The sequence below is a fragment of the Streptomyces sp. RFCAC02 genome, assembly GCF_004193175.1.
GTDB lineage: Bacteria > Actinomycetota > Actinomycetes > Streptomycetales > Streptomycetaceae > Streptomyces.
Genome location: NZ_SAUH01000001.1, coordinates 2,145,807 through 2,202,875, shown reverse-complemented (window position 1 = coordinate 2,202,875; position 57,069 = coordinate 2,145,807). Strand labels below are relative to the sequence as shown.

The following is a 57,069-nucleotide window of genomic DNA, read 5'->3' as shown; positions in this document are numbered from 1 at the left end:
CCTGTGTGGCGGCGCTCGCCCTGACCGTGACGGCCTGCGGCGGCGGTGGCGGGGACTCCTCGGGCGGCGGCGACGGCGTGGTCCGTGCCTCCTGGGGCGACCCCCAGCACTCGCTGGAGCCCGCCAACACCAACGAGGTGCAGGGCGGCAAGGTCCTGGACATGATCTTCCGCGGCCTGAAGCGCTACGACCCCGATACGGGCGAGGCGAAGAACGCCATGGCCGAGTCGATCGACACCGACGACCAGCAGACGTTCACGATCAAGATCAAGGACGGCTGGAAGTTCAGCGACGGCACGCCCGTCACCGCGCAGTCGTACGTGGACGCGTGGAACTACGGCGCGCACATCGACAACGCCCAGGTCAGCAGCTACTTCTTCCAGTACATCGACGGCTACGACGAGGTCCACCCGAGCGACGAGGACGCCCAGGCGACCGCCGACACGCTCAGCGGCCTCGAAGTCGTGGACGACCACACGTTCCGCGTGCGGCTGAGCCAGCCGTTCTCGCTGTGGCCCGAGACGCTGGGGTACGCCGCCTACTCGCCGCTGCCGCAGTCGTTCTTCGACGACCACGACGCCTGGCTCGACAAACCCATCGGGAACGGGCCGTACGCCATCGACTCGTACCAGCGCAGCCAGAGCATGAAGCTCGTCAAGAACAAGCACTACGGCGGCAGCGACAAGCCGAAGAACGAGGGCGTCGAACTCCGCGTCTACACCGACAACAACACGGCGTACACGGACCTCCAGGCCGGCAACCTCGACCTCGTGGACGACATCCCGGCCTCCCAGCTCGGCAACGCGGAGAAGGACCTCGGCGACCGCTACATCAACCAGCCGGCCGGCATCATCCAGACCGTCTCCTTCCCCATGTACGACGAGAACTGGCAGGGCGAGAACGGCCGCCTGCTGCGCCAGGGCCTGTCGATGGCGATCAACCGCGAGGAGATCACCTCGCGCCTCTACCACGACACCCGCACCCCGGCGACGGACTTCACCTCGCCGGTCCTCGGCGAGTCCGGCGGCTACGAGAAGGGCCTGTGCGGCGAGACCTGCGAGTACGACCCGGACCGCGCCAAGGAGCTGATCGAACAGGCCGGCGGCCTGCCCGGCGGGAAGGTGACCATCACCTCGAACGTCGACACCGGCTCGCACCGCCAGTGGATGGACGCGGTCTGCAACAGCATCAACAACGCCCTCGACGCGTCCAACGCCTGCACGGTGAACCCCGTCGCGACCTTCGCCGACTTCCGCAACCGCGTCCAGGACCACCGGATGACGGGCATGTTCCGCACGGGCTGGCAGATGGACTACCCCCTCATCCAGAACTTCCTCCAGCCGCTCTACTACACGAACGGCTCGTCCAACGACTCCGGCTACAGCTCGCAGGAGTTCGACGACCTCGTGGACAGCGCGAACAGCGCGTCGTCCGAGGAGGAGGCCGTCGACCAGTTCCAGGACGCGGAACGCATCATCGCGGAGGACCTGCCCGCCATCCCCCTGTGGTACCAGAACGGCACCGCCGGCCACTCCGAGCGCGTCCACAACGTGAAGCTGAACGCCTTCTCCGTGCCCGTCTTCACCGACATCACGGTGGACTGACCACGTGGGGCGCTACATCATCCGCCGCCTGCTCCAGATGATCCCGGTCTTCATCGGCGCGACACTGATCATCTTCCTGATGGTCTACGCGCTGGGCGACCCGATCACGGCGCTGTTCGGCGACCGCCAGCCCGACCCCGCCACGGCGCGGGCGCTGCGGGCCGAGTTCAACCTCGACAAGCCGCTGTGGCAGCAGTACCTGCTGTACATGGGGAAGATCTTCACGGGTGACTTCGGCACGGCGTTCAACGGACAGCCCGTCACCGACCTGATGCGCCACGCGTTCCCCATCAGCCTGCGGCTCGCGATCATCGCGCTCGTCCTGGAGATGGTCATCGGCATCGCGCTCGGCGTCATCACGGGCCTGCGCCGCGGCCGTTCGATCGACACGACGGTCCTCGTCCTCACGCTGGTCGTCATCGCGGTGCCGACGTTCGTCCTGGGCACGACCGCGCAGTACTTCTTCGGCGTGCAGCTCGGCTGGGTCGATCCGGCGGTGAGCCCGGAGGCGCCGTTCGGTGAACTCCTGCTGCCCGGCCTCATCCTGTGCCTCGTGTCGCTGGCGTACGTCACGCGCCTGACCCGGACGTCCGTCGGCGAGAACGTCCGCAGCGACTACATCCGCACCGCCGTCGCCAAGGGCCTCCCGCGCCGCCGCATCACCGTGCGGCACCTCCTGCGGAACTCCCTCATCCCCGTCGTCACCTACCTGGGCGCCGACCTCGGCGCTCTCATGGCCGGCGCCATCGTCACCGAGCGCATCTTCAACATCCAGGGCGTCGGCTACCAGCTCTTCCAGGGCATCCTGCGCCAGAACTCGCCCACCGTCGTGGGCTTCGTCGTCGTCCTGGTGCTCATCTTCCTGCTCGCCAACCTGCTGGTCGACCTCCTGTACGCCGTGCTCGACCCGAGGATCCGCTATGCCTGAGCCGCCGCGCCACCCCCTGGGCGCCCAGGAGGACGCCGTCGCCACGGGCCTGACCGCCGGGACCGCCGGAGACGGCGCCGCCACGCCGGAACCCGGCGCCCCCCACGGCCTGTGGCAGGACGCCTGGCGCGACCTGCGCCGCAACCCGATCTTCCTGATCTCCGCCCTGCTGATCCTGTTCCTCGTCCTGATCTCCCTGTGGCCGAGCCTCATCGCCTCGGGGGACCCGAACCACTGCGAGCTGATGCGGTCCCTGGAAGGCCCGTCGGCGGGCCACCCGTTCGGCTTCGACACCCAGGGCTGCGACGTCTACACGCGCACGGTGTACGGCGCCCGCGCGTCGATCGCCGTCGGTGTCTGCGCGACGCTCGGGGTGGCGCTCCTCGGCGCCGTCGTGGGCGGGCTCGCCGGCTTCTTCGGCGGCGCCTGGGACGCCGTGCTGTCCCGCCTCGGCGACGTCTTCTTCGGCATCCCGATGATCCTCGGCGCCATCGTGTTCCTGTCGATGGTCACCCTGACCGGGGTGTGGCCGGTCGTCCTCATCATCGCGGTGCTCGGCTGGCCGCAGATCGCCCGCATCGCGCGCGGCTCGGTCATCACGGCCAAGCAGAACGACTACGTGCAGGCCGCCCGTGCCCTGGGCGCCGGGAACACACGGATGCTGCTGCGCCACATCCTGCCGAACGCCGTCGCCCCGGTCATCGTGATGGCGACGATCATGCTGGGCACGTTCATCGCCCTGGAGGCCACGCTCAGCTACCTGGGGGTGGGCCTGCGGCCGCCGACCGTCTCGTGGGGCGTGGACATCTCGGCGGCGTCGGACGGGATGCAGTTCCGCAACGCGCCGCACATCCTGCTCTACCCGGCGGCCGCCCTCAGCATCACCGTGCTCGCCTTCATCATGCTCGGCGACGCGGTCCGTGACGCCCTCGACCCGAAGCTCCGCTGACCGACCGACCGAACGAACGAACGACCGGGAGGACCGCCCATGCTGCTCGACGTACGGGACCTGCGCGTGGAGTTCCGCACGAGGGAGGGCATCGTGCGGGCCGTCAACGGCGTGACCTACTCGGTGGCCGAGGGCGAGACGCTGGCCGTGCTCGGGGAGTCCGGATCGGGCAAGTCGGTCACCGCGCAGGCCGTGATGGGCATCCTGGACTCGCCGCCGGCCCGGGTCACCGGCGGGCAGGTCCTCTTCCAGGGCCGCGATCTGCTGACCGTGGGCGCCGAGGAGCGGCGGCGGGTGCGCGGCGAGCGGATGGCGATGATCTTCCAGGACGCCCTGTCGTCGCTGAACCCGGTGCTGCCGGTCGGCTACCAGCTCGGGGAGATGTTCCGCGTGCACCGCAAGGCGTCCCGCAAGGAGGCGCGGGAGCGGGCCGTGGAGCTGATGGACCGGGTGCGCATCCCGGCCGCGCGGGCGCGCGTCGGGGACTATCCGCACCAGTTCTCCGGCGGCATGCGGCAGCGCATCATGATCGCGATGGCGCTCGCCCTCGAACCCGACCTGATCATCGCGGACGAGCCGACGACCGCGCTGGACGTGACCGTGCAGGCGCAGGTGATGGACCTGCTCGCCGACCTACAGCGCGAGTACCGGATGGGACTGATCCTGATCACCCACGACCTGGGGGTGGTCGCCGATGTCGCGGACAAGATCGCCGTCATGTACGCGGGCCGGATCGTCGAGAACGCACCGGTCGCCGACCTGTACAAGCGCCCGGCGCACCCGTACACGCGCGGGCTGCTGGAGTCCATCCCGCGCCTCGACCACAAGGGGCACGAGCTGCGGGCGATCAGCGGGCTCCCGCCGAACCTCCTGGCCATCCCGCCGGGCTGCCCGTTCCACCCGCGCTGCCCCCAGGTCCGGGACATGTGCCGGATCGACCCCCCGCCCCCGCTGTACGAGGTGACGTACGCGTCCCGTGACGCCGAGGCGCGGCGCGCGGCCGAACGCGTGCCGCAGGACCCGGAGATCACCGCGCGGAACAGCGCCTGCCACTTCTGGAAGGAGACGGTCGGTGAGTGACACCCCGGCCCACGAGCCGCTGCTCCAGGTCCGCGGCCTGGTCAAGCACTTCCCGCTGACGCAGGGCGTCCTGGTGCGGCGCCGCATCGGCGCGGTGCAGGCGGTGGACGACGTGTCGTTCGACCTGGTGCGGGGCGAGACGCTGGGCGTGGTGGGGGAGTCGGGCTGCGGGAAGTCGACCGTGGCGAAACTCCTGATGCACCTGGAGCAGCCGACCGCCGGGAAGATCATCTACAAGGGCGAGGACATCGCCGGTCTTTCCGGGCGGGCGCTGAAAGCGGTGCGGCGCAATATCCAGATGGTCTTCCAGGACCCCTACACGTCGCTCAATCCGCGGATGACGGTGGGCGACATCGTGGGCGAACCGTTCGAGATCCACCCGGAGGCGGCGCCGAAGGGCGACCGTCGGCGCCGCGTGCGGGAACTCCTGGACGTGGTGGGGCTGAATCCGGAGTACATCAATCGCTATCCGCACCAGTTCTCCGGTGGTCAGCGGCAGCGCATCGGGATCGCGCGCGGTCTCGCGCTGCGCCCGGAAGTGATCATCGCGGACGAGCCGGTTTCGGCGCTCGATGTCTCGGTGCAGGCACAGGTGATCAACCTGATGGAGCGGCTGCAGGACGAATTCGGTCTTTCCTACCTGTTCATCGCGCACGACCTGTCGGTGGTGCGGCATATCTCGGACCGTGTCGCGGTCATGTATCTCGGGAAAATCGTCGAAATCGGCACGGACGCGGAGATCTACGAGCACGCGACGCATCCGTACACCCAGGCGCTGCTGTCGGCGGTGCCCGTGCCGGACCCGGAGGCGCGGGAGCGGCGGGAGCGGATCATTCTCGCGGGCGACGTCCCCTCGCCGGCCGATCCGCCGTCGGGCTGCCGTTTCCGCACGCGCTGCTGGAAGGCGCAGGACCTGTGCGCCGAGGTGGAACCGCCCCTCGCGGTACCGGTTCCGTTCGCGAAGGCATCGGGTCCCGAGGCGCACGAGTCGGCGTGCCATTTCGCCGAGGAACTGCCGGCCGCGACGCGCGCCTGAGGGAAAAGCGCTGCACGGACACCGGGGTGGTGCCGCTCGAGAGCCGCACCACCCCGGTCACGGCACCCGCACGGCCGTGAGCGACAGTGTGGTGCGTTCGCATATCGGTACCGCGTCACGGGTGTTGCGGCTGTGTTAATCGTCCGGGTCCCGCTATGTGGTCATATTCCGGAGGGACTCGAACAGCGTCAAGCACGGTTTCGCGTCAATCCGCATACCCTTGGCTCACCAATTGGCTTTCATAGGTTTATACCATTGCTTTCTCTTGACGGGTAAGTGTGGGCCTTGCCACAGTCGCGATCTACACGCATCGCATGCATGCCGATCTGTCGGGGGCGCCGTGATGTCCAGCGCAATCCAGGTGGGGGCGGGGGTGCCCGATCCCGTCGAGGCCGGTGCCACGCCGCCCGCCGAACCGGGGCTCGTCGGGCGGTCGCCCGGCCAGTTGATGTGGCGCCGGTTCCGGCGTGACCGGACAGGTGTGATCTCCGCCTGTGTCGTGCTGTTCTTCTTCCTGATCGGCCTGCTCGCACCGGTGATGGCGAAGCTGTACGGGAAGGATCCGTACACCCGCTACGGACAGCTCGAACCGGGTCTGCTCAACGAGTACGGCTATCCGGTCAAGCCCAACGGCGGCATGGACGGCGAGTTCTGGTTCGGCCTCGAACCTGGCACCGGACGCGATGTCCTCACCGAACTCCTCTACGGGATCCGCACCTCGCTGTTCGTCGCCCTCGCGGTGACGGTGCTCGCCGTTCTCACCGGCATCGTCCTCGGTATCGCCGCCGGATACCTCGGCGGCCGGTGGGACTTCCTCATCAGCCGGCTCACCGACACGCTCATGGCGTTCCCCCAGCAGCTCTTCTTCGTCGCCTTCCTCCCCATCATCACCACCCTCTTCGTGGAGCCGCGGGAGGAGACCCCGGTGTGGGTCAAGGTGCTGAGCGTCATCACCGTGCTGTGGATCCTCGGCTGGATGACGCTGGGACGCATCCTGCGGGGCGTCGCCAGCTCGCTGCGGGAGCGGGAGTTCATCGAGGCGGCGAAGGTCAGCGGGGCCTCCCCGTGGCGCATCATCCGCAAGGAGATGCTGCCCAACACGGTCTCCCCGATCCTCGTGCAGGCGACCTACATGCTGCCCAACTTCGTCACCGCGGCGGCGGGCCTGTCCTACCTCGGCGTCGGCATCACCGAACCGACGCCCGACTGGGGCCGGATGTTCGCCACCGCTGCCGAGGTCTACCGCAGCGACATCACCTACATGTTCTTCCCCGGAGTCTCGCTGGTGATCTTCGTCGTCGCCTTCAACCTCCTGGGAGACGCGATCCGGGACGCCTTCGATCCCCGGACCGTGCGATGACCGGCACGACATCGGACTATGGACGGGCAGGTGCCAAGGAACCCATGAGCAAGAGAACACTGCACCGAGGGCGCACCACGGGGGTGTCCATCGCCCTCGCCGGCGCGCTGCTGCTCAGCGCCTGCAGCAGCGGGGGCGGCGGAGGCGGCGACGAGGGCGGCAGCGGAGGCGGGGGCGGCGACGAGGGTCCCGAACTCTCCGCGGCCATCAGCTTCGGCGACGCCGAGGCGTCCACCGGGCCGGCCGAGGAGGTCCCCGGCGGCACTCCTGGCGGCACCATCCACGTCCTCCAGGAGACCGCGCCCGACCACCTGGACCCCGCCCAGATCTACGTGTCGCACGAGTACAACATCGCCCGCCTGATCCACCGCGGGCTCACCACCATCCGGCTGGACAACGACGGGAACTACACCGTCCTCGGTGACCTCGCCACCGACTCGGGCCAGGTCTCCGACGGGGGCCGCACCTGGACGTACACCCTCAAGGACGACATCTACTTCAACGACGGCTCGGAGATCACCTCCGCCGACATCCGCCACACCTTCGAGCGGCTGTTCGCGCCCTTCATCACCCAGGGGCCGTCCTACATCCAGCAGTGGCTGGCGAACGCGGACGGCGCCGAGTACCGCGACCTCCTGCCCGAAGGCCCGTACAACGGCGACCACCTGCCCGACAGCGTGCTGGAGACGCCGGACGACAAGACCGTCGTCTTCCACTTCGAGGAGCCCCAGAACGACCTGCCCTACGCCCTCGCGGTGCCGGGCTACGCGGTCGTCTCGGAGGAGGGCGACACGAAGGAGCAGTACGACAAGGAGCCGCTGACCTCCGGCCCATACCAGATCGCCGAGTACCAGGACGACGTCTCGATGACGCTCGTGCGCAACGAGTACTGGGAGCCCGAGACGGACGCGGGGCGCAACGCCTACCCGGACAGCTGGGAGATCACCTTCGGGCACACCCCGCAGGACTCCACCGAGCGCCTGATGGCCGACAACGGCGACAACCAGTACGCCATCTCCTTCAACAACGGCCTCGACTCGGGCAACGGGCCGACCGTCATGGAGGACCCGCAGTACGAGGACCGCATCGTGGACGGCTACCAGCCGTACGTCTGGTCCCTCGCCATCAACACCGAGACCGTCACGGACGTCCGCGTCCGCGAGGCCATCGCCCGCGCGCTGCCGCTCAACGGCATCCTCAACGCGTACGGCGGCTCCATAGGCGGCGAGTACGCGGCCAGCCTCATCAGCCCGCTGCTGCCCGGCCGCGACGAGAGCTTCGACCCCTTCGACAAGCTGGACAACCCGCAGGGCGACCCGGAGGCCGCCCGCGCCCTGCTGGAGGAGGCCGACGCCGTCGGCTACGAGCTCAACTACGTCGAGGGCACCCTCGCGCAGAACGCCGAGGCCGCCGTCGCCGTCGAGGCCGCCCTCGAATCGGCCGGCTTCAAGGTCAACCGCAGCGAGGTCCCGGCCGAGACGTACTACGACACGATCGGTGTCGTCGACAGCGGCTACGACATCTACCGCAGCAGCTGGGGCGCCGACTGGCTGTCGGGCTCGACCGTCATCCCGGTCCAGTACGACGGCCGCACGATCCAGGACGGCGCGTCCAACTACTCCCACCTGAACGACGAGCACGTCAACGCGGAGATCGACCGCATCCGGCGGATCGAGGACCCGGAAGAGGCGGCCACCGAGTGGTTCGCGCTGAGCGAGTACATCGTCGGCGACGTCATCGCCGCGGTGCCCGCCTTCTACTACCGGCAGATCACCCTGCACGGCTCGAAGATCGGCGGCGCGGTCTTCAACGACGACGTCGGCGCGGTCGACATGCAACGCCTCTACGTCATCCAGGACGAGAGCTAGCGGCCCACCGCGCCGGGCGCGGACGGGGGACGGCGGACCACCGCCGCACCGTCCGCGCCCGGCCGGCGCACCGCGCGGCTCCCCGACCTAAGGCTGCTATCCGATGCTCCGATTCCTGCTGCGGCGATCGCTGGGTGCCATCGCCATCCTGCTGATCATCAGCGCCGTCACGTTCTTCCTCTTCTACGCGATCCCGCGCAACCCCGCGCTCCTGTCCTGCGGCAAGGGCGTCTGCACCGATGACCAGCTCGCGATCGTCGAGCACAACCTGGGCATCGACAAGCCGATCCTGCAGCAGTACTGGGAGTACATGGTCGGGATCTTCGCCGGCCGCGAGTTCCCGGCGGGCAACTGCCCAGCGCCCTGTCTCGGCTTCTCCTTCCGCGACAACCGGCCGGTCCTCGACACCATCCTCGACCGCCTGCCGGTCACCGTGTCCCTCGCGATCGGCGGCGCGGTCGTCTTCCTCGTCCTCGGGCTCGCGTTCGGCATGCTCGCCGCCTGGCGCCGCGGCACGCTGGTGGACCGCACGATGAGCTCCGCGTCCCTGGTGCTCAGCTCGGCGCAGATCTACTTCCTCGGCCCGCTGGCCCTCGCGCTCCTCGTCTACAACAACCAGATCCTGCCGCAGCCGAAGTACACGGCGTTCACCGAGGATCCATGGGGCTGGAGCGCCGGACTGCTGCTGCCCTGGCTGGTCCTGGCGACGATCTTCACCGCCAACTACACGCGCATGGCCCGGGCCACGCTCATCGAGCAGCTCCAGGAGGACCATGTGCGCACCGCCAGGGCGAAGGGCATGAGCGGGCGCGTCGTCTTCTTCCGCCACGCCTGGCGCGGGTCGCTGATCCCGATCGTCACGATCTTCGGCGTCGACCTCGGCTCGCTCTTCGGCGGCGCGATGATCACCGAGTACACCTTCACGCTGCACGGCCTCGGCAAGCTCGCCGTGGACTCGGTCACCAAGTCCGACCTGCCGATGCTCATGGGCGTCATGCTGTTCGCCGCGCTCATGATCGTCGTCTTCAACATCATCATCGACGCCTGCTACGCGCTGATCGACCCGCGCGTGCGGCTGTCCTAGGACGGGGAGCTGACGCAGTGACCACCACCAGCGAGCCGGCGTCCGGGGCGGACGCGCCGTTCCTCTCCGTCCGCGACCTGCGGGTCCGCTTCCGCACCGAGGACGGCGTCGTGAAGGCCGTCGACGGACTCTCGTTCGACGTCGAACGCGGCCGCACCCTCGGCATCGTCGGGGAGTCGGGGTCCGGCAAGTCGGTCGCCAACCAGGCGATCCTCGGCCTGCACAACCCGGCCGCCGCGACCGTCACCGGCGAGATCCTCCTGGAGGGCGAGAACCTCGTCGGCGCCCGCGAACGCCGCCTGGAACGGCTGCGCGGCAACCGGATCGCCATGATCTTCCAGGACCCGCTGACCGCGCTGTCCCCGTACCACACCGTCGGGTTCCAGATCGCCGAGCCGTACCGCAAGCACCGGGGCGCGTCCCGGCGCGAGGCGCGGGAGCGGGCCGTCGAGATGCTGGCGAAGGTCGGCATCCCCCACCCGTCGCGCCGCGTGGACGACTACCCGCACCAGTTCTCCGGCGGCATGCGGCAGCGCGCCATGATCGCGATGGCCCTGTCCTGCGACCCCGACCTCCTGATCGCCGACGAGCCGACGACCGCCCTCGACGTGACCGTGCAGGCGCAGATCCTCGACCTGCTCGCGGAACTGCAGGACGAGTTCGGCTCGGCGATCATCATGATCACGCACGACCTCGGCGTCGTCTCCCGCGTCTCCGACGACGTGCTCGTCATGTACGCGGGCCGCGCCGTGGAACGCGGCTCAGTCCACGACGTGCTCAGCCGCCCCCAGCACCCGTACACCTGGGGCCTGCTCAGCTCGATGCCCCGGCTGCACGGGGACGTCGGCCAGGAGCTGGTGCCCATCGCCGGCACCCCGCCGAGCCTCCTGAACCCCCCGCCGGGCTGCCCGTTCCAGCCGCGCTGCCCGTACGACGACCTGGTGCCCGACGGCACGGACTGCTCGGCCGACCGCCCCGCCCTGCCCGCGGGCCGCGGTGCCGCCTGCCACCTGGCGCCCGAGCGGAAACACGCCCTGTTCACCGAGCGGATCAGGCCGCGCCTCGTCCCCGGCGGCGCCGCGCGCGCGGCGGACGAGACGGACCACGCGACACCCGGAGACGCGATATGACCACTCCCCTCCCGCTCGACAAGGCCACCGCGCCCCGTACGCCGCTGCTGACCGTCGAAGGGCTGACCAAGTACTTCCCCGTCAAGGGCGGCTTCCCGATCAAACGCACGGTCGGCGCCGTCCGGGCCGTCGACGGGCTCGACTTCACCGTCCACGAGGGCGAGAGCTTCGGCCTGGTCGGCGAGTCGGGCTGCGGCAAGTCCACGACGGGCCGGCTGCTCACCCGCCTGCTGGAGCCGTCCGGCGGCACCATCACGTACCGGGACCGCGACATCACCCACGCCTCCCGGCGCGCGCTGGCCCCGGTCCGCTCCGAGATCCAGATGATCTTCCAGGACCCCTACTCGTCGCTCAACCCGCGCCAGACCGTCGGCACGATCATCGGCGGCCCCATGCAGATCAACGGCATCGAGCCCCCGGGCGGACGCGAGGCCCGCGTGCGCGAACTGCTGGAGACCGTCGGGCTCAACCCCGAGCACTACAACCGCTTCCCGCACGAGTTCTCCGGCGGCCAGCGCCAGCGCATCGGAGTCGCCCGCGCCCTCGCGCTCGCCCCGCGCCTGATCGTGGCCGACGAACCGGTCTCGGCGCTCGACGTCTCCATCCAGGCCCAGGTCGTCAACCTGCTGCAGCGCGTACAGCGTGAACTCGGCATCGCGTTCCTGTTCATCGCCCACGACCTCGCCGTCGTCCGGCACTTCTCGCAGCGCGTCGCCGTCATGTACCTCGGCAAGATCGTCGAGATCGGGGACAGGACCGCCATCTACGACCGGCCGCGCCACCCGTACACGCACGCGCTGCTCTCGGCCGTTCCCGAGGTGACGGTCGAGGCGGCGGACGGCGCGGCCACCGTGCCGCCGCGCGAACGCATCAGGCTCCAGGGTGACGTGCCGTCGCCCACGGACCCCCCGTCCGGCTGCCGCTTCCGCACCCGCTGCTGGAAGGCACAGGACGTGTGCGCCACGGAGGAGCCGCCCCTCGTCCGCCTCCCCGGCAACGGCGATGGCCACCTGACGGCCTGCCACTTCCCCGAGGAAGGAACGGTCCTCGCGCGGCCGGAGCACTGACGGCGGCACCGGCGGAGCGCCCGATCACCGCACCCCGGCGGCACGCGCCGGGTGTGCGCCCCTTTTCTGCTTCCGTGCACCGAGTCGTGCGGCGCGGGGTGATCGTTATCATCCGTAGGAACGTGACGGGCCGCACTCACCCGGGCACGGATTGAAGCCTTCGCCTGCCTGCCCGGACGGACCCGGGCATCCGACTTCAAGGGGTGATCCTCGGTGGCGCTCTCCGTCTCCGCCGTGCTGCTGCTCGCGATCATTGTCACTCTGCTGGTCAGGAAGGCCGGTCTCAATCTCATGCACGCCTTCGTGTGCATGCTGCTCGGCTTCTACCTCGCCGGGTCCAACATCGCCCCCGCCATCAGCGACTTCGGGACCAGCGTGGCCGACATGATCAGCGGCCTGAGCTTCTGACCCGCCCCCACGCCCCTTCGTCCCCGGCACTTGCCTCCGGCGTAGGCTCCCCGCATGAGCACGGTCCCCGCCCGGGTGCTGCTGGTGCACGCCCACCCCGACGACGAGTCGATCACCAACGGTGTGACGATGGCCGCCTGCGCCGCCGCCGGCGCCCGCGTCACCCTCGTCACCTGCACCCGCGGCGAGGAGGGCGAGGTCATCCCCGCGTCCCTCGCCCACCTCGCCGCCGACCGTGACGACGCACTCGGCCCGTGGCGCGCCCGTGAACTGGCCGACGCGATGCGCGCCCTCGGGGTGCGCGACCACCGGTTCCTCGGCGGCCCCGGCCGCTGGCGCGACTCCGGCATGGCCGGGGCGCCGCAGAACGACCGCCCCGACGCCTTCGTCCGCGCCGACCCGGACGCGGCGGGCGCCGCGCTCGCCGACGTCATCGACGAGGTCCGCCCCCACGTCCTCATCACCTACGACCCGCACGGCGGCTACGGGCACCCCGACCACATCCAGGCCCACCGCACCGCCATGCGCGGCGCGGCCATCGCCGCCGGGCGCCACGGCCGCACGGTGCCCCGCGTCCTGTGGAACGCCGTGCCGCGCTCCGCCGCCGAGGCCCGGCTCGCCGCGCTGCGCGCCCGGGGGCCCGGGCGCTTCCCCGGTGTCGCGTCGCTCACGGACATCCCGGGCGTCGTGGACGACGACCGGATCGCCCTCACGGTGCTCGGCACACCGGAACAGGCCGCGGCCAAGCGCGCCGCGATGGCGGCCCACGCCACCCAGATCGACGTCGAGGAGCCCCCCGGCGCGCCGGAACGGGGGGCCGGGGGAGCGGGCGGCGTCTTCGCCCTGTCCAATGGACTCGCCCAGCCGCTGTGGGACGACGAGTCGTACGTCCTGGGCGCGGGCGTGCCGCTGCCCCCCGGGGCGGACGGCGTCTTCGCGGGTCTGTCACTGGAGGAGTTGTGAGAATCGCCGTCCATGTCGCGCTGGCCCTGCTCGGGGTGCTCGCGGGGATCGCGGGATCGCTCGTGCAGGGCGGCTGGCTCCCGTTCGGCCTGATCCTGGCGCTCGCCGGGACGGCGGGGCTGTTCTGGGGCGCCGCGCTGCTCACGCGCTCGCGGGCCGGCGCCGGGATCGCGGCGGCCGGCTGGGCGCTCGCCGTCCTGCTGCTGACGTCGACCAGGCCGCAGGGCGACTTCATCTTCGCCTCCGGCGCGAGCAGTTACGTCTTCCTGCTGGGCGGCATGGTCCTGGCCGTCCTGGCCGCGACCCTGGCCCCGGCGGACCGTCCGATGTTCGCCGTGACGACGGATCCGGCGCGCCGGCGCTGACGCTCGGCAACCCTCGTCGGCAGCACGACATTTGACGCACGGGGGAAGCGTTTTTGCGCGGGCGTGCCCGGCCCCCTTACGGTGGCGTCCCGGTGCGCCGCACCCGGGTGGTGCACGGATGTGCCAATCCTGTGCGAGCGGCGTACCACACGGCTGTCCCCAGTATCGTGGGGCCAGCCGCCCGGCCCCGGTGTGTCCCGGGCCGGCCGGTGAAGCCCAACCGGGAGATCCTGCCTTGAGTCGTGAATCTGACAATCCGTCCCCCCGTCCCGCGGGGTGGGGGGACCCCCAGCGCACTGAAGGAGACGATGGCGCCCGGCCGGCGGCTCCGCGGCCGGAGGACAAGAAGACCGAGACCACGCTGACCACGCGCGCCCGGATCTCCATCCCCGGGTCCAGGCCCATTCCCCCGATCGTGGTCCGCGAAACCGTCGAGGGCGCGGCCGACGCGGGGAAGGCCCCCGAGGCGCCGGAGGCCGCCCCTCGCCCCGCGACGCCCGCGCCCGGCGCGAACCGCCGCCCCGGTGCCGCCGCGTCCGGTGCGCGGAGCGCGTCCGGCGCGTCCGGCGGGAAGAAGACCAGTTCGTGGTTCGAGCCGCGCAAGCCGCCCGGCTCCCGGACCGACACGCCGCCGCAGGGCCACCCCGCCGTCACCGACACGCCGGCCGGCGGCCTGCCCGCCGCGTCGCCCGCGCCCGCCCCGGCCGCCGAGCCGCCGGCCAGGACCCGTACCGACACCGGCCGCGCGCCGTTCGCCGGCGGCCCCGAGCCGGACCACGGCCCCGGCACCGGACCCAACCCGCTGCTCGGCGACACCCCTCCGCTGCACACGGGTGCACCCCGGCGGACGCCCGGCGCCGAGCCAGGCGCCGACCAGTGGTTCGCCGGCCGCGCCGACACCCCGGCGGACGGCGTCCCGCAGATGCCGCAGCGCCCGGCGGGGCCGACCACGGGCCCGGCGCTCGGCGGCATGCCGCTCACCCCGTCCGGCCCGCGTCCCGAGGACGAGGACCCGTCCGGCACGACGATGGACCTCGGCGGCCCGTTCCCGCCCGCCCCGCCCGCCGAGCTGACGGACCTGGAGGCCACTGGTCGGATGACGCCGTTCACGGACGGCGCGACCGGCCCCCTCCCGCGCGTCGCCGCCGGGGCGGCCCCCCGGGCGGCGACCGGCCCGGCGAAGCCGCCGGTGGCCACCGGCCCCTCGGGCGCGCCCCCGGCGGCCGGTGACGAGCCCGCCGCCCGCCCCGCACCTGAGCCGCCCGCGGCGAAGGGCGGGACGAAGGGCAAGGCGAAGGGCGGCCGGTCCAAGGTGAAGCTGCTCGGCGTCGCCGTCGTCGGCATCGCCGTCATCGCCTACGGCGCCGGCCTGTTCCTGAGCCCGGCCGACGTCCCCCGGGGCACCACGGTCCTCGGCGTCGACATCGGCGGACTCAGCACCGAGGAGGCGCAGACCCGCCTCGAAGGACGCCTCCAGGCCGCCAACAGCGAGCCGCTCGTCCTCCAGTTCGGGGAGCAGCAGATCGAGCTGAAGCCCACCGTCGCGGGGCTCGCGGTCGACGCGGAGGCCACCGCGCACGCCGTCTCCGGCCAGGACTACAGCCCCGTCGCCGTCTACGGCTCGCTGTTCGGCAGCGAGCGCGTCGAGGACCCCGTGTTCGCGGTGGACCGGGAGAAGCTGACCGTGGCGCTCGCCGACCTCTCCGAGGGCGTCGGCAGCGGCCCGGTCGACGGCACCGTCACCTTCACCCCGGACGGGGCGATCGCCCAGCTCGGCGAGCCCGGCATGGGCCTGGACGTGGAAGCGGCCGCCGACGCGGTCGAGTCCGCCTTCAGGGAGCGCGCGGCCGGCGGCGGCGACTCGGTCGTCGAGGTGCCGCTGACCGAGCAGCAGCCCGACATCGACGAGGCCGATGTGCGCACCGCGATGGAGGAGTTCGCCGAACCGGCGATGTCCGGCATGGTCTCGGTCATCGCGGGCGGCCGGCGCGTCGACTTCAGCCCGGAGAACTCGCTGTGGCAGTTCCTCGGCATGGAGGCGCACGACGGCCGGCTCGTGGAGACGTTCGACCTGGACGTGCTGGCGCAGCTCTACGGCGGCACGTTCGACGGTGTCCTCGTCACGCGCGGCGACGGCAGCCAGACCCCGGTCACCCCGGAGGACGTGGCAGGCGCGCTGCGGATGGCGCTGCGCGAGACCGATCCGGCGGCCCGCGTCGTCGAGATCGACCTGAACGCCGGCTGACCCCGTACGAGAGCCCGTCCGGGTCCGGTCCGCTCAGGGCCGGACCCGGTAGTGGCAGTGGCTGTGGAGCGTGAGGCCGAGCCGGTCGTACAGCGCGATCGCCGGCGCGTTGTCCGTCTCGACGTGGAGGTACGCGGCGCTCGCCCCCTCGGCGAGCGCCGCGCGCGCGAGTTCGCCCATGAGGGCGACGGCCAGCCCGCGGCGCCGGTGGGCCGGGTCCACCACGAGCGCGCCGAAGCCGGCCCAGCGGCCGTCGACGGCACAACGCCCGAAGGCCACCGGATCGTTCCCGCCCGCGGGGTCGGGGACGCTCGCGAACAGCACGGCGGGGCCGCCCGGCACGCCGCGCAGCACCTGCCGCGCGGCCTCCGGGTTCTCCCGGACGCGGCGGTAGGGGCGCAGCCAGGCGTCGGGCAGTTCGCGCGCCACCACCACACGGGGGTCGTGCCCCTGTTCGGTCAGCGAGGCGAGCGGCGCGACCCGCGCCTGCACATGGCCCCCGGCGCTCCAGCCGAGCCGTTCGAGGCGGGCCGTGAGGCGTTCCCCGGCGCCCGTGCCGTCGGGGCCGCCGGTCGCGATCTGCACGGTGGCCGGCAGGCCGCGGGCCGCGTACCAGGCGGTGAGGCGGTCGAGATCGGGCTCGCCCTCGCCCACGGCGACGGCCGAGTTGGCGCGGCGCGTCCAGCCGCCGCAGGCGCGGGCCAGCCAGTCGCCGATCCGTTCGGAGCCGGTGCCGCACCAGCCGCGCGCGGCGACCGCGAGCAGGTCGCGCGCCGACGCCACCGGGGTCCCGCGCCGCACCGGCCGCGGCACGGCCGGCACGACCTTCCCGGCCACGAGGTCCGCCTCGGCGAGCGGGACGGTCCGCCCGTCCCGCCGTGTGACGGCGACCACGCCGTCCGCCCAGGAGGTGAGGATCCCGACGGTGTCGGTGAAGACGGCGGCCGGTTCACCCGGACCGGTCAGGGACCGGACGGAGACGCGTTTGCCCACGTCAGCGGGCGTGATGCGCACGACGAGCTGTCCGCCCATGGTGAACTCCCCTCGCTTCCCGGCCCCCTCTTTGCCCCGGGGCGGCCCAGACCGGAGATACTAAGTGCCAGCACCGAACGACGCCGCGCCCGCGCGTCCCGGCGGACCGCCGCCACCGTAATGAGGAGGACTGACCAGCGTGACCTACGTCATCGCGGAGCCTTGTGTCGATCTGAAGGACAAGGCATGCATCGAGGAATGCCCTGTTGACTGCATCTACGAAGGTCAGCGGGCCCTGTACATCCACCCCGATGAGTGCGTGGACTGCGGTGCGTGCGAGCCGGTCTGCCCGGTCGAGGCCATCTTCTACGAGGACGACACCCCGGACGAGTGGAAGGACTACTACAAGGCGAACGTCGAGTTCTTCGACGAGCTGGGCTCGCCGGGCGGCGCGAGCAAGCTGGGCCTGATCGAGCGCGACCACCCCTTCATCGCCGCGCTGCCGCCGCAGAGCCACGACGAGTGACACCGGGGGCCACCCCACCCGTCACCGGTCCCGCGCGGCAGCCGCCGCGCGGGACCCGTCCGTCCGGGGTCTGTCCGGGGGTCCCGTCGCGAGACGGGCGGGACCCGCCGGACCGGACCCGAGCCGCGCCACTCCCGGGGCGCGGCCGACCCCAGGAAAGTGAGCGACCCGTGACCCCCGTCTCCGCCCGGCTGCCGGTCTTCCCCTGGGACCGCCTCGAGCCGTACAAGGCCACCGCCGCCGCGCATCCCGGGGGCATCGTGGACCTGTCCGTCGGCACGCCCGTCGACCCGGTGCCCGAGGTGATCGGGCGCGCGCTGGCCGGCGCGAGCGACAGCCCCGGCTACCCCACGGTGTGGGGCACCGCGGCGCTGCGCCGCGCGATCCTCGGCTGGCTGGAGCGCCGCACCGGGGCCGCCGGCCTCGGCGAGCGCAACGTCCTGCCCGTCGTCGGCTCCAAGGAGCTGGTCGCGTCGCTGCCCGCGCAGCTCGGTCTCGGCCCCGGCGACCGCGTCGCGTACCCGGAGCCCGCCTACCCGACGTACGAGGTGGGCGCGCGTCTCGCGGGCGCCGAGCCCGTCCCGTACCGGGGCAAGGCCACCGAGCTCGATCCGGCCGGGCTGCGCCTGCTGTGGCTCAACTCCCCGGCGAACCCGACCGGCCGCGTCCTGTCGGCCGGCGAGCTGCGCGACACCGTCGCGTGGGCGCGGCAGCACGGCGTCCTCGTCTTCAGCGACGAGTGCTACCTGGAGCTGGGCTGGGAGGCCGAGCCCGTCTCGGTGCTGCACCCGGACGTCTGCGGCGGCGACACCACGGGTCTCGTCGCGGTGCACTCGCTGTCCAAGCGGTCCAACCTCGCGGGCTACCGCGCGGCGTTCTGCGCCGGTGACGCGGCGGTGCTCGGCGAGCTGCTGGCCGTCCGCAAGCACGCCGGGATGATGGTGCCCGCGCCCGTGCAGGCCGCCACCGCCGCGGCCCTCGGGGACGACACGCACGTGGCCGAGCAGCGCGCGCGGTACGCCGCCCGGCGCGCGGCGCTGCGCACGGCGCTGGTGGGGTGCGGCTTCCGCGTGGAGGACAGCGAGGCGTCGCTGTACCTGTGGGCCACCCGTGACGAGGACTGCTGGGACACGGTGGCATGGCTGAGCGAACGCGGTGTCCTGGTCGCTCCCGGGGAGTTCTACGGGGCGGCGGGGCAGCGTTTCGTCCGGGTCGCGTTCACCGCGACCGACGAGCGGGTCGAGGCAGCGGTCCGGCGCCTGGCCTGACGCGCGGGACGCGAAGGGGGACGACGGGGGCGCGCGCCAGGTGGCGCGCGCCCCCGTCGGTCACAGAAGGCTGTAGTCGTTGGCCGGCACGGAGTTCAGGGCGACGGCCAGCGAGTTGTCGGGTCCCGGGAGGGTGTCCTGGACGGTACCGCCGACCGACCGCACCGTCGGCTCCGTGCCCTGGGCGACGTGATCGAGGACGGGCAGCGCGACCGGCATCACGGTCAGCGCGGCCGCGCCGACCGTCTTGTCGAGGGGGCCGCTGCCGTGGGTGGTGGCCTGGTCGAGAGCCGTCTCGGCGCCCGCGAGCCCCGGGGCCGCCGGCTGCTCGGGCTCCGCGGCCGCTGCCTGGCCCACGGCGCCGGCGAGGGGCACGGCCCCCGCGGCGAGCAGCACGGCGGCCCCGGCCAGACGGCGCGGGAGGGTCCGACGGGGATTGCGCATGGCACGCTCCATGGATCGTGGGAGTGCGGGATCGCGCAGTGCCTATCGTCGGGGCGTGGCGGGAGGTTGCGGCCCGGCCGGGTAAAGGATTGGCAATGAGGCGTCGTCGACGGGCCGGTGCCGTGCGTCGCGGCGCCGCGACCGCCGCCCGCGCCGATGACGTGCGCGGGTACCGTGAGGCCATGGAACCGCCCCTGCTCGACCTCGGTGTGGACGCCGCGGCCCTCACCGCGCGCCTCGTGGACATCCCCTCCGTCAGCGGCTCGGAGAAGCCGCTCGCCGACGCCGTGGAGGCCGCCCTGCGCGCCCTGCCGTGGCTGCGTGTCGACCGCCTCGGGAACAACGTCGTCGCCCGCACCGCCCTCGGCCGTGCCGAACGCGTCGTCCTGGCCGGGCACCTAGACACCGTCCCCGTCGCGGACAACCTGCCCGCGCGCCTCGACGCGGACGGTCTCCTGTGGGGCTGCGGCACCTGCGACATGAAGTCGGGCGTCGCCGTCCAGCTCCGGCTCGCCGCCACCGTGCCCGAGCCGAACCGGGACCTCACCTTCGTGTTCTACGACAACGAGGAGGTCCAGGCGGACCGCAACGGGCTCGGCCACCTCGCGGCCGCGCACCCCGACTGGCTCGCCGGCGACTTCGCCGTCCTCCTGGAGCCGTCCGGCGGCGAGGTCGAGGGCGGCTGCCAGGGCACCCTGCGCGTCCTGCTGCGGCTCACCGGCCGGCGCGCCCACTCCGCCAGGTCGTGGACCGGCGAGAACGCGATCCACGCCGCCGCCCCCGTCCTGGCCCGCCTCGCCGCCTACGAGCCGCGCCGGCCCGTCATCGACGGCCTCGAATACCACGAGGGCCTGAACGCGGTCCGCATCGAGGCCGGTGTCGCCGGCAACGTCATCCCGGACTCCTGCGTCGTCACCGTCAACTACCGCTACGCGCCCGACCGCGGCGAGGACGAGGCCGTCGCCCACGTCCGCGAGGTCTTCGAGGGCTGCGGCGTGGCCGGGTTCACGGTGGACGACCACGCGCCGGGCGCCCTGCCGGGGCTCGGGCACCCCGCCGCCCGCGCGTTCATCGAGGCGGTCGGCGGCGCGCCGCGGCCCAAGTACGGCTGGACGGACGTCTCCCGGTTCAGCGCCCTCGGCGTCCCCGCGGTCAACTACGGTCCCGGCGACCCGAACCTCGCCCACAAGCGCGACGAGCACGTGGACACGGCCCTCGTCCTGCGCTGCGAGGAGCGGCTGCGGGCCTGGCTGACGGCCTGACCGATCCGCCGCCGGGGTAGGGGCACCGGTGAACGAGCAGGATGTGTTGTGCGGGAGTTCCGTGCACGAGATGAGGAGCAGCGCATGAGCGGCAGCGGTCAGGGCGCGGGGGCGGACGGCCGCCCCGAGGGTCTGCCCGGGGACGAGCGGACCGAGGCGGCGGCGGCCGGGGAGGCCGCCGCACACGAGCGGGCGGCGATGTCGTCGCGGCCGGGCGAGCAGCGCCTCGGCCCCGTCGTGCGCCGCCGCGGCCAGGTGGTCGCGGGCACGGCCGACCAGCGCCTGCTGGACTCGCGCGGGCCCTCCGACTGGGTGCACGGCGACCCGTGGCGGGTGCTGCGGATCCAGTCCGAGTTCGTCGAGGGCTTCGGCGCCCTGGCCGAACTCGGCCCGGCCGTCAGCGTCTTCGGATCGGCCAGGACGCCGCCCGACTCCCCGGAGTACGCGCTGGGGGTGCGCATCGGACGCGGTCTCGCCGAGGCCGGTTTCGCGGTCATCACCGGCGGCGGCCCCGGTGCCATGGAGGCCGCCAACCGGGGCGCGAGCGAGGCCGGCGGCGTCTCCGTCGGGCTCGGCATCGAACTGCCCTTCGAGCAGGGCCTCAACGAGTACGTCGACATCGGCATCAACTTCCGCTACTTCTTCGTCCGGAAGACGATGTTCGTCAAGTACGCGCAGGGCTTCCTCGTGCTCCCCGGCGGACTCGGCACGCTGGACGAGCTGTTCGAGGCCCTCACGCTGGTCCAGACGCGGAAGGTCACGCGCTTCCCGATCGTCCTGGTCGGCACCGAGTACTGGAGCGGCCTCGCCGGCTGGCTGCGCGACACGGTGATCGCGCAGGGCAAGGCGTCCGAGGTGGACCAGGCGCTGTTCTCCGTCACGGACGACGTGGACGAGGCGATCGCGCTCGTCACCAAGGAGTGAACGGGGGCGCGCCGCCGCGCGCCCTCACGCCAGCCCGCGCCGCGCGACGGCGGGCGGCCGGTGCCCCGCGATCGACGCCACCATGTCGAGGACCTGCTTCGTCTCCGCCACCTCGTGCACCCGGTACACACGGGCGCCGAGCCAGGCGGAGACGGCGGTGGTGGCGAGGGTGCCGAGCAGCCGCTCCTTCACCGGCACGTCGAGCGTCTCGCCGACGAAGTCCTTGTTGGACAGCGAGACGAGCACCGGCCAGCCCGTCGCCGTCATCTCGCCGAGGCGGCGCGTGGCCTCCAGCGAGTGCCGGGTGGACTTGCCGAAGTCGTGCCCGGGGTCGATCAGCACGCCGTCGCGCCGCACCCCGAGGGACACCGCACGCTCGGCCAGCCCCACGGTGACGCGCAGGATGTCCGCCATCACGTCCTCGTACGCGATGCGGTGCGGCCGGGTGCGCGGCGGGACGCCGCCCGCGTGCGTGCACACCAGGCCGGTGCCGTACTCGGCGGCGACCTCGGCCAGCCGCGGGTCGACACCGCCCCACGCGTCGTTCAGCAGGTCGGCGCCCGCCTCGCAGACGGCGCGGCCCACCTCGTGCCGCCAGGTGTCCACGCTGATCACCACGGACGGGTGGCGTTCGCGCACGGCGGCGACGAAACCGGCCGTGCGGCGGATCTCCTCGGCCGTGTCCACCTCGGCGCCTGGACCGGCCTTGACGCCGCCGATGTCCACGATGGCCGCGCCCTCGTCGACGACCCGCGCGACCCGGTCGAGGGCGGCGGCCTCGCCGAAGGTCGCCCCCCGGTCGTAGAACGAGTCGGGGGTGCGGTTGACGATGGCCATGATGACCGGCTCGTCCGCCGCGAACCGGCGTGTTCCGAGGCGCAGCATGTGGGTCGGTTCTCCGTTCGGCGTGCGGGTGGGACGCGGGTCCCCGTCGCCCCGAACCTACCCGTCGCCCGGCGCCCGCGGTCGGCGGTCCCCCGCGGGATACGTGGGACGATGCGCGTGCCGGCCGAAGGAGAAGAGGGGACAGGCGTGTTCTGGTTCTTGATCGCCACCATGGTCGTCGTGATCGCCGGGGTGACCCTCGCGGTGCTCAGCACCGGGGACGGGTACGGCGCCCCGGTCACGGGCGGGCTCGCCGAGGCGGTGCCCGACCGGCTGCACGACCCGCTGCCGGCCGACCGGCCGGTCGGCCCGGCGGACGTGGTGCGCGTCCGGCTGCCGGTCGCGGTGCGCGGTTACCGCATGGCCGAGGTGGACGAGGTGCTCGACCGGCTCGCGGCGGAACTGGCCGAGCGCGACGCGCGGATCGCCGATCTTGAGGACGCCCTCGCGGCTGCCGGGGAGGAGCCGGGGGACGGGCCGGCGGAGCGGGCGGACGGCCCGGAGCCCGATCCGGTGCGCGGGCCCGCCGGATTCGACGACGACGGCGGGGTGTGAGCGTCCCGGCCGTGAACCGGTCCGGAATCGCCGAACACGGTGTGAAATGAAGCACTCCGCCCGGCGCGCGGCGCCCTGCCGCGAAGGAATGCGAAACCGCCTCGCGCGGGAAACCGGGCCGGCTCGGGAAACCGCTCCGCCGTTTCCGCATTCCGTGATCCGGCGCTCCGCCGGCCGCTCCCCGTGCCCGCCGGTGCGTGCGGGGAGCGCCGCGCGACTCTCCCCGGCAATCCCGCGCGCGGGTCGGTGAGATGGCCGCCGGCGGCCCCGCGCACCGCTCCGAACAGCACTTCCGCGCGCCCGGCATTCCGCGCTCCGGTACCGGGTGAACGATTCGGCGTGAGCGCGGCGGGACTCTCGGTCACTTCCCTGCGGCCCCACTTCCCGGGCCGCTTCCCGGCGCGCCGCAACGACCGGACGTATCGCGGGCAATCCCCGAATTGAGTGGTTTTGCGCGTGCGCGTTGCCGAAGGGATACCGCCCGATGTTGGTCAGCGGCGTGTTCCATGCGGGATAATGACATGGAGCAATGTGTTCGACGCCGGTGCCCCATGGGTTACCCGCCCTCGGGACGCCGGTGGAGATGGGCTGGTTCAGGAAGGGGAACGAGCATGGCGGCCATGAAGCCGCGGACGGGCGATGGTCCGCTTGAGGTGACCAAGGAGGGGCGGGGCATCATCATGCGCGTTCCGCTCGAAGGCGGTGGCCGACTCGTCGTGGAGCTGACCCCGGACGAAGCGGTTGCCCTGGACGAGGCACTCAAGAAGGTCACGGGCTGAGCCACCGGCGTTCCATCGCGGTCCGATTTCGGCGCTGCCCCGGCCCAGGCCGGGGCAGCGCCGTCTTCGCGCCGGGAGGGGTGATCGCGTGCCCTCAGCGGCGCGTGGCGCACAGCAGGCCGTCGCCGACCGGGAGCAGCGCCGGAAGCAGTTCGTCGCTCTCCCGCACGGCGCGCAGCAGTTCGCGCAGCACGCGCACCTCGGTCGGCTGCGCGGCCGAGTCCACCGTCCGGCCGCCGGCGAAGACCCCGGCGAAGCACAGCAGGCCGCCGGGCCGCAGAAGCCGCAACGATTCTGCGAGGCACTCCAGCGACTCCAGCCGGTCGCCGTCGCAGAACACCAGGTCGTAGCCGCCGTCCGCCAGGCGCGGCAGGACGTCGAGCGCGTGCCCGGGGATGAAGCGCGCCCGGTTCGCGGCGAACCCGGCGAAGCGGAACGCCTGTCGCGCGAACTGCTGGCGCTCCGGCTCGATGTCCACCGTCGTCAGCACACCGTCGGCGCGCATGCCGTGCAGCAGGTACAGGCCGGAGACGCCGGTGCCGGTCCCGATCTCGGCCACCGAACGGGCGCCCGCCGCGGAGGCCAGCAGGCGCAGGGCGTCGCCGGTGCCGGGGGAGACGGCGCGCACCCCGGCCTCCCGCGCCCGTTCGCGGGCCCAGCGCAGCGCGGTTCCGCCGGCGCTGTCGTCGTCCGGTGTGCCGTACGCCTCGGCGAACGCCCAGCTCGTCAGCCGGTTGCCGGTAATGGCCGTCTCCTGTCCCCGTTCCTCACGGGCCTTGACTGTAGCGACTTCGGACGGGAACAGGACGCGCGGACCGCTCGTTGGATCATCGACGGCGCGCGCCCCCGGCCGGGGGCCGCGGACATGGACGGATTCTTATCCGGAGCTGACGGGGGAGGTGGCTATCGTGGGGACTCCACTGGACACCACCAGAGCCGACAGGGGAGGTGCGGCCACCGCGTCCACGGGCAGAGGAGTCTTCCGACGTCTTCTGCGGACGTCCGGCGGGCCGAATTCCGTGACAGACACCGCTGACGCCGACCGGGCGCACACCACCGCCGACCGCACCGACGGCACCACCACCGCCGTCGCCACGTTCGGCACGGGCGGCTCCGACGGCACCGGCTGGGCACCGCCGAGCTGGGAAGAGATCGTCAGCACCCACAGCACGCGGGTCTACCGCCTGGCCTACCGCCTCACCGGCAACCAGCACGACGCCGAGGACCTGACCCAGGAGGTCTTCGTCCGCGTCTTCCGGTCACTGTCCACCTACACGCCCGGCACCTTCGAGGGCTGGCTGCACCGCATCACGACCAACCTCTTCCTCGACTCGGTGCGCCGCAAGCAGCGCATCCGCTTCGACGCGCTGGGGGAGGACGCCGCCGAGCGGCTGGCCAGCCGCGAGCCCACGCCCCAGCAGGAGTTCAACGACCGGCACCTCGACGCCGACATCCAGCAGGCGCTGGACACCCTCGCGCCGGACTTCCGCGCCGCCGTCGTGCTGTGCGACATCGAGGGCCTGAGCTACGAGGAGATCGCCACCACGCTCGGCGTGAAGCTCGGCACGGTCCGCAGCCGCATCCACCGGGGCAGGTCCCACCTCCGCAAGGCGCTGCGGCACCGCTCGCCGCGCGGACGGTCGGCCGCCGTGACCGGTGCGGGGGACACGTCCGTCCTCGCGGGGGCGCCCGGCCCGATGGAAGGCGGGGCGGTGTGAGCAGTGCCCCCCCGCCGGACGCGGCGGACCACCACCTCGGGGACCGGCTCGCCGCCCTCGTGGACGGCGAGCTGTCCCACGACAGCCGTGACCGTGTCCTCGCGCACCTCGCCACCTGTCCGGGCTGCAAGGCCGAGGCCGACGCGCAGCGCGCCCTGAAGGACGTCTTCCGCAGCACCCCGCCGCCCGCCCCGTCGGCGGGCCTGCTGGCGCGTCTGCAGGCGCTGCCGGCCACCGACCCGGCCGACCCGCCCGACGACCCCGGCCGGCCGGGGCAGGGTTTCCGGCTCGACCTGCTGCCCGGCGGACGCGGCGGTGAGTCGCTGCTCGCCCCGCCGTCCCTCGGCGCCGAGCGCGGCTTCCGGGTCCACGAGCCGGCCGCCGCACGGGGCGGCCGGGGCCACCGTCTGGTGTTCGCGGCCGCGGGCGCGGTGTCCCTCGCCGCCTTCGCCATCGGCGGCGCGATCGGCGGGTTCGGCGGCACCGGCACGAGCGCGGGCGGCGGCACCGTCGCGGCCGGCAGCGGCCCCACCACGGCCTTCCGCACGGTGGGCGGCGCCAGGTCCGAGGAGGCGGACCGCACCGGCCGTCCCTCCGCCGGGTCGACCCTGTCCGTCGCCGCTCCGTACGCGCCCGCGGCGCCGAGCGGCCGGCTCGTCCCCCTTTCTCCGCTCCTCTCGCTCGGGCCCCTCGCGGTCCCGACGACGGCCGGTCCGCAGCCCGGGCCGACCGACGCCCCGCGGCCCTCCGCGGGCGCGGACGCCGCCCCGAGCGCGACGGGCGGCGGGGAGGCCGTGAGCCCCCGCTGACCCCCGGCGGCTGACCTGGTTCAATGCACGGGATCGACCGCACGACCGGCAACCGGACGGACCGGACACGAGGGACACCGCCATGGACGAGGGACAGAGCGCTTCCGGCCACCGGGCCGCACCCCGGCGCGATCCGGGGTCGGCGCCCCCGGACTCCCCGCCCGGCGCGGCCGGGGGAGCGGCGCCGGAGGAGGAGCGCCCGGGCCACGACCCGTACGGAACGCCTCCCTACGGCCAGCCGGGCCCGTGGGCGCCCGCGCCGCCGGTGCAGCTCCCGCAGCCGACCCCGCCGGCCGGCACCCGCGTCGGCGCGGCGGTCACCCCGCCGGCCGGCACCCATGTCGGCGCGCCGCCGCAGGGGCCGCCGCCCGCCGGGCCGGCCGTCTCCGCGCCGCCCGCGCCGTCCCGCTACGACCCGTGGGCGCCCCGCGACCTGACACCCGCCGCCGGTACGCCGGTGCCGCCCGAGGCCGCCGACCCGGCCCCGCGTGCCGGTGCCCGGCGCCTCGTCCTCGGCGCGCTCGTCCTCGCGCTCGTGGCGGGGATCGTCGGCGGCACGGTCGGCGTCTACCTGGAACGCCACGGCGCCTTCAGCGAGGTCACGCTGTCGCAGACCGGGGGCGACGACGATCCGCCGGAGCCCGGCACCATCGCCGGCATCGCGCGGGCCGTCCTGCCCTCCGTGGTCACCCTGCACGTCTCCGGGGGCACGACCGGGGCCACCGGCACCGGCTTCGTCCTCGACGACCGGGGCCACATCCTGACCAACGCCCATGTCGTCCGCCCCGCGGGCGAGGGCGGCGTGATAGAGGTCACCTTCGCCGGCGGCGAGTCCGCGCGGGCCGAGATCGTCGGCCAGGACGCCGGCTACGACCTGGCCGTCGTCAAGGTGACCGGCGTCTCCGGGCTCACCCCCGTCGAGCTGGGCGACTCGGACACCGTGCGGGTCGGCGACCCGGTCGTCGCCATCGGCGCCCCGTTCGACCTGGCGGGGACCGTCACCTCCGGAATCATCAGCGCCACCGAACGCCCGATCACGGCCGGCGGCGAGGAGGCGGACGGCTCCGACATCAGCTACGTCAACGCCCTCCAGACCGACGCCCCCATCAACCCGGGCAACTCCGGCGGCCCCCTGGTCGACGCCGACGGCCGTGTCATCGGCGTCAACAGCGCCATCCGCACCGGCGACAGCGGCCTCGGCACCGAGCAGTCCGGCAGCGTCGGCCTCGGTTTCGCGATCCCCGTCAACCAGGCCAAGGACGTCGCCGAGCAGCTCATCAACACGGGCCGCGCCACCCACCCCGTGATCGGGGTGTTCCTCGACACCGGCTGGCTCGGGGACGGCGCCCGCGTCGGCACCTCCGACGGCGGCCCCGCCGTGGAGCCCGGCGGCCCGGCCGACGAGGCGGGCCTGGAGGACGGCGACGTCATCACCGCCGTGGACGGGGAGACCGTCCGCAGCGGCGACGAGCTGATCGTGAAGGTCCGCAGCCACCGCCCGGGTGACGAGCTGGTCCTCACCGTCGAACGGGACGGCGAGGAGCTGTCCCTCACGGTCACGCTCGGTGAGGCGACGGGCGAGCAGTGAGACGGCGCCCGGCATCGTTTACCCGCTCGTGGGGCGGGGGCCCTCCCGCCGCCGCGCGGCGGCGGGTACCGTTTTGTGACGACCGCGATGCGCGAGGGAGCTGACAGGTGTTCTTCGATATTGGGTCCCTGGAGTTCATCGTGCTCCTGGTCCTGGCGATCCTCGTCTTCGGGCCGGAGAAGCTGCCGAAGATGATCCAGGAGGCCGCCGCCTTCCTGCGGAAGATCCGCGAGTTCTCCGACAGCGCCAAGCGGGACATCCGCAATGAGCTGGGACCGGACTTCAAGGACTTCGATTTCGAGGACCTCAACCCGAAGACGTTCGCGCGCAAGCACCTCCTCGACAACGACGACCTGGGCCTCAAGGAGCTGGGCAGCAGCCTCGACATGCGCAAGGAGCTGTCCGACGTCGCCGACGCGGTGAACGGCCGCCCGGCCCGGCCCCCGATCGCCGGGCAGCCGGGCGCCGGCACGCGCGCGGGCGGCCCGGTCAGCTTCACCAAGAGCGGCGACACCGCCGCCGCCCCGCCGCCGCGGACGGCCGGCGAGCAGGCCCCGTTCGACGCCGACGCCACCTGAGTGGAATAGATCCTCTTCGGGCGCATATGACACCACCCGGTCTCCCCGCATGCCCGTCAGCTCCGGGCCGGATGGCTATCCTCCCTATGTCCGGGGTGTGCCCAGGACACGGGATGAGGAGGCGTCGCGTTACATGGAGACGACCAGTCGGGCAGAGCCGCAGGACGCCAGGGGCGGCGGCGAGGGTTCCGGGGGGCACGGCACGGCGCAGGGTGTTCCGGGGGCGCGGCGCGCGGTGGAGGGCTACCTCATGGCCCAGTTCCCCTGGTACGGGCTGGACGAGGCGTTCACCGGGCCGCGCTGGCTCATGCAGGTCGGCATGGCCGCGGACGGCGCGGTCGAGCACGGTTCCACCGGCCACGGGGACGAGCCGTCCCTGCGCGGCGAGCTGGGCGGCGAGGCGGACCAGCGGTTCGCCGTCGTCGTGACGGTCGCCTCCCGGCCGGTACGGCGCAGCCCCGACGGCAACGGCATGCTGGAGGCCACGTCGGTGTCATCCGCCGCCTGGCTCGCCGGCTCCGGCCTGCTGTCGTGCACCTGGCCCGCCCAGATGGAGCGCTCCCTGCGCCAGGACTGGCTGGAGCAGCAGACCGCCATCGCGTGGGAGCTGGCCGACGACCTCGACGGCGGCGGCTGGACCACCCTGTCGCTCCCGGTCGACGGCCTGCCGACCGACTTCCTCTACCGCGAGTCCGAGTACGGCTGGGTGCTGGCCGGCGCCGCGCCGAACGGCGTCCACATCGGCGCCTACGGACGCGGCATGAGCGCCTACGGCCTCGGGTTCGCCGTGGTCAAGGACATCGAGGGCTACGCGGAGCGCACCCTCGCCCCCTGACGCGACCGGCGCCGCCGGCCCCGCCGGTCAGAACTTCCCGCGCGGTGTCAGCCCCAGCGACATGCCCGCGAGGCCGCGCTGCCGCCCGCCGAGCGACGAGGCGATGCGCCGCAGCGCCGCGGCGGCGGGCGCCTCGGGATCGGCCAGCACCACGGGCGTGCCGTCGTCCCCGCCCTCCCGCAGCCGCACGTCGATCGGGATGGAGCCGAGGACCGGCACCTCGGCGCCGGTGGCGCGGGTGAGCCCGTCGGCGACACGCTGCCCGCCGCCGGTGCCGAACACATCGACCATCTCGCCGCAGTGGGGGCAGGGGAGGCCCGCCATGTTCTCCACGACGCCGACGATCTTCTGGTGCGTCTGGACGGCGATCGACCCGGCCCGCTCGGCGACCTCGGCCGCCGCCTGCTGGGGCGTCGTGACGACGAGGATCTCCGCGCCCGGGACGAGCTGGGCGACGGAGATCGCGATGTCGCCGGTACCGGGCGGCAGGTCGAGCAGCAGCACGTCGAGGTCGCCCCAGTACACGTCCGCGAGGAACTGCTGGAGCGCCCGGTGCAGCATCGGGCCGCGCCACACGACCGGCGCGTTGCCCGGCGTGAACATGCCGATCGAGATGACCTTCACCCCGTGCGCCGACGGAGGCATGATCATGTTCTCCACCTGGGTGGGCCGGGCCTCCGTGCCCAGCATGCGCGGGACGGAGTGGCCGTAGATGTCGGCGTCCACGACGCCCACCTTCTGGCCCTCGGCCGCGAGGGCCGCCGCCAGGTTGACCGTGACGGAACTCTTGCCGACGCCGCCCTTGCCGGACGCCACCGCGTAGACCCGGGTGAGGGACCCCGGCTTGGCGAACGGGATCTCCCGCTCCGCCTGGCCACCGCGCAGCGTCGTCGCCAGGTTCTTGCGCTGCTCGTCGCTCATCACGTCGAGATCCACCCGGACGGCCGTCACCCCCGGCAGGCCGCCGACCGCCGCCGTGACGTCCGAGACGATCGAGTCGCGCATCGGGCAGCCCTGGATCGTCAGATACACCCCCACGGTGACCGTGCCGTCCGGGGCGATGTCCACCGACTTCACCATGCCGAGATCGGTGATGGGCCGGTGGATCTCCGGGTCGTTCACCCGCTGGAGCGCGGCGCGCACCGCGTCTTCGCCGACGAGGGAGGTATCGGTAGCCATGCCCCCGATGGTACGGCGGCCGGAACACCCCCCGGGCACGGCCCGTTCGGGGCAGCCCGGCGTTGCCGGTACGCTGCCGGTCACCTGTCCGCGCCCCGACGAGAGGCAGCCGCCGTGACCCCTCGCGTCCCGCTCACCGCGCCGGTCCGACGCGCGGTCCCCGCCCTCGGTGTGGCGCTGCTCGCCGTGCTCCTGGCCGGGTGCGGCGACGATCCGGACGCCGGGACCAACGGCGTCGGCGAGCTGCCGGCCGAGGAGATCGAGGAGCGGGCGCGCGACGCCGCGGCCGCCGCGTCGTCCGTCCGGCTGACCGGCACCGTCATCAGCGACGGCCACAGCTACGAGCTGGACGTGCGGCTCGCCGAGGACGGCGCGATGGGCGAGGTCACCTCGGACCAGGGCGATTTCGAGCTGCTGCGGGTCGGCGACGACCTGTACCTGACGGCGGACCGCGCGTTCTGGGAGAGCGGCGCCGTGCCGGAGGAGCTGGAGACGGACCCGGCGGAGAAGCTGGACGGCATGTACGTGCTGGTCGCCCCCGAGGACCCGGCGTACGCGCGGCTGAGCGGCTTCACGGAGATGGACCCGCTGCTGGACGTGCTGCTCGCGCTGGACGGCGAGCGTGAGACCGGGGACCGCGCCGAGGTCGGCGGCGTCCGGACGATCGGGGTGACGGCGGACGGCGGCGAGGGCGGCTCCATGGACGTGGCGCTGACCGGGGAGCCGTACCCCCTGCGGTTCCGGCGCGGCGGCTCGGCCGGCGAGGTGATGCTGCGGGAGTGGAACGACCCGGTCGAGCTCACGGCCCCGGCGGAGGACCGGGTCGTGGACTACGGCGACGCCATCCTGACCGAGGACGGCGAGGGCGAGGACGACGAGTAGCGGGCGCGGCCCGTCAGCGCCGCCGCCGGCGCCGCACCGGCAGCCCGCTCGGCACGGGGGTGCGCGTCAGCGCGGGCGACGGGCGGGGCGGGGCCGCCTGCGGGCCGTCCGGCATCGCGCCCGGGCGCTGCTCGGGCGCCCCGGCCGGGGCAAGCCGCAGCACCCGGCAGGACGTGCGCCAGCGGGCGGCCGTGGCGTCGGCGGAGTCGCGGCCGTTCAGCCGTTTGCCGGCCAGCTCGGCGACGGCGGCGCTCCAGGCGTCGCCGCCGGGCTCCGGCTCCGTCACCTCGGCGGGCCACACGACCAGCCGGCCGCCCTTGTCCTTGCTGCGGCACGTGACGGTGGCCCGGGCGCCGGCGGCGAGGCCGAGGCCGTCGAGCGGCTGCTCGTCCGGGCCGCCCACGATCCAGACCGCGCCGTCGTGCCACACGTGCCACAGGGCGCGCGCCGGGGCGTCCGCCGGGCCGCGCACCCACACCAGCGCCGACTTCCGCGCCGCCTCCTCGACGAGCGCGCGGTCCAGCGCGGACGTCACGCGGACAGCCCGAGGGCGCTCATCCGCTTCGTGTGCGCCTCGGTGATCCGGGAGAACATGCGGCCGATCTCCGCCAGGTCGAAGCCGTCCGCGACCCCGCCGACCAGCATCGTCGACAGCGCGTCGCGGTCCGCGACCACCCGCTGCGCCTGGGACAGCGCCTCGCCCATCAGGCGGCGCGCCCACAGCGCGAGCCGGCCGCCCACCCGCGGGTCGGCCTCGATCGCCGCGCGGACCTTCTCGACGGCGAACGACGCGTGGCCGGTGTCGTCGAGGACCCGCAGGACGAGGGAGCGCGTGTCGGAGTCCAGGCGGGACGCCACCTCGCGGTAGAAGTCGGCGGCGATCGCGTCGCCCACATACGCCTTGACCAGGCCCTCGAGCCAGTCGGACGGCGCCGTCATGCGGTGGAACCCGTCGAGGGCGGCGGCGAACGGCTCCATCGCCGTCGTCGGGTCCTCGTCGATGGCGCGCAACCGTTCCGTCAGCTGTTCGAAGTGGTGGAGTTCGGCGGCAGCCATCCGGGCCAGGGCCGCCTTGTCCCCGAGCGAGGGGGCCAGCTTCGCGTCCTCGGCGAGCCGCTCGAACGCGGACAGCTCACCGTGGGCGAGCGCCCCCAGGAGGTCCACGACGGCCGCGCGGTAGCGGGGGTCCGCAGCCGCCGCGTCCCAGTCCTGGGCGGCGATCCCCGTGGGTTCCGGCACGTCCGACGGGGTCTGGGACGGCACCCCTGGCGTGGCCTGGTCTGCGGATGTCTGGGACGTCTCCATGGCAGTGCACAATAGCCGCCGCGGGGTGTCCCGCACCCGTCCGGGACGACGGGGGACGAAAGCCCCCGACGTCTCGCCCTGCCGCGCGCGCACTGTTCCGGGGTACAGTGCTAAGCAGACCCGCCGTGTACGCGGCGGATCGCCCATCCCCCTGCTGGAGTCCCGGGGCCGCCGGAAGACGCGACACCCGGGGACCCTCGCGGATGCCCGGTCGGTGGCCCGATCGGCTCCGACTGACCAGCCCTCCGAGCGGTCCGTGCACCCGCACGGCCCGTGGCCGAGGGACCCGCTCGCGCGGTGCGTGCGCTTGAGCGAGACGACCGGGTCCCGCGCCGGCCGGCCGGCCCTGGTGGCCCGCCGGACCACGGCGCGGTGGACAAGACCCGCCTCGCCACCGTGTGCCGCGTCACACAAGAAGAGGCAACGACCCTGTCCGCTACCACCACCTTCCGCGATCTCGGGATCCTGCCCGAGACCGCCGAGGCCCTCGAGGCCGTCGGTATCACCACCCCGTTCCCGATCCAGGAGATGACGCTGCCGGTCGCCCTCGCCGGGACCGACGTCATCGGCCAGGCGAAGACCGGCACCGGCAAGACGCTCGGGTTCGGCCTGCCGCTGCTCGAAGCCGTCACCGTCCCGGCCGACGTCGAGGCGGGCCGCGCCCGCCCCGAGCAGCTCACGGACGCCCCGCAGGCCCTCGTCGTCGTCCCGACGCGCGAGCTGTGCCAGCAGGTGACCAACGACCTGCTGACCGCCGGCAAGGTGCGCGACGTCCGCGTCCTGTCCATCTACGGCGGCCGCGCCTACGAGCCGCAGGTCGAGGCCCTCGCCCGGGGCGTCGACGTGGTCGTGGGCACGCCGGGCCGCCTCCTCGACCTGGCCGGCCAGCGCAAGCTGCGGCTTTCCGAGGTGCGGTGCCTGGTCCTGGACGAGGCCGACGAGATGCTCGACCTCGGCTTCCTGCCGGACGTCGAGAAGATCATGGAGCAGTTGCCGGCGAAGCGGCAGACCATGCTGTTCTCGGCCACCATGCCCGGCCAGGTCATCGGCCTCGCCCGCCGGTACATGAACCAGCCCACCCACATCAGCGCCACGGAGCCCGACGACGAGGGCGCCACCGTGGCCAACATCACACAGCACGTCCTGCGCGCCCACTCGATGGACAAGCCGGAGATGGTCGCCCGCATCCTCCAGGCCGAGGGCCGGGGCCTCGCGATGATCTTCTGCCGCACCAAGCGCACCGCCGCCGACGTGTCGGAGCAGTTGACGCGCCGCGGTTTCGCCGCGGCCGCCGTCCACGGCGACCTGGGCCAGGGCGCGCGGGAGCAGGCGCTGCGCGCGTTCCGCAACGGCAAGGTGGACGTCCTCGTCTGCACGGACGTCGCCGCGCGCGGCATCGACGTCGACGGCGTCACCCACGTGATCAACTACCAGACGCCCGAGGAGGAGAAGACGTACCTCCACCGCATCGGGCGCACCGGCCGCGCCGGCGCCACCGGGACGGCCGTCACCCTCGTCGACTGGGACGACATCCCGCGCTGGCAGCTGATCAACAAGGCGCTCGGCCTCGACTTCCCCGACCCGGTCGAGACGTACTCCACCTCCCCGCACCTCTTCGAGCTGCTGAGCATCCCCGAGGGCACCAAGGGCACCCTGCCGCGCGCCGAGCGGACCCGGGCCGGCCTGGACGCCGAGGAGGTCGAGGACCTGGGCGGTCCCGCCGGCCGGCGGCGGCGCGGCGGCGGCCGCACCGAAGCGGCCGAGCCGAAGGAGCGCGCCCCCCGCACGCCGCGCCAGCGGCGCCGTACGCGCGGTGGCGTGGCCCTGGACGCCGCGGACGAGCCGGCCGCGACCGGACCGGCCGCCGCTTCCGCCCCTGCCGCCGCTTCCGCCGATGGTGAGCAGTCCGCCGCCCCCCGTACGCCGCGCCGGCGCCGCCGGCGGCGTCCCGGCAGCGGGACGAACGCCGCCGCCCCCGCGGCCGGGGACTGACCGCCGCACGGCCCCACCGGCGCCGCGGCGCGCCGGTGGCCCCGCGCCCCTGCCGCGTGACGGTCCCGCGGCGCCCTGACCTCCCGGTACGCCGGGCCGGGGCGGCTAGGGTCTGTCCGGCGGACAGACCCTATGGTCTGTCGTACGGGGAGCGCGAGGGTCGTGAGGGAAGGTCGTAGGTGAGCAAGCCGCCGTTCTGTGTGCCGCCGGCCGGGGTGCGGGCGTACCGCCTGACCACGAGGCGCGGCGGGTTCGCCGTGCTGGAGTCCGTCCCGGCGGGCGAGCCGGTCGGGACGGCCCTGCTGGTGCCCGGGTACACCGGCAGCAAGGAGGACTTCATCGCCCTGCTGCTGCCGCTCGCCGCGGCCGGCTACCGGGTCGTCGCCGTGGACGGGCGCGGCCAGTACGAGACGGTCGGCGGGCGCGCACGGTCCGCCTACGGGCTCGGCGCGCTGGCCGAGGACGTCCTCGCACAGGCCGACGCGCTGCACGCGGGGGCCGTCCACCTGGTGGGGCACTCGCTCGGCGGGCTGATCGCGCGGGGCGCGGTGCTGCGGGCGGTGGCCGCGCGGCGGACGCCCGCGCCGTTCGCCTCGCTGACGCTCGTCGCGTCGGGGCCGGGACGGGTGGCGCCGTTGCAGCGCCTGAAGCTGCGGATGCTGGCCGTCAGTCTGCCGGTGCTCGGCGCCGGTCTCGTCTGGCGGATGCTGCACCCGCGCGCGGACGCGGGCGAGGTGGCGGACTTCATGCGCCGCCGCTGGCTCGCCAACACGCCGGCCCAGCTCCTGGCGACGGGGCGGACGCTGCTGCGGGAACCGGACAGGGTGGCCCACCTCGCGGAGGCGGGGCTGCCGGTGCACGTCGTGTCGGGGGAGCGGGACGCCGCCTGGCCGGTGCCGTCCCTTGATCGCATGGCGCGGGAACTGCGCGCGCACCGCACCATCATTCCGGACGCGGGCCACTCGCCGAACGCCGAACAGCCCGCCGCGACGGCCGCCGCGCTCGCCGGCTTCTGGTCGCAGCGGCGTTTCGCGTAGCGCGACGAGGGTCTGCTCGTGCCCCGGAACGGCCGGTGCCGTCCCTGGACCGCATGGCGCGGGAACTGCGCGCGCACCGCACCACCGTCCCTCGCCGGACCGCCCGGGGTGCGGGGTGAGGCCGGGAGCGGACCGGTATCTGGGGCGCCGCTCGGGCGGTGCCGTATCCGGTCCGCGTGTTGCGGGAACCGCGCGCGACGCCACCGTTCCGCATGCCGGCCACTTGCCGGACGGCCTGTCGTGACGACGGGCAGCGGTGGATCGCCCAGCACGACCGCCGGTCGGCCCGGCTCGCTGTGCCGCCCCTCGACCGGACGCCTGTCGGCGCCGTCAGGACTCGCGCGCCAGTGAACCGGTCACGGGCCGGTGCCGCCCTGGCCGGGAGGTGAGGGGACCGGTCCGGCGGGCCGCGGGCAGCCGGTGGTGCGTTCGGCGCTCTCCTCGGTGATCAGGCGTGCGGCGGCCGGAATGTCCACGTTCGGTCGGGCAGCCGCCCCACGAGCCAGGAGAAGCCGTCGCGGGTCCGGAGCGAACCGCTGGTACGCAGTACCGGCGCCCCGCGTACGGCCGGTGGATCGGCGGGCACCGGCTGCTTCGTCCTGTGGGGCTGGGGATGGCGTTCCGTGCTGCTGGTGGACGTGCCGATCGCCGCCGTGCGGGGCACAGCCGACCTGTTCCCCTGCCGCGCGCCCCGCCGTCGCGGAGAACCGCAGGGACCGCACCGGTCGCCGTGGGCGTCAGAGCGCCGTCGCGGTGATCGGGACCGCGCCGGTCGCGCGCGCGACCAGGGCCTCGAAGACCTCGGGGGTCGTCGTCTCGTCGCCGAGCCGGCAGGACTTGCGGCTGCCGTGGTAGTCGCTCGACCCGGTCGTCAGCAGCCCGAGGTCGCCCGCGAGGCCCGCCAGCCGCAGCCGGGTGTCCCGGTCGTGGTCCATGTGGTCCACCTCGATGCCGTCGAGACCCGCCGCCGCGAGGCGCGCGATCGTGCTCTCCGGCACGACCCGGCCCCGCTTCACCGCCGCCGGGTGCGCGAACACGGCGACGCCGCCGGCCCCGTGGATCAGCCGGACCGCCGTGAACGGGTCGAGTTCGTGCTTCGCCACGTACGCGCGCCCGCCGTCCGCGAGCCACTCGGAGGTGAACGCGTCCGAGACCGTGGCGACCACCCCCGCCTCCACCATCGCCTGCGCGATGTGCGGGCGGCCGACGGCACCCTCGGCGAGTGCCCGGACCCGCTCCCAGGTGACGGGAACGCCCAGCTCCCGCAGCCGCGCGACGATGGCCCGCGCCCGCGGCACCCGGTCGTCGCGCAACAGGTCCCGTTCCCGGGCGAACGCCGGTTCCTCGGGGTCGAAGAGGTACGCCAGCATGTGGAGGCTCACCCCGTCCACCGAGCAGGAGATCTCCGCGCCCGGCACCAGCGTCAGCCCCGGCGGCAGCGCCGCGGCGGCGGCCGCGTGGCCGGCGACCGTGTCGTGGTCGGTGAGGGCCACCACGTCGAGGCCGACGGCGGCCGCGGCGCCGATCAGCGCCGCGGGCGCGTCGGTGCCGTCGGACGCCGTCGAGTGGGCGTGGAGGTCGATGCGCACGGGGGCAAGGCTACGGCAGCCCCGGGGAGCCGGGCGCCGTGAGGCGGGGCGACAGCGCCCCGCACGGCACGAGGTCGAGCTCCGCGCCCACCTCCCGCAGATCGGCCAGCACCAGGTCCTCCTGGAGCAGCGGTCCGCACAGCTCGGGCCACACGACGACCCACAGCCACAGGCCCGCCGCCTCACCGGCGAACACCGCCCGGTCGGCCGGTGCGCCCGGCACGGGCCACAGCGGCGCCGGGTGACCGGCCGCCAGGACCTTGCTCTCCGGCGGCCCCGCGCTCTCCAGGCCGGGACCGGGGTCGGGCCCCGGGACGCCCCCGTACCGGGCGCCGAGCCCGACACCGGGCTCCTCGGCCACCAGGACCAGCTCGCCCGGGCCGCCGAGCGGTCCCGGGCCGGAACAGGCCACCACCGTGGCCCGGCCGCCCGTCCGGTCGTCACCGGCGCACGCGGCCCCGGTGAACAGCCATCCCACGGGCAGCGGCCACGGCATCCAGACGGGGACCCGGCTCCGGTTCACCACCGCCGTCAGCGCGTTGACGCTGGGCGGCACGACCGGCTGGACCGGATGCACCGAACCGTGTGCCGCGCACTGCCAGGAGTCGGCGAAGAGGCCGGGCGCCCGCACCCGTCCGCCGCACTTCGGGCAACTGGGTTCGCCCCTCATGGGGAACAACAGTCCCTTCCACCCATCGGTCCGTCAAGGCTGCTATCCGCTCAGGGGTACCCCGGGACGGCCGGGATCACGCGGGTCGGTGCCCGCGGCGCGCCAGCGATCCAGCAGCGCGGCGGCGCCCCGCGCGCGTTTCCACGCCGCCTCGTGCGGTGTCATCGGCAGCAGCGGGAGGAAGCGCACCGGGTCGAGCGGTGGGGGAAGCACCAGGTCGGGGACGTCGCCGCCGGCCTCGCCCACCAGCACGGAGGTGAACGGGGCGCCGAGCCACAGCGGTTCGCCGAGGTCGAGGGAGCCGCCCGGAGCCACCACGACACCCTCCACCACGGGGGACGCCGCGAACACGGCCAGCGGTCGCAGCACTCCGTCGGTCCCGGCCCGCCCCTCCCGCAGGGTGAGCAGCAGCTCGGCACGCGGTCCGCGCACCGGGTCGGCGCGGACGGCCGTCGGGTCGGCCATGGGCGCCGCCGCCATGCCGACCGTCGCGTACCGGACGGTCCCGGCCTCCCGGAACCGCAGCACCTCGATCCGCTCCGTCCCGAGGAAGGTGACGGCGGCACGGGCGTCCGGCTCGCCGAACGCGGCCCGCAACCGCTCCTCCACCAGCGCCGGGACGGACGCATCGGCGCTCACGGCGCGCGCTCCGCCCGGACGACGAGGAGCAGCCCGGCGAGGACGGCGGCCAGCGCCGGATACGCGGCGGCCGGCGGGAACTGGCCGAGCCACAGCGCCGCGCACAGCGCGGCCCCCGGCGTCTCCAGCAGCAGCGCCGTCGAGGTGACGGACGGCCCGAGGCCGGATATGACGCGGTTGAGCAGCGAGTGGCCGAGGAACTGCGCGACGACGGTGAGCGCGAGCAGCTTCGCCCAGGTCTCCGCGCTGTAGCCGCCGCCGAGGGAGGCACCGGTCGTCAGGCAGGCGGCGAGCAGCAGCCCGGCGGCGGCGCCGTAGCAGATGAAGGTGTAGTGGACGGTGCTCGTGGTGCGCCGGACCTCCGAGCCCAGGAGGATGTACACCGCGCCGGCGATGCCACCGCCCAGGGCGAGCGCGTCCCCGGCGAGGGCCGAGCCGGACGCCGACAGATCCACCCCCGTGAGCAGCAGCACACCGCCGAACGCCACCAGGGTCCCGAGCCACACCCGCGCCGGAGGACGGCGGCCCAGGAGCCGCAGCAGCACCGTCGTCCACAGCGGCGTCGTCGTGACGAGCGCCACGGACGACGCGACGGAGGTGAGCCGCAGACTCGGCAGCCACAGCCCGAAGTGGGCGGCGAGCGCGGCCCCGGAGGCACAGGACAGCAGCGCCGCCCTGCGGCCGATCCCGGCCGGTCCGGATCGCGACCGGCGCAGGAGGACGGCGGGCGCGAGGCAGGCGGCGGCGAACGCGTTGCGCCAGAAGGCGATGGCGAGGGCGGGGGCCGCCGTCGCGGCGATGAGCGGACCCGAGGCCGAGATCCCCGCGACCGCGACGGCGAGCAGCGCCGCGTCCCACCGGACGGCGGACACCGCGCGCGGCACGGCCGCCGGCCGGACCACGGCCTCCGGACGGGACACCGTCCGCTCCACCCCCTGCGCGGCCACCGGCCACCCCCCTCCTGCGTCACGCCCCGTCCTCCCCGGGTTCGTCCTCCAGCCTAGGCCGCCCCACCGACACCCGCCCCGGAACGGCGGACCGGCCGCCTCCCGCCCGGTCGGGGGCGGAGGGCGGCCGGTCTCGGCACGTCAGTGGGGAACCGCGGCCACGGCGCGGTCCGCCGGCGTCACCCGGCTCCGAAGCCCACCCGGCGGGCCGTCGGCCGGCCCAGCTCGACGTAGGCGACCCGGTCGGCGGGGACCAGGACCCTGCGGCCGTTCACATCGGTCAGCGTGAGCAGCTTCGACGCACCGGAGAGGGCGTCCGAGACCCGGCTCTCCACCTCCTCGGCAGACTGCCCGCTCTCGAGAACGATCTCGCGCGGCGTGTGCTGAACGCCGATCTTGATCTCCACGGCTTGTCCCTCCACTGATCCATTGGCTGGTCACAGGTTATCCGCGCCCGCGGCACCCCCGTCGCCGCCCTGCCACGCCCAGAGCGAACAGGGCCCGGGGGCGCGCCCGTGGTCAGTGCTGCTGCATCGGGAAGCCGGCGATGCCGCGCCAGGCGAGGGACGCCGTCAGGTTCTTCGCCACCTCGCGGGGGATCGCGCGGTCCGAGCCCAGCCAGTGCCGCGCCGTCACCTGCGCCATCCCGCACAGGCTCACCGCGAGCAGCATCGCCTGCTCGCCGGGCAGGTCGGCGTCCTCCGAGATCAGCGGGCTCACCAGCTTCGCGCAGTCCAGGGCGACCTGGTCCACGCGCTCGCGCACGGCCGGCTCGTTCGTCAGGTCCGACTCGAAGACCAGCCGGAACGCGCCGCCCTCGTGCTCGACGTAGTCGAAGTAGGCGTCCATCGTCGCGGCGATCCGCTGCTTGTTGTCGTGCGTGGAGTCGAGCGCCTCGCGCACCGCCTGCACCAGCGCCTCGCAGTGCTGGTCCAGCAGGGCGAGGTACAGCTCCAGCTTGCCGGGGAAGTGCTGGTACAGCACCGGCTTGCTGACGCCGGCCCGGTCGGCGATGTCGTCCATGGCCGCCGCGTGGTACCCCTGGGCGACGAAGACCTCCTGGGCCGCGCCCAGGAGCTGCGCGCGTCGTGCCCGGCGCGGCAGGCGGGTGCCGCGGGGGCGAGCCTCGGTCTGCTCGGTGGCGCTCACGCCGCCTCCCGGTGGTGTCTCGTTCGGTCCTGACGCACGGCGCGGGGCAGCGCGTCGAGCGTCATCGTACGTTCGTGTCGTCGCGCGGCGTGCATTCCTCATGGGGTGGTTTCACCCTGTGGACACCCGGCAGCCGTGCGTGCGCGGCCCGTCGCGGCCGCTCAGCGGTAGTCGTCGTCGCCCGGCTCGACCTCGCGGTCCTGCTCGGCCGCGTCCGCCGGGTCGGCCTCCAGGGGGCGCCGCGCGCCCGGCGGGGTGTCGACCGGCCGCAGCAGTTCGCGGCGCTGCTCGGCGGCGTCGGCCTCCGGCGTGCCGTCGGCCGGGGCGTCGCCGTCCGCCGGGTACGGTTCTGCGGCGCGCCGCGCGTCGAGCGTCTCGTACGCCTCGGCCTCCTCGCCGCCCCGCGCCTCGGGCAGCAGCTCGTCGAGCGGTTCGCGTGCCTTGTCCTGGTCGTCCTGGTCCGCCATCCCAGTCACCTCCGGAACCGGTGGGTAACCCCAGCCTAGGGGCGCGGCGGGGCGGGCGCGAACCGTGGGAGGGCCTGCGGGGCGGCTCGTAGTATGGCGCCCATGCCAAGCACCGAAGAGCAGCGGGTCGAGGCCGCCCTCGCCGCGGCGGAGGGCTGGCCCGGGGTGCGGGACGGGGAGACGCTGCGGACCGTGGAGCTGCCGGGGGCGAAGGTCGCCGTGCGCCGCAGGGCCGCCGGGCGGGACGGCCTGGAGCCGGCCCTGTTCGTCCACGGGCTCGGCGGGTCCTCCCGCAACTGGTCCGCCCTGATGGCCCTGGTCCGGGACGACGTGGAGTGCGAGGCGCTCGACCTGCCCGGGTTCGGGGCGTCGCCCCCGCCCGCCGACGGCGACTACTCGGTGTACGGCCACGCGCGGGCCGTCGTCCGTGTCGTCGAGGGCTCCGGCCGGGGACCCGTCCACCTCGTGGGGAACTCCCTCGGCGGCGCCGTCGTCACGCGGGTCGCCGCGCTCCGCCCCGACCTCGTGAGGTCCCTCACGCTCATCTCCCCGGCCCTGCCCGAACTGCCGCCCCAGCGCACGGCCCTCCCCACCGGGCTCCTCGGGCTCCCCGGGATCACCTCGCTCGTCCGCCGCCTCACCCGGGACGTCACTCCGGGGCAGCGCGCCCGCGAGGTCCTGCGCCTGTGCTACGGCAACCCGGAGCTGATCACGCCCGAGGAGCACGCCGCCGCCGAGGCCGAGCAGGAACGCCGCCAGGCGCTGCCGTACTTCTGGGATTCCCTCGGGCGCAGCGCGCGTGGCATCGTGAACGCGTACACCCTCGGCGGCCAGCAGTCCCTGTGGCGGCAGGCCGAGCGCGTCCTCGCACCCACCCTGCTCGTCTACGGCGTCCGCGACCGGCTCGTCTCCGCGCGGATGGCGAGGCGCGCGAGCCGGGCATTCGGGTGCTCCCGGCTGGTCGTCCTTCCGGAAGCCGGACATGTGGCGATGATGGAATACCCGGCCGTCGTGGCCGGGGCGTTCCGGGAGTTTCTCGCCCAGGGTGCCGAGACCACTGTCGTCACGGAGGGCTGAGGAAGCCGCATGGACCACCGCGATACGGCCGCGCGTCCCGCCGGTTCGGGAACCGGGCCGCGCCAGGAGTACCTGGACGCCTTCGACGAGGGCGGGTACGGCCGGCCCGACCCGGCCCCCGGCGGCGCCGGTGCCTCCCGCGCGGCGGACGGCGGCGATCCCGAAGGCGGCGCGCAGCAGTCCGGGCAGGCCCCCGCGTCCGGCGGACGGCACGCCGGACCCGCCCGGCACGGGCGCAGGCGCGCCGGGGCCGAGCAGCGGCGTACCGGCGGCAAGGGGCGGACGATCACGGGCGTCGCGGCCGCCGCCGTGGTGACCGTGCTGGCCGTGGTGGTCGCCGGCCAGGTGACGGGGCACGGCGGCGAGGCCGCGTCCCCGCTGGGCGCCGGCGCGGACGAACGCGCGCCCGCCTCGGCCGAGCCCGGCGCCGGCACGGACGGCGGCACCGGCGCGGGGGAGGACGGCACGCCGCCGCCCGCCGAGGAGGAGCCGGCGGAGCCGACGTACGACGAGCTGATGGAGACCATGTTCACGATGGACCCGGCGATGACCGGGTCGGGCGAACTGGTGCCGGTGGCCGGCAGCGACCCCGCAGCCGACCCGGACGCGACGACGGTGCTGCGCTACCGCGTGGACGTCGAGGAGGGGATCGGGCTCGACCCCGAGTTCTTCGCCGAGGTGGTCCACCGCACCCTCAACGACCCCCGGAGCTGGGGCAACGGCGGCGAGCGCAGCTTCGCCCGTGTCTCGGCCGGCGACTACGACTTCATCGTCACGCTCGCCAGCCCCGGCACGGCAGCCGACTGGTGCGCCCGCTCGAACCTCGACATCACCGAGGACAACGTCTCCTGCAACTCGTCGTTCACCGAGCGGGTCATCATCAACGCATGGCGGTGGGCGCAGGGCTCCGAGACGTACGGCGACGACATCTCGGGCTACCGGCAGATGCTCATCAACCACGAGGTGGGGCACCGGCTCGGGTACGGGCACGCGCTGTGCCCCGCCGAGGGCGCGCTCGCGCCGGTGATGATGCAGCAGACGAAGTTCCTGGAGACGGAGGGGCTCACCTGCGAGCCCAATCCGTGGCCCCACCCGGAGAGCTGACGCCGCCCCCCGGGTTCGTCCGGCGGGTCATGCCCGTCTCGTGACGCCGGCCACGGCACCTGGCCGGCTGCCGTGTCGCGCGCATGCGGACGGGTGCGGGCTGCGTTCCGGCGCATGGCGACGCACCGCATCCGACGCCGCGGACCGCGACAGGTCCCGCCGGACAGGCCCTCGGCACCACGCGCTCCCGCCCCGGACATGTGACCGAGACTCGAACCAATCACGGTCAACGACCGTGCCGTGCGCGGAGTCACGAAACTTCACCCCTTCCGGTGGTGCGGCGGACAACCGTCCGTCGTAACCGGCACATGTAGACATACCGTCTTTCCGTCACGGGAGAGACGTATGACAGGGGGTGCGCCGGTGCGCGTCGCATTGCTCGCCGAAGGCGGGTTTCCGTACGCCCGGGGCGAGTCCTTCGCCTGGTGCGACCGGCTGCTGCGCGGCCTGTCCTGGCTCGACTTCGAGGTGTGGGCGCTCAGCCGCGGACCGCGGGAGACCGCGGGGCCGTGCCCCCCGCTGCCGCCGAACGTCCGGCGGGTCCGCACCGCGGCGCTGTGGGGGCCGCCGGCCGCCGGCGCGCCAGGGCGTGTGCCGGGGCGCGCGGCCCGGCGGTACGCCGAATGCTTCGCCGAACTGGCCGCCGCCCTGTGCGCGCGACCGCAGCCGGCGGCCGGCGCGCGGGCGGACGACAGCCAGGCGGACCGTTTCGCCACCGGCCTGTACGGCCTCGCCGCCCTCGCCGTCACCGACCGGGGGCTCAGCCGCTGGCTCTACTCGGAGCAGGCCGTCCGCGTCCTGGAGGCCGCCTGCCGCGCCCCCGGCGCGCCCCGCGCCGTGCGCGCCGCCCGCGTGCCCGACCTGCTCGCCGTCGCGGAGCGCCTCGAACGCGCGCTGCGGCCCCTCGACCCGCTCGCCGACGGCGCGCCCGCCGTCGACCTCTGCCACGCGCTGGGCGCCGGGCCCGCCGCGCTCCCCGGGCTTCTCGCCGCCCGGCTGCACGGCACCCCGCTCCTCATCACGCACGCGGCCGGCGGCCCCGGCGGCGGCCTCGGCGCGGCGCACGCCGTCGCGCCCTCGGCGGCGCGCGCGCCGGTCCGGGCGCTGCTGGCCGCCTTCAGGGCACGTCTCGCGCGGGAGACGTACGCCCGCGCCGTCGTCGTACCCACGCCCGGCGCCGGGCGTCCCGTGCTGGGACCGGCGGGGCTCTACGCGGCCGGAGCGGGCGCGGCCCTGGCGCGTCCGGTCCGCGGGCCGGGGGCGCTCGCCTCCGGGTGCCTCGCGCTGCTGCGGGACCCCGTGCGCCGGGGCGCGTTCGGGGAGGCGGCGGCACGGGCGCTGGAACACCTCGCGGGCGGCCGCCGCGCCCCCGACCGCACCGCCCGTCCGGAGGCCCCCGCCGGCACCTGACCGTCCCCCTCCCCACCCCGACTCCCCCTTTCCGAACCCCCTTCACGAACGATCGTGCACATGCAAGGAGCACAGCCATGAGAGTGCTGCTTCTCGGCGCAGCCGGCTATCTCGGCCGGTTCGTCGCGGACCGGTTGCTCGCCGATCCCGCCGTCCAGCTGACCGCACTCGGCCGCGGCGACGACGCGGACGTCCGTTTCGACCTCTCCACCGGCAGTCCCGGCGCCCTCACCCGGTTCCTGGACGCCGTGCACCCCGGCGTCGTCATCAACTGCGCCGGCACCATCCGCGGCACCGCGAGCGAACTCGCCCGGCACAACACCGTCGCCACCGCCACCCTGTGCGAGTCGCTGCGCCGCAGCGGCTGCCGCGCCCGGCTGGTGCACATCGGCTGCGCCGCCGAGTACGGCCCCTCGCAGAACGGCTCCTCCATCGCCGAGGACGCCGTGGCCCGGCCCGGCGGCCCGTACGGCGTCAGCAAGCTCGCGGCCACGGAACTGGTCCTCGGGTCCGGGCTCGACGCGATCGTGCTGCGCGTCTTCTCACCGACCGGGCCGGGGACACCCGCCGGCTCGCCCCTCGGCCGCCTCGCCGACTCGCTGCGCCGCGCCATGCAGCACGGGGACACCGACCTGCGGCTCGGCGGCCTCGGCGTCCACCGGGACTTCGTGGACGTCCGCGATGTGGCACGGGCCGTCCACGCGGCGACCCTGTCCGCGGCCCAGGGCGTCGTCAACATCGGCACGGGGCACGCCGTCCGGCTGCGCGACGCGGCGGTCACGCTGTCTCGGATCGCCGGGTTCGGCGGCACCCTCCACGAGGTGGACGCGCTGCCCGTCCCCCGCCAGGGCCAGGAGCCGGGCGGCGCGCACGGGCACCACGCCCCCGCCGCCCCGCCGTACCCGGACGGCTGCGGCCCGTGGCAGCAGGCGGACGTGCGGACGGCCCGCGACCGGCTCGGCTGGCGGGCGCGGATCGCGCTGGAGGAGTCCCTGGCCGACATCTGGATGGAGGCCGCCTGCCGGATGTGACGGCGGCCGAGCCGGCGGCGCGGGCGATGCCCGGACTGTGGGACGGGTGTCTCGGAATGGAACGGCCCATGGCAGTGTTGAGTCCAGATACGACTGTCCCTTTGACCAACGGAGTCCCCGTGTCGCTGCCACCCCTGGTAGAGCCGGCCGCCGAGCTCACCGTCGATGAGGTCCGCAGGTACTCCCGCCACCTGATCATCCCCGATGTGGGGATGGACGGGCAGAAGCGGCTGAAGAACGCGAAGGTGCTCTGTGTGGGCGCCGGCGGTCTGGGCTCGCCCGCGCTGATGTACCTGGCCGCGGCCGGGGTCGGCACCCTCGGCATCGTGGAGTTCGACGAGGTCGACGAGTCCAACCTGCAGCGGCAGATCATCCACAGCCAGGCGGACCTCGGCAAGTCCAAGGCGCTGTCCGCCAAGGAGACCGTCCTCGGCATCAACCCCCTCGTCCAGGTGAACCTGCACGAGGAGCGCCTCGACTCGTCGAACGTCATGGAGATCTTCGCGCAGTACGACCTGATCGTCGACGGCACGGACAACTTCGCGACCCGCTACCTGGTCAACGACGCCTGCGTCCTGCTGAACAAGCCGTACGTCTGGGGCTCCATCTACCGCTTCGACGGCCAGGCGTCCGTCTTCTGGTCCGAGCACGGCCCCTGCTACCGCTGCCTCTACCCCGAGCCGCCGCCGCCCGGCATGGTGCCGTCGTGCGCCGAGGGCGGCGTGCTCGGCGTGCTGTGCGGGTCGGTCGGCGCGATCCAGGTCACCGAGGCGATCAAGGTCCTCACCGGCACCGGCGAGCCGCTGGTCGGCCGGCTGATGATCTACGACGCCCTGGAGATGTCCTACCGGCAGGTCAAGGTCCGCAAGGACCCGAACTGCGCGGTCTGCGGCGACAACCCGACGGTCACCGAGCTGATCGACTACGAGGCGTTCTGCGGCGTCGTCTCCGACGAGGCCCAGGCGGCGGCCAAGGACGCCACCATCACGCCGCGGCAGCTCAAGGACTGGATCGACGCGGACGAGAAGATCGAGATCATCGACGTCCGCGAGCCGGGCGAGTACGAGATCGTCTCGATCCCGGGCGCGCGGCTCATCCCGAAGAACGAGTTCATCATGGGCAACGCCCTCGGTGACCTGCCCCAGGACCGGCGGATCGTCCTGCACTGCAAGACGGGTGTCCGGTCCGCGGAAGTCCTCGCGATCCTCAAGGACGCGGGCTTCGCCGACGCCGTGCACCTCGGCGGCGGAGTCGTCGGCTGGGTCAACCAGATCGAGCCCGAGAAGCCGATCTACTGACGGCCGCCCCCGCACCGCCCCTCCCGGGCGGTGCGGGGCGGGGTCAGTCGCACGTCTTCCCGTCGTCGGGGACCTCGCCCTTCAGCAGGTAGTCGTTCGTGGTCTCCCGCACGCACGTGTTGCCGCTGTTGTACGCGCCGTGGCCCTCGCCGTCGTACGTCAGCTCCACCCCCACGTCGTCCCCGAGGGCGTCCTTCATGTGTCCGGTGCCCTCGTAGGGCGTCGCCGGGTCGCCCGTCGTGCCGATGAGCAGGATCGGCTCCGAGCCCTCCGCCCCGACGTCCGGGTGCTCGCGGTCGCCGCGCACCGGCCAGTGGGTGCAGGCGAGCATGCCCCAGGCCATCGCGCGGCCGAACACCGGCGACGCCTCCTCGAAGTCGTCCAGCCGGTCGCGCACGTGCTTCTCGGAGACGCGGGTCTTCGAGTCGGCGCAGTTGATCGCCGTCAGGGACGACTGGAGCGTGGAGTAGGTGCCGTCCGGGTTGCGGCCGTTCATGGAGTCGCCGAGGGCGAGCAGCACGGTGCCGTCCGGGTCGTCCTCGTCCAGGGCGTCGTCGAGGCCCTGCGTGAGGTAGGGCCAGAAGTCCTCGGAGTACAGGGACTGCGCGATGCCGTTCCAGGCGAGGGACTGCGTCAGCTTCCGGCCGTCCGGGTCCTGGGTGGGCAGCGGGTGGTCGCGGAGGCGGTCGAGGAAGTCGGCGATCCGGTCCTCGGCCTCGTCCTCGTCGGTGCCGAGGGGGCAGTTGTCGTTCTCCGCGCAGTGTTCGAGGTAGCTCTCCAGGGCGGACTGGAAGCCCTTGGCCTGGCCGAGCGCGCCCTGCTCGCTGTCGCCCGTGGGGTCCACGACGGCGTCGAGGACGGCGCGGCCGACGCGGCGGGGGAACAGGTGGGCGTACACGCCGCCGAGTTCCGTGCCGTACGAGATGCCGAAGTAGTGCAGCTCGTCGTCGCCGAGCACCTCCCGCATCAGGTCCATGTCGCGGGCGGTCGCGGTGGTCGTGAGGTGGGGGAGGAGGTCCCCGTGCCGTTCCTCGCAGCCGTCGGCGAACTCCTGGAGCCGGTCGGTGAACGCCTTCCGCTCCTTCTTGGTGCGCGGGTCGGCGTCGGCGGCGAAGAAGTCGTCGAGGCCCTCGTCGTCGAGGCACTGCACGCCCTCGCTGTCGCCGACGCCGCGCGGGTCGAAGCTCACGAGGTCGTAGCGTTTGTTGAGGTCCTCGTAGTCCTGGCCGAAGGACGGCAGGGTCGCGACACCCGAGCCGCCGGGGCCGCCGAAGTTGAACAGCAGGGATCCGATGCGGTCCTCCTTCGCGCCGCTGCTGCGCACCCGGATCATCGCGATGCCGAGGGTGTCGCCCTCCGGGTCGGCGTAGTCGACCGGCGCGGTCATCGTGGCGCACTCCCAGGAGCCGCCGCCGGGCATGGGCGACGGGGAGCTGCCCGCGCCCTGCTCGGGGTCGGTCGGCTCGCAGGGGGACCAGTCGAGTTCCTGCCCGGTGAGGGAGCGCGGCAGGTCGTCCGTGTCGGTGGCGCCCCGGTCGGCGGCCGCCCGCACCGGACCGCGCGCCGTGCCGCTCGTACCGCTCCCGCTCCCGCCGCCGCAGCCGGCGGCGGCCAGCAGGGCGGCGGTGACCAGGCAGGACGGTGCGGCCAGTCGGGCTCGGCTCATGCGGCGGGCTCCCTCGGTGCGGCGACACGGCCATCCTGGGCGGCCGCGCGGGAACCCCGCACCCGCTGGGCGTCAACCGGGTGAGCGGCGGACCGACCCCAGCCAGCGCCCGCGCAGCGCGAACAGCACGGCGGCGGCGATCACCAGCAGGAGGAGGGAGACGGCGGTCGCGCCGGCCGGGTCCTGCTGGAGCAGCAGGTACACCTTGAGCGGCAGCGTCTGGGTCGTGCCCGGCAGGTTGCCGGCGAAGGTGATGGTCGCGCCGAACTCGCCGAGCGCCCGCGCCCAGGTCAGCGCCGCCCCGGCGGCCAGGGAGGGGCCGACCATGGGCAGCGTGACGAGCCGCAGCGTCCGCAGCGGGCCGGCGCCCATCGTGGCCGCGGCCTCCTCGTACTGCGGTTCGAGGCCGGTCAGCGCGCCCTCCAGGCTGATGACGAGGAACGGCATCGACACGAAGACCGCGGCGAGCACCGCGCCCGGTGTGCTGAACGGGAGCGTGACGCCGACCGACTCCAGTGCCCCGCCGACGACCCCCCGCCGCCCGAACCCGCGCAGCAGCGCCACACCCGCGACCGTCGGCGGCAGCACCATCGGGAGGAGCACCAGGCAGCGCAGCGCGGTCCGGCCGGGGAAGTCGGTGCGGGCGAGCAGCCAGGCCAGGGGGACGCCGAGCAGCAGCGAGATCAGCAGCGCCCAGCCCGAGACGACGAGGGACAGGGTGAGGGCCTCGGTGACGGCGGGATCGGTGAGGCGGCCGGCGAGGTCGTGCCAGGGCGCGTCGGCGACGATGCCGAGCAGCGGCACGAGGAGGAACGCGACCGCGAGCAGCGCGGGCAGCGCCAGCACGAGCGGGGGGCGGTCGCGCCGCCTCCGGGGGCGGGGGGTCACGGTCCGGTGAAGCCCGCGTCGTTCAGGATCTCCTGGGCGTCGTCGGTGGTGAGCCAGTCCACGAAGGCGGCCGCCTCCTCCGGGTGCCCCGCCTCGGTGAGGGCGGCCGCCGGGTAGGAGGCGACGACGTTGTCCTCCTCGGGGATGGGCACGGTCGTCACGGCGTCCTCGCCCGCGGCGGTGGCGTCGGTGACGTACACGAGGCCGGCGTCGGCCTCGCCGAGCTGCACCTTGCTGAGGACGGCGCGGACGTTCGCCTCCTCGGAGTCGGGCCGCGCGTCGATGCCGAGGTCGTCCAGGATCTGGCGGCCGTAGCGTCCGGCGGGGACCTCGGGGGCGGCGAGGACGAGGCGCAGGCCGGGATCGGCGAGGTCGTCGAGGCCGGTGACGCCGGCGGGGTTGCCCGGCGGCGTGACGAGGGTGAGGGCGTTGCGGGCGATGACGGCCGGGTCCTCGGTGAGGTCGGCGACGCCGTCCATCGTCGTGGTGTCGGCGGTCACCAGGACGTCGGCGGGGACGCCCTCCCGCACCTGGGCGGCCAGCTCCTGGGAGCCGGCGAACGAGAACCGCAGGGTGACGCCGGGGTGGCTGTCCTCGTAGGTGCCGCTCATGGCGTCGAAGACGTCGGTGAGGGACGCGGCGGCGAGGACGGTCAGTTCGACGGTGTCTCCGCCGGAGGCGTCCGCGCCCCCCGGGCCGTCGTCCGAGCCGCAGGCGGACAGCAGCGCGGCGGCGAGGACGGCGGGCAGGAGGGCGGTGCGGGCGCGGCGGTGGCGTGGCCGGGGGGCGGCGGGATCGGCGTGCATGGCTGCCTCAGACGGTGTCGATGTGGACGTTGGTCGCCTTCACGCGGGCCACGGCCTCCATGCCGACGGCGAGGCCGAGCTCCTCGACGGCCTCGCGCGTGAGGAGGGACACGAGCCGGTGCGGGCCGGCCTGGACCTCGACCTGCGCCGCGACGTCGCCGAGCCGGACGGCGGTGACGATGCCGGGGAAGGCGTTGCGGACGGAGGTGTGCGGCTCCTCGCCGTCGTCGGCGCCGTCGGCGGCCAGGGCGGTGGCGAACGCGGCGAGGTCGGCGCCGTCGATCAGCCGCTTGCCCGCCTCGTCGCGGCGGGTGGGCAGCCGGCCGGCGTCCGCCCAGCGGCGGACCGTGTCGGGGCTGACGCCGAGCAGCCGTGCGGCACGGCCGATGCCATAGGAACGCATGTGCGGCACATTAGGCCGCAACGGCTCGCATCCGCAAGGCGGTACGGGTGTGTCCTCTCGCAGATGCGAGCCGGAGCGGGCGGTTTCCCGCCGTCAGATGTCGCCCCTGCGCGTGAGCTGGGTGAACGCCAGCCAGCCCGGCAGGACCGGCAGCCAGAACGTCATCAGCCGGAACAGCAGCACGGCCCCCAGCGCCGCGTGGTCCGGCACACCCGCCACCGTCAGGCCGCCGCTCAGCGTCAGCTCGACGGCGCCGATGCCGCCCGGGGTCGGGACGGCGGAGCCGAGCGCGTTGCCCGCGAGGAAGACGACGGCGATCGTCGGGTAGCTCAGCTCCCAGCCGAACGCCCGCAGCGACGCGTCCAGGCACATGACGAACGCCAGCGTCATCAGCAGCATCCCGCCGATGCCGGACAGCAGCTTCCGCGGCCGCTGCACCACGTCGAGCATCCGCGGCACCACGCCGGCGAACAGCGTCCGCACCCGCTCGGACAGCGACTTCCGCAGCCGCGGCACGGCCGTCACGATCAGCGCGGCGACCGCGACCGTCAGCAGACCGGCGATGACCGTCCTCGACGGCGAGAGCGACGGCGTGTGCTCCGTGCCCGTGAGGTAGCCGAACACCGCGAGCAGCCCGATGTGGCAGCCGAGGCCGAAGAGCTGCGACGCGCCGACGCTGGCCACCGCGTGCCCGGGACGCAGGCCCTGGCGCTGGAGGTAGCGCGTGTTGAGCGCGACACCGCCGATCGCCGCCGGCGCGACCAGCTTCACGAACGACCCCGCCACCTGGGCGACCACGGTCCGGCCGAACGCCACCTTCTCGGGCACGAACCCGAGCAGGCTCATCGCGGCGGCGCAGTAGGTCAGCGCGGAGAACCCGGCGGCGACGAGGACCCAGCTCCAGTTCGCGTCCTCCCAGACCCGCTGGAACTCCGGTGAGATGAGCTGGATGCTCAGGAAGTACGCGGCGAACACGGCCGCGATGAGGCTGACGAGCGTACGTGGCCGGATCCGTTCGACGCGCGCGGGCTCTATGGGCGCCTGGGGCCGCACCAGCAGCACCTGCTGCCGGATCAGCGCGAGCAGGTCCTCCTCGCGGGCGTTCTCGAGTGCGTCCTCCATGACCTGCTTCTCGGCCTGCCTGGCCGCCTTCACCGTCCGCCGGTCGGCGTCCTCGGGAAGGCTGCCCCGCGCCTCGCGGTACGCGCGGGTGGCGTCCAGCACGGCCGCGCGCTCACGGCCCGACCGCTCCCTGGCGAGCTGCCGCAGCGTCGCGCGGGTCCCGCGGGTGAGGGCGATGGGCTGGAGCAGCGGCAGGCAGTCGGCCACCGCGTCCGGGCCGAGGACGGCCACGGCCGAGGCGACCGCGCGTTCGGGCCCGGCGCGCAGACCGAAGGTCGTCAGGAGCTGCGCGACGTCCATCCGCAGCAGCAGGTCACCCGCTGCGATCTCGCCACCGCGCAGGTCCGTCAGGAACACGGTGCCGTCGCGGTCCACCATCAGGGAGCCGCCGTCCAGGCGCCGGTGCGCGATGCGCCGCGACTGCAGGGCCTTCACCTGCCGCCACGCCGCCTCCATCAGCGCGTCCGTCACCTCGTCGTCCGGCAGGGAGTCGAGATCGCGCCCGCCGATGTGCTCGTAGACGAGCATCACCGCGTCGGGACCCAGCTCGGAGGTGGCGATGAGCTTCGGCGCGTTGGCCCCGGCGGCGATGGCGGCGTACGCGAGGAGCGCCTCCTGCTCCAGCACCTGCCGCAGCGTCGGCAGACTGCGCCGCTGCGTGATGCCGCGCAGCGCGAGGCGCCGCCACGCCCGGTAGAAGAAGCCCTGCGCCTGCTGCGCGCGGTCCACGACCGTGACGTCGAGCGGCGGGCCGTCCTCCAGCGTCACGACGTAGCGGCGGGACGGCTCGGCGTCGTCCCCGCGTTCGCGGCGCGCGCGGCGCTCCGCCTGCGCCGGGTCCTCGGCCCGCAGCGCGCTCACCGGTCTGAACCCGACGTGCCGCAGCCCGGCGAGGAGCTGCTGCCCGGTGGGCCGCACGTTCGGCGAGCCGACGGTGTACAGCGTCGCGTAGGCCACGGTCCAGCCGATGAGGACGGTCACCACGACGGAGAACGGCGTCGTGTACCCGGCGATCAGCACGGCGAGCGCGTCGAGGACGAGCACCGCCCACATCGCGGGCCGCCAGCGCGGCCGGTGCGTCATCCCGACCGCCGTCGCGTACGCGATGACGGGCGCCAGGTAGTCGTGCACCGGGTCGGTCAGGCCGCCGCCCGGCGCGTCGCGGGTGAGGGCGTTCTGCACGGAGTCGGGCGACAAGCGCGCCACCCACAGGCTGAACGACAGCGACACGCCGTGCGCGAGGACGGCGGCCAGCACGCCGTCCGCGATGCGCAGGCCGTCACGTTTCACCAGCCGGTCGATCGCGAACGCCACCGGCACGGCGAGCACCGCCACGCTGGAGACGAACCCGGCCACGCTGATCAGCAGGGACGGCGCGTGCTCGGCACGGGCGTCCACGTCCTGCTCGATGCCCTCGGTCGTGCTGATGGCCCAGGTCGCGATCGCGAGGACCAGCGCGATGCCGGCCAGCCCCAGCAGGATGCGCAGCAGGTCGGCGGGGCGGTGGACCCGCGCGGCGAGGATCGGCTCGTCGCCGTCGACCGGACCGGCCGGCGGCGTACGGGACGCGCGGGGCGTGCGGGCGGTCCCGCCGCGCGCCCCCGGCGGCTCCCCGGACCCCGACCGTGCGTCCCCCAGACGGGTGGCACCGAGCACCGGCTCGGCGGCCGGCTCCTCCGTGCCCCGCGCGCGCTCCTCGTCGCCCCGTATCACCGGCTTCTTCCCCGTACGTGCTCCACCGTCATCCCCCCCGTGCCGCGACGATACTGACATGGCGGGCGCCCGGCCGGGAGCGGTCCGTGACATACGGCACGATGGGCCGCATGGCCGAACCCAGCGCTCCGCACCGTCTGCCCGACTACGCGGACCGTGTCCTCACCGTCGTGGAGCACATCCCGCCGGGCACCGTCCTCACCTACGGGGACGTCGCCGAGATCGTCGGGCAGGGCGGCCCCCGGCAGGTCGGCGCCGTCATGGCGGCCTACGGCGCGGCCGTCGCGTGGTGGCGCGTCGTGCGGGCGGACGGGCGGCTCCTGCCGGGCCACGAGCACACCGCCCTCGGCCACTACCGGGCCGAGGGCACCCCGCTGCGCGACCCCCGCGAGCGCGGCGACCACCCGCGCGTGGACATGCGCAGGGCGCGCGGGGCCGGGACGGGCGGCTGATCCGGGGGACACCGCGCCGCTCCGCGCGGCGCGCTCGCGGTGGAGGCTCACGGGCACCAGCATCCCCCACCGCGCGCCGGGGTCCGTGCCGGGCGGGCCGACCGGGCGAGCGGGGCGGCCACGGCCGTGCCGTGCGCCGGGCCGGGGGAGGGGCGTACCGTCGTGCTCCCGGCCGCCCACCGCCGTCCACCAGAATGCGCGATGCACGTGAGTCTCTCCGTCCCGTCCACTGACCGCCCGCCGTCCGCCCCCGGAGCGTACCGACTGGTGCGCACCCCGGTCCCGGACGCACGCACCCTCGCAGGGGACGCGAGCCAGCGCGCGGTGGTTGAGCACGCGGCCGCGGTGGGCGGCCCGCTGCTGGTCCTCGCCGGTCCCGGGACGGGCAAGACGGCGACGCTGGTCGAGTGCGTCGCCGAGCGCGTGGCGCGCGGCACGGACCCCGAGCGCGTGCTCGTCCTGACGTTCAGCCGCAAGGCCGCGGCGGAGCTGCGCGACCGGATGACGATGCGGCTCGGCGGGCGCGCCCCGCAGGCCACCACGTTCCACTCGTTCGCGTACGCCTTCCTGCGCGCGCACCAGGACCGCGAGCTGTTCGCCGAGCCGCTGCGCCTGCTGTCCGGCCCGGAACAGGACCTCTATCTGCGGGAACTCCTCGCGGGCCACCGGGACGCCGGCCGTCCCGCGGCCGGCTGGGACTGGCCGGGCGACCTGCGCGCCTGCCTGACCACGCGGGGCTTCGCGGACGAGCTGCGCGCCGTGCTCGCCCGCGCCCGCGAACTCGGCCTCGGCCCCGGCACGCTGGCCGCGTTCGCGCGCCGCACCGGCCGGCCCGACTGGGAGGCCGCGGCGCACTTCCTCGCCGAGTACCTGGACGTGACGCAGGCCCAGGGCGTCCTCGACTACGCGGAGCTGATCCGCGGCGCCGTGCGGCTGGCCGAGGACCCGGCCGCCGCCGCGGCGGTGCGCGGGCGGTACGACGCGGTCCTCGTGGACGAGTACCAGGACACCGACCCGGCGCAGGTCGCGCTGCTCGCCGCGCTGGCGGGCGACGGGCGCGACCTCACCGTCTTCGGCGACCCGGACCAGTCCATCTACACCTTTCGCGGCGCCGACGTGAACGGCATCCTCGGCTTCCCCGACGCCTTCCGCACCGCCGCGGGCGAGCCGGCGCCGGTCGCCGTCCTGACGACGGGCCGCAGGTCGGGCGCCCGGCTGCTGGCCGCGACCCGGCTGCTCGCCCAGCGCATGCCGCTGGCCCGGCTGCCCGCCGACGCCGTGCGCCGCCACCGGGCGCTGACGGCCGTGCGGGACGGCGGCACGGCGGAGGCGTACATCTGCCCCACACCGGGCATCGAACTCGACCACATCGCCGACCTCCTGCGCCGCGCCCACCTGGAGGACGGCGTGCCGTGGCGGGAGATGGCCGTCCTGGTGCGCGCCGGCGCGCGGTCCATCCCCGGCGTGCGCCGGGCGCTCACGGCGGCGGGCGTCCCCCTCGACGTGGACGGCGACGACCTGCCGCTGCGCCGCGAACCCGCCGTGGCCCCCCTGCTCACCGCCCTGCGCGCCGTCGCGGAACCCGACCGCCCCCAGGACGCGGACACCGCCGTCGCCCTGCTGACCTCGCCGCTCGGCGGCATGGACGCGGCCGACCTGCGCCGCCTCGGCCGCGCCCTGCGCGCCGAGGAGCGCGCCGCCGGCGTCGCCGTGCCGCGTCCGTCGGACGAACTCATCGCGCGCGCCCTCGCCGAACCGGAACGCCTCGTCGCCCACGACCCGGCCGTCGCGGGACCGGCCCAGCGCCTCGGCACGCTGCTGCGCAAGACGCGGGAACTGCTCGCCGGCGGCGGCACGGCCGAGGACGCCCTGTGGGCGCTGTGGGACGGCACGGGCTGGCCAGCCCGCCTCGAACGCGCCGCGCGCCGCGGCGGGGCCGCGGGCCGCAACGCCGACCGCGACCTGGACGCCGTCTGCGCGCTGTTCGACGCCGCGGCGCGCGCCGAGGAGCGCGTCGGCGGCCGGGGGGCGCGCATCTTCCTCGACGAGCTGGAGGCGCACGACATCGCGGCCGACACGCGCGCCGCGCGGGCCGTACGCCCCGACGCCGTACGGCTCATGACGGCGCACCGGGCGAAGGGTCTGGAGTGGTCCCTTGTCGTCGTGGCCGGCGTGCAGGAGGGGCTGTGGCCCGACCTGCGGCGGCGCGGCTCGCTGCTGGAGGCCGACCGCATCGGCCGGCACGGCCTCGCCGAGCCGCTGAGCCCCGGCGCCCTGCTGGCGGAGGAACGGCGGCTGTTCTACGTCGCCGCGACGCGCGCGCGGGACCGGCTCGTCGTCACCGCGGTCCGCGGCGCCGACGACGGCGACCAGCCGTCCCGGTTCCTGCGGGAGTTCGGCGTCGAGCCCGTGGAGGTCGGGCAGCGCCCCCGCCGTCCGCTGTCGGTCGCCGCGCTCGTGGCCGAACTGCGCGCCACCACCGTGGACCCGGCGGCCTCGCCCGCGCTGCGCCGCGCCGCCGCCGACCGGCTGGCCTCGCTCGCCGCGCTGCGTGACGACGACGGCCATCCGCTCGTCCCCGCCGCGCACCCGCAGCGGTGGTGGGGCCTGCGCGAGCCGTCGCGGTCGGCGGCGCCCGTGCGCGACCCGGAGCGGCCGGTCGCCCTGTCGGGCAGCGCGCTGGAACAGCTCGCGTCCACCTGCTCGCTGCAGTGGTTCCTCGGCCGCGAGGTGCACGCCGACACACCCGCCACCGCGGCCCAGGGCTTCGGCAACGTGCTGCACGTCCTGGCGGACGAGGTGGCCTCGGGGACGACGCCCGCCGACCTGTCGGTGCTGATGGAGCGGCTCGACACCGTGTGGGACGGCCTGGCGTTCGAGGCGCCGTGGCAGTCCCGCAGGGAACAGGCGGAGGCGCGCGCCGCCCTGGAACGGTTCCTGCGGTGGCATGTCCTGCAGCAGCGCAACGGCCGTGCGCCCACGGCGAGCGAGCAGGAGTTCGACGTCACGCTGA

52 protein-coding genes and 2 pseudogenes (2 of these 54 running past the window's edge) are annotated in these 57,069 nt (G+C 74.3%); 35 read left to right on the top strand and 19 right to left on the bottom strand.

The window, feature by feature from the left end:
• The 14 genes from EMA09_RS10020 to EMA09_RS09955 form a co-directional block, all read left to right on the top strand.
• Window positions 1–1,604 carry the 3' portion of an ABC transporter substrate-binding protein gene (locus EMA09_RS10020; RefSeq protein WP_129840722.1) on the top strand. Its footprint begins 34 nt before the window's first position, so the window shows 1,604 of its 1,638 coding nt (coding positions 35–1,638); its start codon lies beyond the left edge, outside the window; it ends in the stop codon at window positions 1,602–1,604.
• A 4-nt stretch (window positions 1,605–1,608) separates the two neighbouring features.
• On the top strand, window positions 1,609–2,532 hold the full coding sequence (locus tag EMA09_RS10015) for an ABC transporter permease (RefSeq protein ID WP_129840721.1): 924 nt from the start codon (window positions 1,609–1,611) through the stop codon (window positions 2,530–2,532).
• Window positions 2,525–3,481 (top strand): ABC transporter permease, encoded by a 957-nt coding sequence (locus tag EMA09_RS10010; RefSeq protein ID WP_129840720.1) that lies wholly within the window; start codon window positions 2,525–2,527, stop codon window positions 3,479–3,481. Before EMA09_RS10015 ends, EMA09_RS10010 begins: the two co-directional genes overlap by 8 nt.
• A gap of 39 nt (window positions 3,482–3,520) precedes the next feature.
• On the top strand, window positions 3,521–4,561 hold the full coding sequence (locus EMA09_RS10005) for an ABC transporter ATP-binding protein (RefSeq protein ID WP_129840719.1): 1,041 nt from the start codon (window positions 3,521–3,523) through the stop codon (window positions 4,559–4,561).
• Window positions 4,554–5,597 (top strand): dipeptide ABC transporter ATP-binding protein, encoded by a 1,044-nt coding sequence (locus tag EMA09_RS10000; RefSeq protein ID WP_168220687.1) that lies wholly within the window; start codon window positions 4,554–4,556, stop codon window positions 5,595–5,597. The genes EMA09_RS10005 and EMA09_RS10000 overlap by 8 nt, the downstream gene beginning before the upstream one ends.
• Window positions 5,598–5,940: 343 nt before the next feature.
• A complete protein-coding gene (locus EMA09_RS09995) occupies window positions 5,941–6,957 on the top strand; it encodes an ABC transporter permease (RefSeq protein ID WP_129840717.1) in 1,017 nt (338 codons plus the stop codon).
• Window positions 6,958–7,001: 44 nt separating this feature from the next.
• Window positions 7,002–8,825 (top strand): ABC transporter substrate-binding protein, encoded by a 1,824-nt coding sequence (locus EMA09_RS09990; protein WP_129840716.1) that lies wholly within the window; start codon window positions 7,002–7,004, stop codon window positions 8,823–8,825.
• A 103-nt stretch (window positions 8,826–8,928) separates the two neighbouring features.
• Complete coding sequence (locus EMA09_RS09985) at window positions 8,929–9,909, top strand: ABC transporter permease (RefSeq protein WP_129840715.1); 981 nt, start codon at window positions 8,929–8,931, stop codon at window positions 9,907–9,909.
• A gap of 17 nt (window positions 9,910–9,926) precedes the next feature.
• A complete protein-coding gene (locus EMA09_RS09980; RefSeq protein WP_129840714.1) occupies window positions 9,927–11,039 on the top strand; it encodes an ABC transporter ATP-binding protein in 1,113 nt (370 codons plus the stop codon).
• On the top strand, window positions 11,036–12,106 hold the full coding sequence (locus tag EMA09_RS09975) for an oligopeptide/dipeptide ABC transporter ATP-binding protein (protein WP_129840713.1): 1,071 nt from the start codon (window positions 11,036–11,038) through the stop codon (window positions 12,104–12,106). The genes EMA09_RS09980 and EMA09_RS09975 overlap by 4 nt, the downstream gene beginning before the upstream one ends.
• A gap of 213 nt (window positions 12,107–12,319) precedes the next feature.
• Window positions 12,320–12,514, top strand: coding sequence for a hypothetical protein (locus EMA09_RS09970; protein WP_129840712.1), 195 nt, complete (start codon window positions 12,320–12,322; stop codon window positions 12,512–12,514).
• A 54-nt stretch (window positions 12,515–12,568) separates the two neighbouring features.
• Entirely contained in the window at window positions 12,569–13,477 is a 909-nt protein-coding gene (gene mshB, locus EMA09_RS09965; protein ID WP_129840711.1) for an N-acetyl-1-D-myo-inositol-2-amino-2-deoxy-alpha-D-glucopyranoside deacetylase, read from the top strand.
• Window positions 13,474–13,842 carry a DUF6113 family protein gene (locus EMA09_RS09960; protein WP_129840710.1) on the top strand — a complete coding sequence of 123 codons (369 nt, stop codon included), beginning with the start codon at window positions 13,474–13,476 and terminating at the stop codon, window positions 13,840–13,842. The genes mshB and EMA09_RS09960 overlap by 4 nt, the downstream gene beginning before the upstream one ends.
• A 415-nt stretch (window positions 13,843–14,257) precedes the next feature.
• On the top strand, window positions 14,258–16,087 hold the full coding sequence (locus EMA09_RS09955; protein WP_129840709.1) for a hypothetical protein: 1,830 nt from the start codon (window positions 14,258–14,260) through the stop codon (window positions 16,085–16,087).
• A 33-nt stretch (window positions 16,088–16,120) separates the two neighbouring features.
• Here the strand turns inward: EMA09_RS09955 and EMA09_RS09950 are convergent, their stop codons facing one another.
• Window positions 16,121–17,119 (bottom strand): GNAT family N-acetyltransferase, encoded by a 999-nt coding sequence (locus EMA09_RS09950; protein WP_129840708.1) that lies wholly within the window; start codon window positions 17,117–17,119, stop codon window positions 16,121–16,123.
• A 139-nt stretch (window positions 17,120–17,258) separates the two neighbouring features.
• Between EMA09_RS09950 and fdxA the strand changes: the two genes are divergently transcribed.
• Window positions 17,259–17,585 (top strand): ferredoxin, encoded by a 327-nt coding sequence (fdxA, locus tag EMA09_RS09945; RefSeq protein WP_129840707.1) that lies wholly within the window; start codon window positions 17,259–17,261, stop codon window positions 17,583–17,585.
• Window positions 17,586–17,755: 170 nt separating this feature from the next.
• Complete coding sequence (gene dapC / locus EMA09_RS09940; protein ID WP_129840706.1) at window positions 17,756–18,853, top strand: succinyldiaminopimelate transaminase; 1,098 nt, start codon at window positions 17,756–17,758, stop codon at window positions 18,851–18,853.
• A 60-nt stretch (window positions 18,854–18,913) separates the two neighbouring features.
• Here the strand turns inward: dapC and EMA09_RS09935 are convergent, their stop codons facing one another.
• Window positions 18,914–19,297, bottom strand: coding sequence for an ATP-binding protein (locus EMA09_RS09935; RefSeq protein WP_129840705.1), 384 nt, complete (start codon window positions 19,295–19,297; stop codon window positions 18,914–18,916).
• A gap of 182 nt (window positions 19,298–19,479) precedes the next feature.
• Between EMA09_RS09935 and dapE the strand changes: the two genes are divergently transcribed.
• Entirely contained in the window at window positions 19,480–20,559 is a 1,080-nt protein-coding gene (gene dapE / locus EMA09_RS09930) for a succinyl-diaminopimelate desuccinylase (RefSeq protein WP_129840704.1), read from the top strand.
• A 198-nt stretch (window positions 20,560–20,757) separates the two neighbouring features.
• Window positions 20,758–21,483 carry a TIGR00730 family Rossman fold protein gene (locus EMA09_RS09925; protein ID WP_129843946.1) on the top strand — a complete coding sequence of 242 codons (726 nt, stop codon included), beginning with the start codon at window positions 20,758–20,760 and terminating at the stop codon, window positions 21,481–21,483.
• A gap of 24 nt (window positions 21,484–21,507) precedes the next feature.
• On the opposite strand, the gene folP is transcribed toward EMA09_RS09925, so the two are convergent.
• Complete coding sequence (gene folP / locus EMA09_RS09920; RefSeq protein WP_129840703.1) at window positions 21,508–22,368, bottom strand: dihydropteroate synthase; 861 nt, start codon at window positions 22,366–22,368, stop codon at window positions 21,508–21,510.
• 147 nt (window positions 22,369–22,515) lie between these two features.
• On the opposite strand from folP, the gene EMA09_RS09915 reads away from it, so the two are divergent.
• Both EMA09_RS09915 and EMA09_RS09910 read left to right on the top strand, forming a co-directional pair.
• Window positions 22,516–22,923: a DivIVA domain-containing protein gene (locus EMA09_RS09915; RefSeq protein WP_129840702.1), complete on the top strand. Its 408-nt coding sequence runs from the start codon at window positions 22,516–22,518 to the stop codon at window positions 22,921–22,923.
• Window positions 22,924–23,534: 611 nt separating this feature from the next.
• Entirely contained in the window at window positions 23,535–23,702 is a 168-nt protein-coding gene (locus EMA09_RS09910; protein ID WP_129840701.1) for a DUF3117 domain-containing protein, read from the top strand.
• 94 nt (window positions 23,703–23,796) lie between these two features.
• Here EMA09_RS09910 and EMA09_RS09905 read toward each other — a convergent pair whose 3' ends face one another.
• On the bottom strand, window positions 23,797–24,507 hold the full coding sequence (locus EMA09_RS09905) for an O-methyltransferase (protein WP_129840700.1): 711 nt from the start codon (window positions 24,505–24,507) through the stop codon (window positions 23,797–23,799).
• A gap of 100 nt (window positions 24,508–24,607) precedes the next feature.
• On the opposite strand from EMA09_RS09905, the gene sigE reads away from it, so the two are divergent.
• The 5 genes from sigE (at window position 24,608) to EMA09_RS09880 (ending at window position 29,230) form a co-directional block, all read left to right on the top strand.
• Window positions 24,608–25,420 carry an RNA polymerase sigma factor SigE gene (gene sigE, locus EMA09_RS09900; protein ID WP_129843945.1) on the top strand — a complete coding sequence of 271 codons (813 nt, stop codon included), beginning with the start codon at window positions 24,608–24,610 and terminating at the stop codon, window positions 25,418–25,420.
• Entirely contained in the window at window positions 25,417–26,229 is an 813-nt protein-coding gene (locus EMA09_RS09895; protein WP_129840699.1) for a zf-HC2 domain-containing protein, read from the top strand. The genes sigE and EMA09_RS09895 overlap by 4 nt, the downstream gene beginning before the upstream one ends.
• 82 nt (window positions 26,230–26,311) lie before the next feature.
• Window positions 26,312–27,817 (top strand): trypsin-like peptidase domain-containing protein, encoded by a 1,506-nt coding sequence (locus tag EMA09_RS09890; protein WP_129840698.1) that lies wholly within the window; start codon window positions 26,312–26,314, stop codon window positions 27,815–27,817.
• A 107-nt stretch (window positions 27,818–27,924) separates the two neighbouring features.
• Window positions 27,925–28,395, top strand: coding sequence for a sec-independent translocase (locus EMA09_RS09885; RefSeq protein ID WP_129840697.1), 471 nt, complete (start codon window positions 27,925–27,927; stop codon window positions 28,393–28,395).
• A gap of 133 nt (window positions 28,396–28,528) precedes the next feature.
• On the top strand, window positions 28,529–29,230 hold the full coding sequence (locus tag EMA09_RS09880) for a hypothetical protein (RefSeq protein WP_129840696.1): 702 nt from the start codon (window positions 28,529–28,531) through the stop codon (window positions 29,228–29,230).
• A 27-nt stretch (window positions 29,231–29,257) separates the two neighbouring features.
• On the opposite strand, the gene EMA09_RS09875 is transcribed toward EMA09_RS09880, so the two are convergent.
• A complete protein-coding gene (locus tag EMA09_RS09875) occupies window positions 29,258–30,409 on the bottom strand; it encodes an Mrp/NBP35 family ATP-binding protein (RefSeq protein ID WP_129840695.1) in 1,152 nt (383 codons plus the stop codon).
• Between the two features lie 114 nt (window positions 30,410–30,523).
• Here EMA09_RS09875 and EMA09_RS09870 point away from each other — a divergent pair, with 114 nt between their 5' ends.
• A complete protein-coding gene (locus EMA09_RS09870; protein ID WP_129840694.1) occupies window positions 30,524–31,291 on the top strand; it encodes a hypothetical protein in 768 nt (255 codons plus the stop codon).
• Between the two features lie 13 nt (window positions 31,292–31,304).
• Here EMA09_RS09870 and EMA09_RS09865 read toward each other — a convergent pair whose 3' ends face one another.
• Entirely contained in the window at window positions 31,305–31,826 is a 522-nt protein-coding gene (locus EMA09_RS09865; protein ID WP_129840693.1) for a hypothetical protein, read from the bottom strand.
• Window positions 31,823–32,596 carry a ferritin-like fold-containing protein gene (locus EMA09_RS09860; protein WP_129840692.1) on the bottom strand — a complete coding sequence of 258 codons (774 nt, stop codon included), beginning with the start codon at window positions 32,594–32,596 and terminating at the stop codon, window positions 31,823–31,825. Before EMA09_RS09860 ends, EMA09_RS09865 begins: the two co-directional genes overlap by 4 nt.
• Before the next feature lie 396 nt (window positions 32,597–32,992).
• On the opposite strand from EMA09_RS09860, the pseudogene EMA09_RS09855 reads away from it, so the two are divergent.
• Together EMA09_RS09855 and EMA09_RS09850 are read left to right on the top strand one after the other, a co-directional pair.
• Window positions 32,993–34,552, top strand: a pseudogene (locus tag EMA09_RS09855) (DEAD/DEAH box helicase); the annotation flags it as partial.
• A 215-nt stretch (window positions 34,553–34,767) separates the two neighbouring features.
• Window positions 34,768–35,625 (top strand): alpha/beta hydrolase, encoded by an 858-nt coding sequence (locus EMA09_RS09850; RefSeq protein ID WP_129840690.1) that lies wholly within the window; start codon window positions 34,768–34,770, stop codon window positions 35,623–35,625.
• 737 nt (window positions 35,626–36,362) lie between these two features.
• Here the strand turns inward: EMA09_RS09850 and EMA09_RS09845 are convergent.
• The 7 genes from EMA09_RS09845 to EMA09_RS09815 all read right to left on the bottom strand — a co-directional run bounded on the left by EMA09_RS09845 (window position 36,363) and on the right by EMA09_RS09815 (window position 41,086).
• On the bottom strand, window positions 36,363–37,214 hold the full coding sequence (locus tag EMA09_RS09845; RefSeq protein ID WP_129840689.1) for a PHP domain-containing protein: 852 nt from the start codon (window positions 37,212–37,214) through the stop codon (window positions 36,363–36,365).
• Window positions 37,215–37,224: 10 nt separating this feature from the next.
• Window positions 37,225–37,884 carry a DUF6758 family protein gene (locus EMA09_RS09840; RefSeq protein WP_129840688.1) on the bottom strand — a complete coding sequence of 220 codons (660 nt, stop codon included), beginning with the start codon at window positions 37,882–37,884 and terminating at the stop codon, window positions 37,225–37,227.
• A 42-nt stretch (window positions 37,885–37,926) separates the two neighbouring features.
• Window positions 37,927–38,523: a suppressor of fused domain protein gene (locus EMA09_RS09835; protein WP_240796331.1), complete on the bottom strand. Its 597-nt coding sequence runs from the start codon at window positions 38,521–38,523 to the stop codon at window positions 37,927–37,929.
• Window positions 38,520–39,425: a DMT family transporter gene (locus tag EMA09_RS09830; protein WP_240796647.1), complete on the bottom strand. Its 906-nt coding sequence runs from the start codon at window positions 39,423–39,425 to the stop codon at window positions 38,520–38,522. Before EMA09_RS09830 ends, EMA09_RS09835 begins: the two co-directional genes overlap by 4 nt.
• A gap of 224 nt (window positions 39,426–39,649) precedes the next feature.
• Window positions 39,650–39,877, bottom strand: a complete 228-nt coding sequence (locus tag EMA09_RS09825) for a DUF3107 domain-containing protein (protein ID WP_129840687.1) — start codon at window positions 39,875–39,877, stop codon at window positions 39,650–39,652.
• A 112-nt stretch (window positions 39,878–39,989) separates the two neighbouring features.
• Complete coding sequence (locus EMA09_RS09820) at window positions 39,990–40,619, bottom strand: TetR/AcrR family transcriptional regulator (RefSeq protein WP_168220685.1); 630 nt, start codon at window positions 40,617–40,619, stop codon at window positions 39,990–39,992.
• A gap of 161 nt (window positions 40,620–40,780) precedes the next feature.
• Window positions 40,781–41,086, bottom strand: coding sequence for a hypothetical protein (locus EMA09_RS09815; RefSeq protein ID WP_129840685.1), 306 nt, complete (start codon window positions 41,084–41,086; stop codon window positions 40,781–40,783).
• A gap of 102 nt (window positions 41,087–41,188) precedes the next feature.
• On the opposite strand from EMA09_RS09815, the gene EMA09_RS09810 reads away from it, so the two are divergent.
• The 5 genes from EMA09_RS09810 (at window position 41,189) to moeZ (ending at window position 47,006) form a co-directional block, all read left to right on the top strand.
• On the top strand, window positions 41,189–42,163 hold the full coding sequence (locus EMA09_RS09810) for an alpha/beta hydrolase (protein WP_129840684.1): 975 nt from the start codon (window positions 41,189–41,191) through the stop codon (window positions 42,161–42,163).
• 9 nt (window positions 42,164–42,172) lie between these two features.
• Window positions 42,173–43,267: a DUF3152 domain-containing protein gene (locus EMA09_RS28275; RefSeq protein ID WP_240796330.1), complete on the top strand. Its 1,095-nt coding sequence runs from the start codon at window positions 42,173–42,175 to the stop codon at window positions 43,265–43,267.
• A 363-nt stretch (window positions 43,268–43,630) separates the two neighbouring features.
• Entirely contained in the window at window positions 43,631–44,677 is a 1,047-nt protein-coding gene (locus EMA09_RS09800) for a DUF3492 domain-containing protein (protein ID WP_129840683.1), read from the top strand.
• A 77-nt stretch (window positions 44,678–44,754) separates the two neighbouring features.
• Window positions 44,755–45,708 (top strand): NAD-dependent epimerase/dehydratase family protein, encoded by a 954-nt coding sequence (locus tag EMA09_RS09795; protein ID WP_129840682.1) that lies wholly within the window; start codon window positions 44,755–44,757, stop codon window positions 45,706–45,708.
• Window positions 45,709–45,827: 119 nt separating this feature from the next.
• Window positions 45,828–47,006 (top strand): adenylyltransferase/sulfurtransferase MoeZ, encoded by a 1,179-nt coding sequence (gene moeZ, locus EMA09_RS09790; RefSeq protein ID WP_129840681.1) that lies wholly within the window; start codon window positions 45,828–45,830, stop codon window positions 47,004–47,006.
• Window positions 47,007–47,049: 43 nt separating this feature from the next.
• On the opposite strand, the gene EMA09_RS09785 is transcribed toward moeZ, so the two are convergent.
• From EMA09_RS09785 to EMA09_RS09765, 5 genes and pseudogenes are all read right to left on the bottom strand, one after another.
• Window positions 47,050–48,672 carry an alpha/beta hydrolase gene (locus tag EMA09_RS09785; RefSeq protein WP_129840680.1) on the bottom strand — a complete coding sequence of 541 codons (1,623 nt, stop codon included), beginning with the start codon at window positions 48,670–48,672 and terminating at the stop codon, window positions 47,050–47,052.
• A gap of 93 nt (window positions 48,673–48,765) precedes the next feature.
• Window positions 48,766–49,560, bottom strand: a pseudogene (locus EMA09_RS09780) (ABC transporter permease); the annotation flags it as partial.
• Window positions 49,557–50,366: a molybdate ABC transporter substrate-binding protein gene (gene modA / locus EMA09_RS09775; protein WP_129840678.1), complete on the bottom strand. Its 810-nt coding sequence runs from the start codon at window positions 50,364–50,366 to the stop codon at window positions 49,557–49,559. The gene modA and the pseudogene EMA09_RS09780, both read right to left, overlap by 4 nt.
• 7 nt (window positions 50,367–50,373) lie before the next feature.
• Complete coding sequence (locus EMA09_RS09770; RefSeq protein WP_129840677.1) at window positions 50,374–50,769, bottom strand: helix-turn-helix transcriptional regulator; 396 nt, start codon at window positions 50,767–50,769, stop codon at window positions 50,374–50,376.
• A gap of 93 nt (window positions 50,770–50,862) precedes the next feature.
• Window positions 50,863–53,697, bottom strand: a complete 2,835-nt coding sequence (locus tag EMA09_RS09765) for a lysylphosphatidylglycerol synthase transmembrane domain-containing protein (protein WP_168220684.1) — start codon at window positions 53,695–53,697, stop codon at window positions 50,863–50,865.
• 17 nt (window positions 53,698–53,714) lie between these two features.
• Between EMA09_RS09765 and EMA09_RS09760 the strand changes: the two genes are divergently transcribed.
• Together EMA09_RS09760 and EMA09_RS09755 are read left to right on the top strand one after the other, a co-directional pair.
• Window positions 53,715–54,056 (top strand): MGMT family protein, encoded by a 342-nt coding sequence (locus EMA09_RS09760; RefSeq protein WP_129840675.1) that lies wholly within the window; start codon window positions 53,715–53,717, stop codon window positions 54,054–54,056.
• 201 nt (window positions 54,057–54,257) lie between these two features.
• A protein-coding gene (locus EMA09_RS09755) for an ATP-dependent DNA helicase (RefSeq protein WP_129840674.1) crosses the window boundary here: on the top strand, window positions 54,258–57,069 show its 5' portion. The gene runs 443 nt beyond the window's last position; the window shows 2,812 of its 3,255 coding nt (coding positions 1–2,812); the start codon lies at window positions 54,258–54,260; the stop codon falls past the right edge of the window.

Bases quoted from the DNA above. Each gene is read 5' to 3' on its own strand.
- EMA09_RS10010 (WP_129840720.1), top strand. From the start codon at position 2,525: ATGCCTGAGCCGCCGCGCCACCCCCTGGGCGCCCAGGAGGACGCCGTC.
- EMA09_RS10005 (WP_129840719.1), top strand. From the start codon at position 3,521: ATGCTGCTCGACGTACGGGACCTGCGCGTGGAGTTCCGCACGAGGGAG.
- EMA09_RS09995 (WP_129840717.1), top strand. From the start codon at position 5,941: ATGTCCAGCGCAATCCAGGTGGGGGCGGGGGTGCCCGATCCCGTCGAG.
- EMA09_RS09990 (WP_129840716.1), top strand. From the start codon at position 7,002: ATGAGCAAGAGAACACTGCACCGAGGGCGCACCACGGGGGTGTCCATC.
- EMA09_RS09985 (WP_129840715.1), top strand. From the start codon at position 8,929: ATGCTCCGATTCCTGCTGCGGCGATCGCTGGGTGCCATCGCCATCCTG.
- EMA09_RS09975 (WP_129840713.1), top strand. From the start codon at position 11,036: ATGACCACTCCCCTCCCGCTCGACAAGGCCACCGCGCCCCGTACGCCG.
- mshB (WP_129840711.1), top strand. From the start codon at position 12,569: ATGAGCACGGTCCCCGCCCGGGTGCTGCTGGTGCACGCCCACCCCGAC.
- EMA09_RS09950 (WP_129840708.1), bottom strand. From the start codon at position 17,119: ATGGGCGGACAGCTCGTCGTGCGCATCACGCCCGCTGACGTGGGCAAA.
- EMA09_RS09935 (WP_129840705.1), bottom strand. From the start codon at position 19,297: ATGCGCAATCCCCGTCGGACCCTCCCGCGCCGTCTGGCCGGGGCCGCC.
- dapE (WP_129840704.1), top strand. From the start codon at position 19,480: ATGGAACCGCCCCTGCTCGACCTCGGTGTGGACGCCGCGGCCCTCACC.
- EMA09_RS09925 (WP_129843946.1), top strand. From the start codon at position 20,758: ATGTCGTCGCGGCCGGGCGAGCAGCGCCTCGGCCCCGTCGTGCGCCGC.
- folP (WP_129840703.1), bottom strand. From the start codon at position 22,368: ATGCTGCGCCTCGGAACACGCCGGTTCGCGGCGGACGAGCCGGTCATC.
- EMA09_RS09910 (WP_129840701.1), top strand. From the start codon at position 23,535: ATGGCGGCCATGAAGCCGCGGACGGGCGATGGTCCGCTTGAGGTGACC.
- EMA09_RS09890 (WP_129840698.1), top strand. From the start codon at position 26,312: ATGGACGAGGGACAGAGCGCTTCCGGCCACCGGGCCGCACCCCGGCGC.
- EMA09_RS09880 (WP_129840696.1), top strand. From the start codon at position 28,529: ATGGAGACGACCAGTCGGGCAGAGCCGCAGGACGCCAGGGGCGGCGGC.
- EMA09_RS09875 (WP_129840695.1), bottom strand. From the start codon at position 30,409: ATGGCTACCGATACCTCCCTCGTCGGCGAAGACGCGGTGCGCGCCGCG.
- EMA09_RS09860 (WP_129840692.1), bottom strand. From the start codon at position 32,596: ATGGAGACGTCCCAGACATCCGCAGACCAGGCCACGCCAGGGGTGCCG.
- EMA09_RS09840 (WP_129840688.1), bottom strand. From the start codon at position 37,884: ATGAGGGGCGAACCCAGTTGCCCGAAGTGCGGCGGACGGGTGCGGGCG.
- EMA09_RS09815 (WP_129840685.1), bottom strand. From the start codon at position 41,086: ATGGCGGACCAGGACGACCAGGACAAGGCACGCGAACCGCTCGACGAG.
- EMA09_RS09810 (WP_129840684.1), top strand. From the start codon at position 41,189: ATGCCAAGCACCGAAGAGCAGCGGGTCGAGGCCGCCCTCGCCGCGGCG.
- EMA09_RS28275 (WP_240796330.1), top strand. From the start codon at position 42,173: ATGGACCACCGCGATACGGCCGCGCGTCCCGCCGGTTCGGGAACCGGG.
- EMA09_RS09795 (WP_129840682.1), top strand. From the start codon at position 44,755: ATGAGAGTGCTGCTTCTCGGCGCAGCCGGCTATCTCGGCCGGTTCGTC.
- EMA09_RS09785 (WP_129840680.1), bottom strand. From the start codon at position 48,672: ATGAGCCGAGCCCGACTGGCCGCACCGTCCTGCCTGGTCACCGCCGCC.
- modA (WP_129840678.1), bottom strand. From the start codon at position 50,366: ATGCACGCCGATCCCGCCGCCCCCCGGCCACGCCACCGCCGCGCCCGC.
- EMA09_RS09770 (WP_129840677.1), bottom strand. From the start codon at position 50,769: ATGCGTTCCTATGGCATCGGCCGTGCCGCACGGCTGCTCGGCGTCAGC.
- EMA09_RS09765 (WP_168220684.1), bottom strand. From the start codon at position 53,697: ATGTCACGGACCGCTCCCGGCCGGGCGCCCGCCATGTCAGTATCGTCG.
- EMA09_RS09760 (WP_129840675.1), top strand. From the start codon at position 53,715: ATGGCCGAACCCAGCGCTCCGCACCGTCTGCCCGACTACGCGGACCGT.